51 protein-coding genes, 2 tRNA genes and 1 pseudogene (1 of these 54 running past the window's edge) are annotated in these 49,045 nt (G+C 60.1%); 14 read left to right on the top strand and 40 right to left on the bottom strand.

Annotated features, from left to right (window positions below; genetic code table 11):
• From L6762_RS06955 to L6762_RS06945, 3 genes and pseudogenes are all read right to left on the bottom strand, one after another.
• Positions 1 to 182: pseudogene (locus L6762_RS06955) on the bottom strand (SOS response-associated peptidase); the annotation flags it as partial.
• Positions 182 to 871, bottom strand: a complete 690-nt coding sequence (locus L6762_RS06950) for a lipoate--protein ligase family protein (RefSeq protein ID WP_237186199.1) — start codon at positions 869 to 871, stop codon at positions 182 to 184. The pseudogene L6762_RS06955 and the gene L6762_RS06950, both read right to left, overlap by 1 nt.
• Complete coding sequence (locus L6762_RS06945; protein WP_237186198.1) at positions 871 to 1,701, bottom strand: GNAT family N-acetyltransferase; 831 nt, start codon at positions 1,699 to 1,701, stop codon at positions 871 to 873. The genes L6762_RS06950 and L6762_RS06945 overlap by 1 nt, the downstream gene beginning before the upstream one ends.
• A 195-nt stretch (positions 1,702 to 1,896) precedes the next feature.
• Between L6762_RS06945 and L6762_RS06940 the strand changes: the two genes are divergently transcribed.
• A complete protein-coding gene (locus L6762_RS06940) occupies positions 1,897 to 2,376 on the top strand; it encodes a hypothetical protein (protein ID WP_237186197.1) in 480 nt (159 codons plus the stop codon).
• A 93-nt stretch (positions 2,377 to 2,469) separates the two neighbouring features.
• Here L6762_RS06940 and nrdF read toward each other — a convergent pair whose 3' ends face one another.
• The 12 genes from nrdF to L6762_RS06880 form a co-directional block, all read right to left on the bottom strand.
• A complete protein-coding gene (nrdF, locus tag L6762_RS06935) occupies positions 2,470 to 3,444 on the bottom strand; it encodes a class 1b ribonucleoside-diphosphate reductase subunit beta (protein WP_237186196.1) in 975 nt (324 codons plus the stop codon).
• 109 nt (positions 3,445 to 3,553) lie between these two features.
• On the bottom strand, positions 3,554 to 3,928 hold the full coding sequence (locus tag L6762_RS06930) for a MarR family winged helix-turn-helix transcriptional regulator (protein ID WP_237186195.1): 375 nt from the start codon (positions 3,926 to 3,928) through the stop codon (positions 3,554 to 3,556).
• Between the two features lie 272 nt (positions 3,929 to 4,200).
• Positions 4,201 to 6,381 carry a class 1b ribonucleoside-diphosphate reductase subunit alpha gene (nrdE, locus tag L6762_RS06925; RefSeq protein ID WP_377129164.1) on the bottom strand — a complete coding sequence of 727 codons (2,181 nt, stop codon included), beginning with the start codon at positions 6,379 to 6,381 and terminating at the stop codon, positions 4,201 to 4,203.
• Positions 6,345 to 6,791 carry a class Ib ribonucleoside-diphosphate reductase assembly flavoprotein NrdI gene (gene nrdI / locus L6762_RS06920; protein ID WP_237186193.1) on the bottom strand — a complete coding sequence of 149 codons (447 nt, stop codon included), beginning with the start codon at positions 6,789 to 6,791 and terminating at the stop codon, positions 6,345 to 6,347. The genes nrdE and nrdI overlap by 37 nt, the downstream gene beginning before the upstream one ends.
• Before the next feature lie 117 nt (positions 6,792 to 6,908).
• Positions 6,909 to 7,142 carry a glutaredoxin-like protein NrdH gene (nrdH, locus tag L6762_RS06915; RefSeq protein ID WP_135013938.1) on the bottom strand — a complete coding sequence of 78 codons (234 nt, stop codon included), beginning with the start codon at positions 7,140 to 7,142 and terminating at the stop codon, positions 6,909 to 6,911.
• Positions 7,143 to 7,637: 495 nt separating this feature from the next.
• Positions 7,638 to 8,720 (bottom strand): App1 family protein, encoded by a 1,083-nt coding sequence (locus L6762_RS06910; protein ID WP_237186192.1) that lies wholly within the window; start codon positions 8,718 to 8,720, stop codon positions 7,638 to 7,640.
• Between the two features lie 138 nt (positions 8,721 to 8,858).
• Complete coding sequence (locus L6762_RS06905) at positions 8,859 to 9,299, bottom strand: hypothetical protein (protein ID WP_237186191.1); 441 nt, start codon at positions 9,297 to 9,299, stop codon at positions 8,859 to 8,861.
• A 165-nt stretch (positions 9,300 to 9,464) separates the two neighbouring features.
• Positions 9,465 to 10,556, bottom strand: coding sequence for a 2,3-butanediol dehydrogenase (locus L6762_RS06900; protein WP_237186190.1), 1,092 nt, complete (start codon positions 10,554 to 10,556; stop codon positions 9,465 to 9,467).
• A gap of 157 nt (positions 10,557 to 10,713) precedes the next feature.
• Entirely contained in the window at positions 10,714 to 11,709 is a 996-nt protein-coding gene (locus tag L6762_RS06895; RefSeq protein WP_237186189.1) for a winged helix DNA-binding domain-containing protein, read from the bottom strand.
• Positions 11,710 to 11,748: 39 nt separating this feature from the next.
• A complete protein-coding gene (locus L6762_RS06890; RefSeq protein WP_423817088.1) occupies positions 11,749 to 13,185 on the bottom strand; it encodes a glycoside hydrolase family 1 protein in 1,437 nt (478 codons plus the stop codon).
• A 10-nt stretch (positions 13,186 to 13,195) separates the two neighbouring features.
• The gene (locus L6762_RS06885; protein ID WP_237186187.1) at positions 13,196 to 13,651 is read right to left on the bottom strand and encodes a 23S rRNA (pseudouridine(1915)-N(3))-methyltransferase RlmH; all 456 of its coding nucleotides are present in this window, start codon (positions 13,649 to 13,651) and stop codon (positions 13,196 to 13,198) included.
• A complete protein-coding gene (locus tag L6762_RS06880) occupies positions 13,648 to 14,859 on the bottom strand; it encodes a class I SAM-dependent methyltransferase (RefSeq protein WP_237186186.1) in 1,212 nt (403 codons plus the stop codon). Before L6762_RS06880 ends, L6762_RS06885 begins: the two co-directional genes overlap by 4 nt.
• A 280-nt stretch (positions 14,860 to 15,139) precedes the next feature.
• Here L6762_RS06880 and L6762_RS06875 point away from each other — a divergent pair, with 280 nt between their 5' ends.
• Positions 15,140 to 15,751: a DUF4190 domain-containing protein gene (locus L6762_RS06875; protein WP_336603588.1), complete on the top strand. Its 612-nt coding sequence runs from the start codon at positions 15,140 to 15,142 to the stop codon at positions 15,749 to 15,751.
• 61 nt (positions 15,752 to 15,812) lie between these two features.
• Here the strand turns inward: L6762_RS06875 and L6762_RS06870 are convergent, their stop codons facing one another.
• Positions 15,813 to 16,808, bottom strand: a complete 996-nt coding sequence (locus tag L6762_RS06870) for an acyl-CoA thioesterase (RefSeq protein WP_237186184.1) — start codon at positions 16,806 to 16,808, stop codon at positions 15,813 to 15,815.
• A gap of 104 nt (positions 16,809 to 16,912) precedes the next feature.
• On the opposite strand from L6762_RS06870, the gene L6762_RS06865 reads away from it, so the two are divergent.
• The 3 genes from L6762_RS06865 (at position 16,913) to L6762_RS06855 (ending at position 19,969) form a co-directional block, all read left to right on the top strand.
• Complete coding sequence (locus tag L6762_RS06865; RefSeq protein WP_237186183.1) at positions 16,913 to 17,992, top strand: SRPBCC family protein; 1,080 nt, start codon at positions 16,913 to 16,915, stop codon at positions 17,990 to 17,992.
• 56 nt (positions 17,993 to 18,048) lie between these two features.
• A complete protein-coding gene (locus L6762_RS06860; protein ID WP_237186182.1) occupies positions 18,049 to 18,786 on the top strand; it encodes a hypothetical protein in 738 nt (245 codons plus the stop codon).
• Positions 18,787 to 18,880: 94 nt separating this feature from the next.
• Positions 18,881 to 19,969, top strand: a complete 1,089-nt coding sequence (locus L6762_RS06855) for an NAD(P)-binding domain-containing protein (RefSeq protein ID WP_237186181.1) — start codon at positions 18,881 to 18,883, stop codon at positions 19,967 to 19,969.
• Here the strand turns inward: L6762_RS06855 and L6762_RS06850 are convergent.
• Complete coding sequence (locus tag L6762_RS06850; RefSeq protein ID WP_237186180.1) at positions 19,966 to 21,219, bottom strand: MFS transporter; 1,254 nt, start codon at positions 21,217 to 21,219, stop codon at positions 19,966 to 19,968. The two genes, L6762_RS06855 and L6762_RS06850, sit on opposite strands and share 4 nt — an antisense overlap.
• Before the next feature lie 43 nt (positions 21,220 to 21,262).
• On the opposite strand from L6762_RS06850, the gene L6762_RS06845 reads away from it, so the two are divergent.
• From L6762_RS06845 to L6762_RS12040, 4 genes are read left to right on the top strand one after another with little or no spacing between them, the layout of a single operon-like run.
• The gene (locus L6762_RS06845) at positions 21,263 to 22,018 is read left to right on the top strand and encodes a hypothetical protein (protein ID WP_237186179.1); all 756 of its coding nucleotides are present in this window, start codon (positions 21,263 to 21,265) and stop codon (positions 22,016 to 22,018) included.
• On the top strand, positions 22,015 to 22,707 hold the full coding sequence (locus tag L6762_RS06840) for a LysE family transporter (protein ID WP_237186178.1): 693 nt from the start codon (positions 22,015 to 22,017) through the stop codon (positions 22,705 to 22,707). The genes L6762_RS06845 and L6762_RS06840 overlap by 4 nt, the downstream gene beginning before the upstream one ends.
• Before the next feature lie 58 nt (positions 22,708 to 22,765).
• Entirely contained in the window at positions 22,766 to 23,035 is a 270-nt protein-coding gene (locus tag L6762_RS06835) for a type II toxin-antitoxin system RelB/DinJ family antitoxin (RefSeq protein ID WP_237186177.1), read from the top strand.
• A 2-nt stretch (positions 23,036 to 23,037) separates the two neighbouring features.
• Positions 23,038 to 23,325 carry a type II toxin-antitoxin system YafQ family toxin gene (locus tag L6762_RS12040; protein ID WP_423817087.1) on the top strand — a complete coding sequence of 96 codons (288 nt, stop codon included), beginning with the start codon at positions 23,038 to 23,040 and terminating at the stop codon, positions 23,323 to 23,325.
• 13 nt (positions 23,326 to 23,338) lie between these two features.
• Here L6762_RS12040 and L6762_RS06830 read toward each other — a convergent pair whose 3' ends face one another.
• Positions 23,339 to 23,671 carry an ASCH domain-containing protein gene (locus L6762_RS06830; RefSeq protein ID WP_237186176.1) on the bottom strand — a complete coding sequence of 111 codons (333 nt, stop codon included), beginning with the start codon at positions 23,669 to 23,671 and terminating at the stop codon, positions 23,339 to 23,341.
• 4 nt (positions 23,672 to 23,675) lie between these two features.
• On the bottom strand, positions 23,676 to 24,326 hold the full coding sequence (locus tag L6762_RS06825) for a dienelactone hydrolase family protein (RefSeq protein ID WP_237186175.1): 651 nt from the start codon (positions 24,324 to 24,326) through the stop codon (positions 23,676 to 23,678).
• A gap of 120 nt (positions 24,327 to 24,446) precedes the next feature.
• Between L6762_RS06825 and L6762_RS06820 the strand changes: the two genes are divergently transcribed.
• The gene (locus tag L6762_RS06820; RefSeq protein WP_237186174.1) at positions 24,447 to 25,001 is read left to right on the top strand and encodes an NADPH-dependent FMN reductase; all 555 of its coding nucleotides are present in this window, start codon (positions 24,447 to 24,449) and stop codon (positions 24,999 to 25,001) included.
• Positions 25,002 to 25,016: 15 nt separating this feature from the next.
• Here L6762_RS06820 and L6762_RS06815 read toward each other — a convergent pair whose 3' ends face one another.
• Entirely contained in the window at positions 25,017 to 25,361 is a 345-nt protein-coding gene (locus L6762_RS06815; protein WP_237186173.1) for a DUF2200 domain-containing protein, read from the bottom strand.
• A 103-nt stretch (positions 25,362 to 25,464) separates the two neighbouring features.
• Between L6762_RS06815 and L6762_RS06810 the strand changes: the two genes are divergently transcribed.
• Positions 25,465 to 25,935: a DUF3817 domain-containing protein gene (locus L6762_RS06810; RefSeq protein ID WP_237186172.1), complete on the top strand. Its 471-nt coding sequence runs from the start codon at positions 25,465 to 25,467 to the stop codon at positions 25,933 to 25,935.
• 422 nt (positions 25,936 to 26,357) lie between these two features.
• Here the strand turns inward: L6762_RS06810 and L6762_RS12035 are convergent, their stop codons facing one another.
• The gene (locus L6762_RS12035) at positions 26,358 to 26,690 is read right to left on the bottom strand and encodes a DUF952 domain-containing protein (RefSeq protein ID WP_423817086.1); all 333 of its coding nucleotides are present in this window, start codon (positions 26,688 to 26,690) and stop codon (positions 26,358 to 26,360) included.
• Positions 26,691 to 26,758: 68 nt separating this feature from the next.
• Complete coding sequence (locus L6762_RS06805; RefSeq protein WP_237186171.1) at positions 26,759 to 27,106, bottom strand: type II toxin-antitoxin system PemK/MazF family toxin; 348 nt, start codon at positions 27,104 to 27,106, stop codon at positions 26,759 to 26,761.
• 122 nt (positions 27,107 to 27,228) lie between these two features.
• On the opposite strand from L6762_RS06805, the gene L6762_RS06800 reads away from it, so the two are divergent.
• Entirely contained in the window at positions 27,229 to 28,032 is an 804-nt protein-coding gene (locus L6762_RS06800; protein WP_237186170.1) for a tRNA threonylcarbamoyladenosine dehydratase, read from the top strand.
• Position 28,033: 1 nt separating this feature from the next.
• Positions 28,034 to 28,822 (top strand): TatD family hydrolase, encoded by a 789-nt coding sequence (locus tag L6762_RS06795; protein ID WP_237186169.1) that lies wholly within the window; start codon positions 28,034 to 28,036, stop codon positions 28,820 to 28,822.
• 115 nt (positions 28,823 to 28,937) lie between these two features.
• Here the strand turns inward: L6762_RS06795 and L6762_RS06790 are convergent, their stop codons facing one another.
• The 14 genes from L6762_RS06790 to L6762_RS06725 all read right to left on the bottom strand — a co-directional run bounded on the left by L6762_RS06790 (position 28,938) and on the right by L6762_RS06725 (position 42,865).
• Positions 28,938 to 29,609, bottom strand: coding sequence for a class I SAM-dependent methyltransferase (locus L6762_RS06790; RefSeq protein ID WP_272878693.1), 672 nt, complete (start codon positions 29,607 to 29,609; stop codon positions 28,938 to 28,940).
• 381 nt (positions 29,610 to 29,990) lie between these two features.
• Complete coding sequence (locus L6762_RS06785; protein ID WP_237186167.1) at positions 29,991 to 30,425, bottom strand: hypothetical protein; 435 nt, start codon at positions 30,423 to 30,425, stop codon at positions 29,991 to 29,993.
• A gap of 241 nt (positions 30,426 to 30,666) precedes the next feature.
• Positions 30,667 to 30,742 (bottom strand) — tRNA-Ala (locus tag L6762_RS06780).
• A gap of 1 nt (position 30,743) precedes the next feature.
• Positions 30,744 to 30,816: transfer RNA gene (locus L6762_RS06775), tRNA-Ala, on the bottom strand.
• 387 nt (positions 30,817 to 31,203) lie between these two features.
• Complete coding sequence (rsfS, locus tag L6762_RS06770; protein WP_185174617.1) at positions 31,204 to 31,656, bottom strand: ribosome silencing factor; 453 nt, start codon at positions 31,654 to 31,656, stop codon at positions 31,204 to 31,206.
• Positions 31,657 to 31,715: 59 nt separating this feature from the next.
• On the bottom strand, positions 31,716 to 32,927 hold the full coding sequence (locus tag L6762_RS06765; protein ID WP_237186166.1) for a hypothetical protein: 1,212 nt from the start codon (positions 32,925 to 32,927) through the stop codon (positions 31,716 to 31,718).
• A 92-nt stretch (positions 32,928 to 33,019) separates the two neighbouring features.
• Positions 33,020 to 33,715 carry a nicotinate-nucleotide adenylyltransferase gene (nadD, locus tag L6762_RS06760; protein ID WP_423817085.1) on the bottom strand — a complete coding sequence of 232 codons (696 nt, stop codon included), beginning with the start codon at positions 33,713 to 33,715 and terminating at the stop codon, positions 33,020 to 33,022.
• Positions 33,716 to 33,816: 101 nt separating this feature from the next.
• Positions 33,817 to 34,065, bottom strand: a complete 249-nt coding sequence (locus tag L6762_RS06755) for a hypothetical protein (protein WP_237186165.1) — start codon at positions 34,063 to 34,065, stop codon at positions 33,817 to 33,819.
• 134 nt (positions 34,066 to 34,199) lie between these two features.
• On the bottom strand, positions 34,200 to 35,483 hold the full coding sequence (locus tag L6762_RS06750; protein ID WP_237186164.1) for a glutamate-5-semialdehyde dehydrogenase: 1,284 nt from the start codon (positions 35,481 to 35,483) through the stop codon (positions 34,200 to 34,202).
• A gap of 94 nt (positions 35,484 to 35,577) precedes the next feature.
• On the bottom strand, positions 35,578 to 36,687 hold the full coding sequence (proB, locus tag L6762_RS06745; protein WP_237186210.1) for a glutamate 5-kinase: 1,110 nt from the start codon (positions 36,685 to 36,687) through the stop codon (positions 35,578 to 35,580).
• A gap of 215 nt (positions 36,688 to 36,902) precedes the next feature.
• A complete protein-coding gene (gene obgE / locus L6762_RS06740; protein WP_237186163.1) occupies positions 36,903 to 38,510 on the bottom strand; it encodes a GTPase ObgE in 1,608 nt (535 codons plus the stop codon).
• Positions 38,511 to 38,682: 172 nt separating this feature from the next.
• Entirely contained in the window at positions 38,683 to 38,940 is a 258-nt protein-coding gene (gene rpmA / locus L6762_RS06735; RefSeq protein ID WP_135013898.1) for a 50S ribosomal protein L27, read from the bottom strand.
• Between the two features lie 53 nt (positions 38,941 to 38,993).
• Positions 38,994 to 39,305 carry a 50S ribosomal protein L21 gene (rplU, locus tag L6762_RS06730; RefSeq protein WP_135013897.1) on the bottom strand — a complete coding sequence of 104 codons (312 nt, stop codon included), beginning with the start codon at positions 39,303 to 39,305 and terminating at the stop codon, positions 38,994 to 38,996.
• A 413-nt stretch (positions 39,306 to 39,718) separates the two neighbouring features.
• Entirely contained in the window at positions 39,719 to 42,865 is a 3,147-nt protein-coding gene (locus L6762_RS06725; RefSeq protein ID WP_237186162.1) for an Rne/Rng family ribonuclease, read from the bottom strand.
• A 530-nt stretch (positions 42,866 to 43,395) separates the two neighbouring features.
• Here L6762_RS06725 and L6762_RS06720 point away from each other — a divergent pair.
• Positions 43,396 to 44,022 (top strand): vitamin K epoxide reductase family protein, encoded by a 627-nt coding sequence (locus L6762_RS06720; protein ID WP_237186161.1) that lies wholly within the window; start codon positions 43,396 to 43,398, stop codon positions 44,020 to 44,022.
• 78 nt (positions 44,023 to 44,100) lie between these two features.
• Here the strand turns inward: L6762_RS06720 and ndk are convergent, their stop codons facing one another.
• The 4 genes in view from ndk to ileS are tightly spaced (at most 58 nt apart) and all read right to left on the bottom strand, a layout consistent with a single transcriptional unit that may run on beyond the window.
• Positions 44,101 to 44,517, bottom strand: coding sequence for a nucleoside-diphosphate kinase (ndk, locus tag L6762_RS06715; RefSeq protein WP_237186160.1), 417 nt, complete (start codon positions 44,515 to 44,517; stop codon positions 44,101 to 44,103).
• A 58-nt stretch (positions 44,518 to 44,575) separates the two neighbouring features.
• Positions 44,576 to 45,013, bottom strand: coding sequence for a DUF4233 domain-containing protein (locus L6762_RS06710; RefSeq protein ID WP_237186205.1), 438 nt, complete (start codon positions 45,011 to 45,013; stop codon positions 44,576 to 44,578).
• Positions 45,014 to 45,023: 10 nt separating this feature from the next.
• Positions 45,024 to 46,448 carry a bifunctional folylpolyglutamate synthase/dihydrofolate synthase gene (locus L6762_RS06705; protein ID WP_336603586.1) on the bottom strand — a complete coding sequence of 475 codons (1,425 nt, stop codon included), beginning with the start codon at positions 46,446 to 46,448 and terminating at the stop codon, positions 45,024 to 45,026.
• On the bottom strand, positions 46,449 to 49,045 hold the 3' portion of the coding sequence (ileS, locus tag L6762_RS06700; protein ID WP_237186159.1) for an isoleucine--tRNA ligase. The gene runs 706 nt beyond the window's last position; the window shows 2,597 of its 3,303 coding nt (coding positions 707-3,303); its start codon lies off the right edge, out of view; its stop codon occupies positions 46,449 to 46,451.

Below are 49,045 nucleotides of genomic sequence, written 5' to 3'. Positions count from 1 at the left end.
CCCGCGCGGGCGGGTGCGTCCGCCCCGGTAACCTGCTCGATGGGTGCCACTAGCCGGTCAACCAGGATAGGGACTGTGCTGGTGGGTGCCACGTTGTAGTTGGTAATGGGGTCGGTGAGTTCGACCCCAGCCATATACTGGGGGTGTTCATGGGCTAGTTCAAGGGCGTAGCGTCCGCACACTAGAACCCCTCGCTTTCGTAGGCTTCGATGACGGCGTCTTCAAGGTCGTCGACGGTGATGAGGGGTTCGATGTCGGCTGCTGCGCCCACTGTTGCGGGGTCCAGGGGTAGGCCGAGGGCCTGGTAAACGTCTGTTGTTACCTCGCGCAGGCTATCTGCCCCTGTTACTACGATGCCCGATGAGAACCACCAGGCTCCGGCAACGACCCGCTGGGCCGTGCCAATGAGCTTGACTCGCTGGCCGCCGGGCAGTTGGCCCCAGACCGAATATTCACCGGGGCAGTACTCGCCGGGTAGCTCCCCTACGCCGGCAGGAATGCCCAGACTGGTAAGGGCCTCTGCAAACATGGCTCCGAAGATGCCGTAGCGCTCGTGGTTGCCGCTGACAGCGTCCGATGCCTTCTGAAAATGATCCACCACCAGGCAGCCCGAGTGATAGGCGGCGGCGTGTCCGCCCACGGTACGCACCAGGGGCTCAAACCCGCGACCCACCGCAGCCGCGCGGGCCTGAGCGAAGCGGGGGTTGAGCTCGTCCCTGCGCCCAAAAGCCACCGTTGGCTTGGGCCGATAGAGACGCAGGGTACTGGGGGTCTCTCCCCTGCCGACGGCACGGACGGTCGCCATAGCTGAATCAACCATCTGAGCCATAGTGCCGCTGGTGGCGGGGTCAACGCGATCAAGGTGCAGCATTAATCCACCGAAATTTCGTTCAAGCTGGTAGAAACGAACTCCCACCAGGCCGGGCGCAGGCCTGCATTCAGCGCAACCTGCTGACTGATGATGTGCGAGGGGCTGGTGCCGTAGAAGGGAACAAACCCTTCTGCGAGAATTGCCTGCGACAGCTCCCTCACCAGGTAGGAGGCCAGCCCCCTGCCCCTGTGGCCGGCCAGCACGTCAATGCCGATCTGGCGGCACCAATCGGAGTCTTCGCTGGCTCCTGCGAGAGCCACCAGCTGCCCCTCGGCGTAGGCACCCAGCACCTGCACATCAGGGCGGAGCTCCTTGAACCCTAGTGCATTCTCAAAATCAGGGTTGCCGCGATACGGCTCCAGTTCGGTTGGTTCTAACCACCGCACCGTATAGCCCTCGGGCAACAAGCTGGAGCGGGCGTCCGCACCAGGGTTAAAGAAATCCCTGCCGGGGGTGAAAAAGAGGGAGGTACCGCTCATCTGCAGGGCGTAGGGGGTCAGGTAGTCGTTGAGTTTGCGCAGCTCAGAGTAGTCCCCCACCCAGTTGCCGTTATCGCCGGCCAGCAGGTTATCGGCGGCCTCGCGCACGCGCGGGTGCTGGGCACAGATGACCGTGAGCCCCCGATAGTTAATCAGACGTAGTTCCCAGTGGTCGCGGTAGCGGCGGCGGGCCGGGTGCATCTCATCGAGAGGAATTCGACGGGCTGAAAGATGGGTTGAGCCGTGCTGCTGAGCGATATCAATGGCCTGCTCCGGAAGGCACAGGTCAATGGACAGCTGGGCTGCCAGAATCTTCTCAGCCTGCTGATAGCTGGTGATAGGCGCGGGCATAGCTCACTTTCTGCTCGATGGGGTCAGTATCTAGGGTACTCGCTTTGGGAAGGGCGCGGACGCCGGCGGCCGCTTTACATTTCGGGGCAGGCTGATGGTGCGGGCGGGCTGTGCCCCGCATTTATTCTGCTTTCCCCGCAACTAGTTGCGGCTTTTTCAGAATAAATGCGGGGTGCCGGTGTTTATGCTGGAGGTATGAAGATTCTTGTTCTGGGTTTGAGCGGCGCCGGTAAGTCCACCTGGGCGCGACGGTTGGCTGCCGGGTACGGGGTGCCGCTGCTGCACCTTGATACCGTTCACTGGTTGCCGGGGTGGGTCGAGCGGGACCTAGCGGACGAACGCTCTCTTGTGGGCGAGTTTCTGGATGAGAATGAAGCCTGGGTGATTGAGGGCGGCTATTCCGATGTGCATTTTGAACGGCGGCTGGCTGAGGCTGACCGCATCTATGTGCTGTTAGCACCGCGCCTGGTGCGCCTGTGGAGGGTAGGACGCCGCTGGCTCACCTACCGCGGGACCAACCGGCCTGATATGACCGAGGGCTGCCCCGAGAAGTTCGACCTTGAATTTGTGAAGTGGATTCTGTGGGACGGCCCCAGCCGCGCCCGCATGAAGGCCCTGGCGGACGTCCGCCGCGCCTACCCCGAGAAAACGGTGTGGAGAAGGTGGTGGGGCTAAACCCCCTGCTACTCCTTTTATGAAAACGGCCCCTCGCCGTTCCCGCAGAAAGGGGTTCAACAAGGGGCCATTTTATAGCTCTGACTAGGGCATTTAGAAGTCCCAGTCCTCATCTTCCGTATTGACAGCCTTGCCAATCACGTAGGAGGAGCCGGAGCCTGAGAAGAAGTCGTGGTTCTCGTCGGCGTTGGGTGAGAGGGCCGAGAGAATCGCGGGTGAAACATTGGTGACAGAGGCGGGGAACATTGCCTCGTAGCCCAGGTTCATGAGTGCTTTGTTGGCGTTGTAGTGCAGGAACTTCTTGACGTCCTCGCTCAGGCCCACGCCGTCGTAGAGGGAGTGGGTGTAGGCCACTTCGTTCTCGTACAGTTCGTAGAGCAGGTCGAAGGTGTAGTCCTTGAGCTCTGCCTGGCGCTCTGCGGTCTCCTTTTCGAGGCCGCGCTGGTACTTGTAGCCGATGTAGTAGCCGTGTACAGCCTCATCGCGAATGATCAGGCGGATCAGGTCTGCGGTGTTGGTGAGCTTGGCGCGGGATGACCAGTACATGGGCAGGTAGAAACCTGAGTAGAAGAGGAAGCTCTCGAGCAGGGTTGAGGCGACCTTCTTCTTGAGGGGGTCATCGCCCTGGTAGTAGTCCATGACGATGCGGGCCTTCTTCTGCAGGTGCTCGTTTTCGGTGGACCAGCGGAAGACCTCGTCAATTTCCTTGGTGGAGCAGAGGGTTGAGAAGATCGATGAGTAGGACTTAGCGTGTACCGACTCCATGAAGGCGATGTTGGTGTACACGGCCTCTTCATGGGCGGTCACAGCGTCGGGGAGCAGGGAGACAGCGCCGACGGTGCCCTGGATGGTGTCGAGCAGGGTCAGGCCGGTGAAGACGCGCATGGTCAGCTGCTTTTCTTCTTCGGTCAGGGTCTTCCAGGACTGCACATCGTTTGAGAGCGGCACCTTTTCGGGTAGCCAGAAGTTAGCGGTCAGACGGTCCCAGACCTCAAGGTCTTTTTCGTCTTCGATGCGGTTCCAGTTGATGGCTTCAACGTGGTTGACCAGTTCGACCTTCTCACTCATGGTGATGGGTTCTCCTCATGTCGGGGTGTTGGAGTGCCTGAAATAGGCTTGGTTCTATTCTTTCACCGTTGGGCGGTTTTCGCACCAGCGGCTCGGTTTGCTTAATATCTCAGGGGCGGACGCCGTCGCCCGCTTCTTCTTGTAGGGCGGCTAGGCGTTCGGCTTTGGTTTCTCTGTCGACGAGGCGGCGCAGCAGCGGCAGGGCCGCAGCGAGCTGCGCGGCTTCGTCCGCGGTGAGTATTTCGTCGGCTCGTTCTACAATCCAGCGGTCGCGGCGGCTGATGATGGAGTCAATGGTGGCACTCCCCTGGTCTGTCAGGTAGAGCTCCTTGCGGCGTTTGTCGTGCAGGTTTTTACCCGAGGCGATATAGCCGCGGCGCAGGAGCGAGGCCACGATTTTGTTCATGGACTGCGGGGTCATGCGCTGAAAGCGGGCCAGTTCAGCGCCGGTTTGCCGCGGGGCAGCTTGGAGCTGGGCGAGCACGGTTTCTTCTGCAAACGAGAGGGGTGAGTGTGAGTCGGTCTCGTTCCTCAGCCGTCGATGCATTCTAAACACCGAGTAACGTAAGGTACCCGCCTGCTCATATGAAAAATTTTCCAAGGGCGCCAGCCTAAAATAATCAGTTTAACTTATCAGTTATATAGATTATATACCGCGATAAAGAAAGCCCGCCACCCACGCAAGATGACGGGCCCCGCTCGGCCGGGGCGGGCGTCCGCGCTCTATCAGCGCAACGCCCTACCCCATCTCAGGCCTTAGAGCATGCAGCTAACGCAGCCCTCAACCTCGGTACCCTCAAGAGCCATCTGACGAATACGTGAGTAGTAGATGGTCTTGATGCCCTTACGCCAGGCGTAAATCTGGGCCTTGTTGACGTCGCGGGTGGTGGCGGTGTCCTTGAAGAAGAGGGTCAGCGACAGGCCCTGGTCGACGTGCTGGGTAGCAACGGCGTAGGTGTCGATAATCTTCTCGTAGCCGATCTCGTAGGAGTCCTGGTAGTAGTCCAGGTTCTCGTTGTCCATGTAGGGAGCCGGGTAGTAGACACGACCCAGCTTGCCTTCCTTACGGATCTCAATCTTCGAGGCGATGGGGTGGATCGACGAAGTAGAGCCGTTGATATAGGAGATAGAACCGGTCGGCGGAACAGCCTGCAGGTTCTGGTTGTACATACCGTGCTCGGCAACCTCAGCGGCCAGCTGCTTCCAGTCCTCAGCGGTGGGCACAAAGTGGCCGGCAAAGAGCTCGCGGGCGCGCTCGGTCTCAAAGTCCCAGGTGCCGTTGATGTACTTCTCGAAGTACTCCCCCGAAGCGTACTTGGACTTCTCAAAGCCTACGAAGGTCTCCTTGCGTTCGCGGGCAATCTCCATGGAGGCACGAATCGCGTGGTAGGTGACGGTGTAGAAGTAGATGTTGGTGAAGTCCAGGGCTTCTTCAGAACCGTAGTAGACGTGCTCGCGGGCCAGGTAGCCGTGCAGGTTCATCTGGCCCAGGCCAACAGCGTGGCTCATGGAGTTACCGCGCTCGATGGAGGGAACAGAGGTGATATCGGACTGATCAGACACAGCGGTCAGGGCGCGAATAGCGGTGCCGACGGTCTGGCCCAGGTCGCCGCCGTCCATCGCCAGGGCGATGTTCAGGGAGCCTAGGTTGCAGGAGATGTCCTTACCGATGGTCTCGTAGCCAAGGTCAGCGTTGTAGACCGAAGGCTCAGAAACCTGCAGAATCTCGGAGCAGAGGTTAGACATGATGATCTTGCCGTCAATGGGGTTAGCCTTGTTAACGGTGTCTTCAAACATGACGTAGGGGTAGCCCGACTCGAACTGAATCTCAGCCAGGGTCTGGAAGAACTCGCGGGCGTTGATCTTGGTCTTCTTGATGCGGGCATCGTCGACCATCTCGTAGTACTTCTCGGTGACGTTGATGTCTGAGAAGGGCACACCGTAGATACGCTCAACGTCGTAGGGCGAGAAGAGGTACATGTCCTCGTTCTTCTTGGCCAGTTCGAAGGTGATATCGGGAATCACAACGCCCAGGGAGAGAGTCTTAATGCGAATCTTCTCGTCGGCATTCTCGCGCTTGGTGTCGAGGAAGGAGTAGATGTCGGGGTGGTGGGCGTGCAGGTAAACCGCGCCTGCCCCCTGGCGGGCACCGAGCTGGTTGGCGTAGGAGAAGGAGTCTTCCAGCAGCTTCATGACGGGAATGACGCCTGAGGACTGGTTCTCGATCTTCTTGATGGGGGCGCCGGCTTCGCGCAGGTTGGTCAGGGCGAAGGCCACGCCGCCGCCGCGCTTGGACAGCTGCAGGGCTGAGTTGATGGAGCGGCCGATGGACTCCATGTTGTCTTCTATACGCAGCAGGAAGCAGGAGACCAGTTCGCCGCGCTGCTTCTTACCGGCGTTGAGGAAGGTGGGGGTGGCGGGCTGGAAGCGGCCGGAGATGACCTCTTCAACAATCTTGGTTGCCAGAGCCTCGTCGCCTTCTGCCAACAGCAGGGCGACCATAACCACGCGGTCCTCGAAGCGTTCCAGGTAGCGCTGGCCGTCGAAGGTCTTCAGCGCGTAGGAGGTGTAGAACTTGAAGGCACCCAGGAAGGTGGGAAAGCGGAACTTCTTGGAGTAGGCCAGCTTGGAGAGGGACTTGACGAAGTCAAAGGAGTACTTCTCGAACACCTCGGGCTCGTAGTACTGGTGCTTGACCAGGTAGTCAATCTTTTCTTCCAGGTCGTGGAAGAAGACGGTGTTGTTGTTGACGTGCTGCAGGAAGTACTGGCGGGCTGCCTGACGGTCTGCTTCGAACTGAATCTGGCCGTTCTCATCGTAGAGGTTCAGAAGGGCGTTCAGTTCGTGGTACCCCATGCCACGGTATTTCTCGGGGGTGCTCGGATCCTCGTGACCGGGTTCTACGCTGAGGCCGGGTACAGGGAGTTTTGAATCCAAAATTTTTCCAATCCTTCTTGAACAGTTTCTACATCTTCTTCGGTGCCCATGAGCTCAAATTTGTAGAGCACGGGCACGTGGCATTTGGCGGCGACTTTGTCTGCTGCTACGCAGAACAGTTCACCGAAGTTGGTGTTTCCCGCGCCGATGACTCCTTGTAGGAGTTGCCGGTTGTGGGGGTTGTTGAGGAACTTCACGGCCTGGGGCGGTATGGAGCCCGCTCCCCCGGGTCTCCCGTAGCTGGGGACGCACAGCACATAGGGCCCGGTGACCTGTGGTGGGTCTTCACTGGTCTTCAGCGGTAGTCGTATGTTTTTTATTCCGGTCTTCTGAACGAACTTGTGGGTGTTCTCTGAGACCGATGAAAAGTAGACGATGGTGGGCTGTCCGGTGGTATCTGTGGTGTCCATGGGGGCGGGTGCCTGGATCTGGTCGTGGTGGGTGTGGGCGCGCGTGGCGCGGGTAAGAAAAAGCCCGGGTGCGGACGCCTGTGGGCGGCGGGTGCTCCCCGGGCGGGTGGTCAGCGGTTAGGCTGCGGCGCTGGCCAGGGCGTTGATCTTGTCGGGCTGGAAGCCTGACCAGTGGTCCTCACCGGCGATTACGACGGGGGCCTGAAGGTAGCCCATGCCCTTGATGAGTTCGAGGGCTGCGGGGTCCTCGGTGATGTCAACGGTGTTGTACTGGACGCCGAGCTTGTCGAGAGCGCGGTAGGTCATGTTGCACTGGACGCAGGCAGGCTTGGTGTACACCGTAACGGTCATTGGGGTATCTCCTTGGTGTCCCGCGCGTTGCGGGAGGTTTCTGGCATAGGGGCTCTCGAAAGAGCTGGTGTGGGATCTGGCGGCCTTTTCTCTCTAGTCGCCCGAACCGAGATTTAATACTACATCTAGTGTTTGGGGAGCGCACCTAACCCTACATAGTGTGGTCTGTTACGAAATTTTTTAAATCGGTGCGCTATCCACAGCCCTTCCGCGCGTTTGCGGGCTTTAAGGGAGTTATCCACATTAAGGGCTTCTTGGGGCGGGGTTGAAGGTCGGTGTGTGACCTTAAGTTCAGGGGCCGCTGAGCCCCCTGGGGCTTAAGACCGGACGTCCCGCGTGATATCAGGGCGGGGGCTTTCAACCCTAAATTGAGCCTTGAGTCTTGGGGGCTGCGCGGGCCTGTTTTTTAAGGTTTTTTGCCGGGGGCGTGTCGCGCAAAGGGGCACCCCGTCAGGCTTGACAAGGGTGCCCCTTAAGGTGTTTAAGCGCGGTTGTTTAGACGAGCCCGCGGTCTTTGAGCTGCTCGTAGAGGGCGGTGCCGTCATTGCCTTCTAGCCAGAGGTCGCCCTTGGTGATATCGCGAGCGCGGTTGTCGCCCCAGACGCGGCCTGATGAGAGGACGGATTCGCCGAAGGTGAGGTTGCGGATGAGGATGGCTTCGACGTTGTGGGGGTAGCGGACGGCGAAGCCGTTGTAGATTTCGGGGTCTCGTTGGCCGTCGTCGCCGATGAGGATCCAGCGGATGTTGGGGAATTCGGTGGCGAGGCGTTTGAGGGTGTTGACTTTGTGTTGGGAGCCGGAGCGGAACCAGCGGTCGGGGGTGGGGCCCCAGTCGGTGAGGAGGAAGGTGCCTTTGGGGTAGCCGTTGCGGTGGAGGAAGCGGCGGAGGGTGGGGGTGACGTTCCAGGCGCCGGTGGAGAGGTACATGAAGGGGGCGGTGGGGTGGGCGCGGTGGAGGCGGTCCATCATGACGGCCATGCCGGGGGTGGCGGAGCGGGCGTGTTCGTTGAGGACGAAGCTGTTCCAGGCTGCGACGAAGGGGCGGGGTAGGGCTGTGTTCATGACGGTGTCGTCGACGTCGCAGATGATTCCGATGGTTTGGTCTTCGGGGACGATGTAGACGCTGGTGATGGCGGGTTGGCTGCCGGGGGTGGTGATGGTGACTTGGTGGGTGCCGGGTTCTAGGGTGATGTTGAGTTTGACGTCTACGACTCCCCCGCGGTCGGCGTGGACGCGGTGGTGTTGGTTGTTGATGTGGATGTCGATGGGGGCGTGGGAGATGGCGACTGAGGTGAAGGAGCGCCAGCCGCGGACTGGTTCGATGGTGGGGTCGCCTTTTTCGACGGAGTCGAAGAATTCTTCGAAGAGGTCGGTTTTGTAGAGGGCGCGGCCGAGGATGCGCACCCAGTTTTTGGTGCCGTAGCCGACGCTGGGTACGATGACGGGTTCTAGGCCGTGTTTTTGTGCTTGGCGTTCACGGTAGGAGTGGATGCTGTCGCCTATGCGGTAGCCGATGTTGACGGCTTCGTCGGCTGCTTCTGCGACGATGGTTCGGATTTCGTGTGCCCCTGTGGTCATAGCCCTAGTTTTTCATATTTGGGTGGTTGGTGCATGTTATGGGTGGGGCTTTGGTGTGTTGTGGGGTGGGTGTGGTGTTAAAGGAAGAGGTGGGCACCGTCTTTGGTGCCCACCTGTGTGTGGTGTGTGGTGGTGTTGTTAGTCGATGTTGAGGACGCAGGTGGCGCTGCCGGTGCCGTCTGCTTCGTTGGCGTGGTTGACGTGGTCGCCTTCTTCGAGGGAGTAGCCGGTGCCCTTGATGGCGCAGAAGACCTCGGCTTCGGGGTCTTCGGCGGTGACGGAGACGCGGATTTGTGAGTCTGAGAGGTCTGCGAGGTTGTCGTAGGTGAGCTTGTAGAAGGCTTCACCTTCGAATTCATCCTGGTTGCCGTCGAAGTTCATCTGGTCTTGGTAGACGGTGATGGTTGCGGGGACCTCTGCGCCGTTGTGTTCGGCAGTTACCTCGATGGTGATATCGTCGCGGCCGCCCCAGCCGTCAGTTGCTTCGATGCCCATGCCGGGTACGATGGTTTGCGCGCAGCCTGCGAGCAGGGCGGTCGCCGCAAGCGCGGATACTACGGTAACTTTTTTCTTTGCCATACATAAAAATATAGCGTCTTCACAGACTCTTAGGGTAATGCTACGCGCCGGTGGGCGACAGTTTGTGGCTAAAAGTCTTAATGAGAGGTTGGGGGACGTAGTGGGGGCGGGCACTCTCTGGTGTGAGGGTGCCCGCCCGGGGTGTGGCGTCCTGGTGGTTGTGGACTACTGAGCGTTGTCTAGGCGCTCGGGGTCGGTGGTGACCAGGATTTTGACGGCGGTTTCGTTGCGGTTGATGAGGGTGTCGAAGCCTTCGTCGATGAGGTTTTCGAGGGCGATTTTGCCGGTGATGAAGGGCTTGAGGTTGATTTTGCCTGATTCGACGAGCTTGATGGTGTCGGGGTGGTTGTTGACGTAGGCGATGGTGCCACGGAGGTCAACTTCCTTGAGGACGAGTTTTTGCATGTCGAGCTGGGCGGGCTTGCCCCAGATGGAGACCACGACAATGACGCCCTGGGGTTTGATGGCGTCGAAGAGGGTGTCGAGGACAACGTTGACCGAGGTGCATTCGAAGGCGACGTCGGCGCCGCGGCCGTCGGTGAGTTTTTTGACTTCTTCAACGACATCTACCTCGGCGGGTGAGAGAGCGTAGTCGGCTACTCCTGCATCGAGGGCCTTTTGGCGGCGGAGGCTGGAGAGTTCGCTCATGATGACGGTTGCGCCCTGGGCTTTGAGGACGGCTGCGGTGAGCAGGCCGATGGGTCCTGCGCCGCCGATGAGGGCGACGTCGCCGTCCTTGACTCCCCCGGCTCGTTCAACGGCGTGGTAGCCCACGGTGAGAGGTTCGATGAGGGCTGCTTCGTCGAGGGGGATGTCTTTGGAGATTTTGTGGACCCAGCGGCGCTTGACGGCGATCTTTTCGGCAAGGCCGCCACCGCGCCCGGCGAGGCCGATGAAGTTCATATCTTTGGAGAGGTGGTAGTCCTTGTTGCCGGGGCCGGTTTCTACGTCGTCGCGTACGATGTAGGGTTCAACGACGACGTGGTCGCCTACCTCTAGGTCGGTGACGCCTTCGCCCAGGGCTTCTACGACACCGGAGAATTCGTGGCCCATGGTGACGGGGGCGGTTTCGCCGGAGATGGGGTGCGGGGTACTGTGGGTGGGGCAGAAGATGGGGCCGTCGAGGTATTCGTGAAGATCGGTGCCGCAGATGCCACACCAGGCTACCTTGATGAGGACTTCGCCAGCACCTGCGGTGGGTTCGTCGATATCTTCGATGCGGATGTCTTTGTTGTCGTAAAAGCGGGCTGCCTTCATGGGAGTCATCACCTGTTTCGATAAGAGGTCTCCCCCGCTACCGGGCTGAGCTGGTAGCGAGGTTTGGTCGTCTATGACCTCTTTCATCCTATCCCCGCAGCACCTGCTTGTGGCACCGGTTACGCCATATTTCGGCAGGTTGCAGGCATAACCGCCCCTAGGCCCTGCCCGTAATCAGGCCGCCCTCAACGGTAAAAGGCCAACCGATGCCATTCTTGGTCATAACGGTGTGGGGGTCTACTCCCGGGGCGAAGAGATGGGTGCGGTTTTTGTAGGCGATGAAGTATTCATCGAAGGCCGGTAGGTGGTAGGTGAGACCCAGGGCGTGGTCGAGCTCTTGGGGCGAAACATCCCTCTGCCAGCTGCCCACGTAGTAGGTAGTACCATCCAGGGTGAAGCTGGTCAGCTCACCAGTAGCCACCAGGGCATCAGCCGTGTGAGTCGCTACCGTCTTGGGCAGGGTGGACCACCAGCAAAAGTCTTCGATGGTGGCAGGGCCACGGGTGGAGAAGTAGCGGGCTGTCAGTTCCCGGGTTTTCTCAGCAGGGGTGCGGGCGGCGGCGTCCGCCACCTGCCGGGGGATGGCAGCTTCTGCGGCAACGAAGGTATCGTGCTGACCGGTGCGGCGGGTCTGAATAATGCGGCCGCCGGAGCCTGCCCGGCGCAGGTGGTGCCCCAGCAGCTCGCGGGGGTAGCCCGCCTCCGCGAAGAGGGCCCGCAGCTGATCGCGGCTCACCGGCTCACTAATAGCACTTTCAGCCAGCACCCGGGCTGCCTCGTAGCCCTCAACGCTCAGACCGAACTGCTCAGCTAGGCGCTCCGGCTTACCGGTAACCGAACGAGGCCCTAAGAGCGTGGTCACCCAGTGGTCGCTGCGGTGGAGGTAGTGCAGGGTGCCGCGCTGGGACCAGGTGCGCACCAGTTCATAGTCGGCGAGCGCGGTATCTAGGTGGCTGGTGTTGGTGGTGAGGGGTTTTTCGGGGTGCCCTGCGCGGATGGCGAGGGCGGTGAGGCCGCCTGCGTAGTTTTGGCCTTGGGTGGCGATCATGTAGTGGGCGGCGTCGGTGATGGTGGTGGGTGTGGTGGGGCGGGCGGACGCTGGTGCGAGGGCTTGGGCGATGAGTCGTCGGGCGAGGAGGTGGTTGGGGTGCATGGGTTTAGTGTACCCGCGCTTGGGAAACGGGTGTTCAGGTTAGAGCTGGTTATGTAGGGAGCGGCCGTTAGATTCAATAACCTGCCGGTACCAGTCAAAGGACTTCTTGCGGTAGCGTGCCAGGGTGCCTGAGCCGTCGTCATTCCGGTCCACATAAATCACCCCGTAGCGCTTAGACATCTGGGCGGTCGACATTGCTACCAGGTCAATGCACCCCCACACGGTGTAGCCCAGCAGGTCGACCCCGTCGGCGATTGCTTCTTCAGCCTGGAGCAGGTGATCGCGCAGGTAGCTGATCCGGTAGTCATCCTCAACCGTGAGCCCGTCCGGCCCACCTTCCACCAGCTGGTCCTTGGCGCCCAGGCCGTTTTCGACGATAAAGAGGGGCTTGCCCCAGCGGTCCCAAAAGTCGTTAAGCACCAGGCGCAGGCCCACCGGGTCAATCTGCCAGCCCCACTCAGAAGCTTCTAGGGTAGGGTTGGGCACTCCCCCGATGATGTTGCCCTCACCGGTTTCAGCTGCCCCCGCAGTTTCGCACACCGACATGTAGTAGGAGAAGGAAACAAAATCGACGGTATTCAGCAAATCCTGGCGGTCCTGCTCGGTAATCTCAAGCTGCACCCCCAGTTCCCGGAGCTTACGGAGAAAGTAGCCGGGGTAGGTGCCGCGGCAGTGTACATCACCAAAAACATAGTCATCGTGCGAGGCCACCTGGGCAGCTAGCACATCTGCCGGGTCGGGGGTCAGCGGGTAGCGGGGAACAGCCAGAATCATGCAGCCCACCCGGTTCTGCCCGTCAATCTCGTGAGCCAGGCGGGTGGCACGGGCCGAGGCAACCAGTTCGTGATGCACCGCCTGATAGAGGCGCTGCGGCCCAATCTCATCAGGTGTTCCTTCAAACCCCGAAAAGAAGGGAAAGTGCAGCACAGAGTTAATCTCGTTGAAGGTAATCCAGTAGCGCACCCTGCCCGCGAAATGGGTCATCACAGAGCGGGCGTACCGCTCAAAGAAATCAATCAGCTGCCGGTTAGCCCACCCACCGTATTCCCGGGCCAGATGCAGAGGGGTCTCGTAGTGGCTCAAGGTCACCAGCGGCTCAATCCCGTGGCGCAGCAGCTCGTCGATAACCCGGTCATAGAAGGCCAGACCCTCAGGGTTGGGTTCAGTCTCGTCCCCGCGCGGGAAAATCCGTGACCAGGCAAAGGAAAGGCGGAAGACCTTAAAGCCAAGTTCAGCAAAGAGGGCGATATCGTCTGCGTAGCGGTGGTAGAAGTCGATGCCCTCAAGCTTGAGGTTATCGGGGGTCGGCTGGGCTGTGGGGGCGGACGCCAGCCCCCGCGGCAGCACATCCTGTACGCTCAGCCCCTTACCACCCTCAGCATAGGCACCCTCAATCTGGTTGGCGGCAGTTGCGCCACCCCACAAAAATCCTTCAGGAAAACTCACCGGCGGCGTCCTTTCAAACTCTGTCTGCATCTTTTCCACCCTACACGTGATGGTAGGGGCGGCCGGCGGCAATTTCACCGGCTCGATATATTTGCTCCGTGATGATAAGGCGCACCAGCTGGTGGGGGAAGACCAGGTCCGAGAGGCTCCACACGGTATTAGCGCGAGCCCGCACCGAATCGTCAACCCCGTAGGCCCCACCAATCACCAGCACCACCTTCTTAAAGCCCAGCTGGGCTTCCAGCAGGCGAGCCAGGGCAGGAGAGTTCAACATCTTACCGCGCTCATCGAGCAGCACCAGGTAGTCATCACGATCGACCTTTTCAAGAATTCGACGAGATTCCTCAGCCCGGGCAGCTTCTTCTGCCAGGGACGAGTGGGGCAGGTATTGCCAGGTAATATCCCAGGGCTTGCGGAGGCGGGTTTCGTAGCGGTCGATGCCGTCCTTGACCCACTTTTCGTGTTTCTTACCGATAGCAATAATTTTGATGGTCATTGGTTCTCCTCAGTCAGGGGTACGCGGGCTGTAAGAACGGTAAAGGTGGGGGTGCGTTCTAACTGCCGTACCCGTTCAAAGCGCTCTTCAACCTGCTGCCGGTAGCGGGCGTGCGAGTTATGCACCAGATAGAGCTGCCCACCGGGGGCTAGCAGACGCAAGGACGCATCGAGCAGGGGGCCCACCAAGCTCAGGTCAACCGCGGTTCCGGTGTGGAAGGGCGGATTAAGCATCACGATGTCGGCTGAGCCCTGGGGCAGGCGGGAACCGGCGTCATCCCAGCTCACCTGAACCCGGGCGTCCTGCCCCAAGTTAAGGGCTGCCGACCGGGCGGCGTCCACATCGAGGTCGGTGACCCAGACCCGGGCAACCTCCACCCCGGCAGGCAGGTGCTCTAGAACCTCGAGGGTCACCGACCCGTTACCGCACCCCAGATCAACCAGGGTCAGCTGGCGGGCAGGGGCCTGCTTCGCTAGGTCAGTGAGGACGTTGGTGGCCAGCAATTGGCCGCCCCGGTCGGGCTTACCACCTGAGAACACGCCACCAACAGCCTGTAGGGGCCCGGCGGGCCGAGGTGCCTCAGGTGCCGGGGCCGGCGCTGTAGCAAGCAGGCAGCGGTGCTTGCCCTTACCTCGCAGGCCTCGCACCTGCCCGAAACTGTGGGCCAGAGTCTGATTGAAGCTGGTACTCATGTGCTTGGTATTGCCACCCAGAATCAGGGTAGTCTCACTCCCCCGCTCAGCCTGATATCGTGCTAAATCATGGGCGAGGTCAGCGAGCGCGGCGTGGCTCTTCGGTAGGTGGCCCAACACCAGACTGCCCTTAAAGTCGTGGTGGGCTAGGGCCCGGTAGAGGCTATAGGTGTCTGGTGTTACCTGCCCCTGGGCATCTAGCCCGGCCAGGGTCAGGCGGGCGGCAGCGTCCGGAGCTTTTTCTCTAAGGACGCGGTGCAGGGTCAGGGCGTCTGCGTAGGAGCGTTGGCGGCTAATCACCCGGTGGTTGCCGGGAGCGGTGTGCACTAGGGCCCAGAAGGTTAGGGCGCCGGTGGGGTCATCGAGGACGAGCACATCCCCGGCAGTAGCGCCGTCAGGGCCGGATGCGGAGGCGGCGTCTGCGAGGATAAGCCGGTCAAGGGCGGTTGCCGCGCCTGCGCTCAGTGAATCGAGGGGCACGAGCTGGGTGAGATGGTGGGTACTAGATGTGGGCACCCCTCTAGTATCTCACGGGCGGTAAGGGGTCTAGGTGGGGCGGTGCGTCCACCGAGTGAGATGCCGGGCCGACGAGTGGCGCTAGGGGGCTGCGTTCCCGGCCTCTCTATCAGTCCGCTGATAAAATACTGGGAGTAGGGCGCCCAGGCCCTGCCCACACCACACACCTGAAACGAGTAGATTGACATGAGCGAACAGACGCCTTCCTCCTACCCCGCCCCCCAACTACAACACCAACCCCTACCAGCAGCAGGCACCCCAGACCGAGAAGACCAACACCCTGGCGATTCTTAGCCTCGTTTTTGGTTTCCTGGTGAACATCGTCGGTATCGTGCTTGGCTTTGTTGCCCTCAATCAGATTAAGCGAACCGGCGAGAAGGGCCGCGGCCTGGCCATTGCCGGTATCGTCGTGGGCTTCATCAGCCTGATCAGCGGCATCATCTTCGCTATTCTCATGCTTGCTGGGCTCAACGAGGTTGCCAAGTCCGCAGCTGCCTACGAGTCATCAGCTACCGCTGTAAGCTCGTCCTCCGCTAGCGCCCTGGCTACCGAAGAGGTAAGTGAAGAGGCCTCGGCAGCTGCCGACGAGGCGTCCGCCCTGGCCTCCGATGCGGCAACCACCGCTGCCCTTGACCCCGCCTCCCCCTACTGTGTTGCTCTCGATGAATTCCTGGTTGCCTCTGATGATATCCAGCAGGATGCCACCACCTTAGACGGTTACCTGGCTTCGCTGACCAAGCTTCGCGACAATGCTCCTACCGAAGAGATGCGGGCTTCACTGACCACCGCTATCGACGCTGTCAATGCTTCTGATGCAGCAGGCTTTGAGTCTGCCCTGAACGAGGTTGTTTGGGATCTGGGCATGGACGCCGTCAACTGCGGCCTCGAATAAACCCCGCCGCCCCCAACGACAAGGGGCCCCGCACCTTCCCGGTGCGGGGCCCCTTTGTGTTTTAGTCGGTCATCCTAACGGTTGCCTGCTGGGGTGCCACCAGAGGCATGGGCTCATATTCAGCGCGCAGGGCTCGCAGGCGGGCCACGTGGGCGTGAAGGGCCCTATCTTCATCGGTAGTGGGCGTAAAGGGGCGGGCCGGTAGGGGCTGGCCATCAAGATCGGTTGCCATGTAGGTCATGGCCGCGTGAATCGCCAGGGGTAGCTGGTCGTGGCGTTCCCTCGGGTTGCCGGCGCGCAGGTGCACCATCACACCCATGGAACGCGCATCGGTGCGTACCAGGCGGGCGGTCACTTCCACCAGGTCCCCGATATGCACCGGCTGGTAGAAGCGAATTCCACCGGCGTAAACAGCGACGGTGCGCTCGCCGCTCCAAGCCATGGTGACGCTGGTGGCTGCTTCGTCAATCCATTCCATGGCGGTGCCGCCGTGCACATTCCCGCCCCAGTTCACGTCGGTGGGCTTAGCCAGGAAGCGGTGGGTCACTTCGGGGGCGGTGGACGCGCTCGTGTAGGTCTGAGAAGTCATTTCGGCTTCAATGGCCTTACGGAGTTCCACGCGAGAGAGCGCCGCCTGCTGCACCCGCTTCTCCTCGTCGGTCACGGGCACATAAGGAGTAACAGGGGTAGGTTTGCGATCTTCGCCCATAGCAACGAAGATGACCAGGCAGTCGCAGGCACGGGTGAAGTTGCCGTCCCTGGGGTCAGCGGAGAGCACTTCGTTGACGATGTGCATGGTGGAGCGGCCGGTGTAGACAATGCGGGAGCGCACCTCGACCATGTGCCCCGAGGGGATGGGGCGGGTGAAGTGAATATGTCCCACATAGGCGGTGACGCAGTAGGTGCCCGACCAGCCGGCGGCGCAGGCGTAGGCGGCTTTGTCGATCCATTCGAGCACGCGTCCGCCGTGCACGCCGGCTGAGCCTGCGATGATAACGTCGGTGGGTGCTGCGAGAAAACGTAGGGTGATGGAGGGCTGCGGGGCAAGCTTGGCCATGGTGGGTTTCTTTCTGGTGCTGTGCGGTAAACGGTGCGGACGCCCCTACCAGCTCCCCTGCCCTGGGGCAGGTGGGGCGGTGGTGGCGTCCTTGCCACCGGGAGATGCCGCTACGTGATTGTTATATCGTACGACATGCGCTGCGTCGCACCGAGCTGCGTCTCAGCCCTGAGAAAGGTGTCAACCATGCACGCTGGGCTGATTATCTTGCCCTGATCACCGCAGCCCGAACATCAGCAGCCACCAGAGGCTCAACCCTCATTGACACTCAGGACCTCTTGATTGCCCTAACACTTGACCCGGGTGCCGTCGGAGCCACCCTGCGCAAGCAGGGGCTCACCCACCACAGGGTCGAAGCAGCCCTCTCATCGCTGGAGCATTCCCTGCTTGCTTCACTGGGTATCCACCAGGCACCAGCCCGTCACTCCCTCCCCGGCCTAGCCGACTTCACCTTCACCGAACGAGCTCAGAAGTTCTTGCACCAAAACCCCACCCCGCAGGCACTTTCCCTAGCACTCCTAGATGAACCCACCGGCGTCATCCAAGAAGTGGTAACCACCTGCGGACTGACCACCGAAACGATCCGCCAGAGCCTGAAAAAACTTGGCACTTCTACCCTTTCAGACGCACCCCAGGCACCAGCAGACGAGGCCGACCCCCGCCGCCTCAGCTCAACCCGCACGGTGTTTATCCCTGTTGAGATAGAAAAAGTCTGGGACCTCATCAAGGAACCGCAAGAGCTCGCACGCTGGGTTCCAGCAATTGACCTCGTTGAACCTAACCCCACAGACGGGGTCTGGCTGGGCTACACCACAGACCTTGACCAGGTGAAGAAGTTTGGGCGGGTTCACCAGGATTCCCTAACCCGCAGCATCCGGCAGACCAAGCTGTCCCAGAGTCAAAGCACCCACCGGGTTGCCTATGAGCTGGACTTTCCCCACCAGCCGAAGTTCAACACCCAGCTCATTGAGGTCACTTTGAACCCCCAGGAGTCGGGAACTCTCGTTCAGGTCACCAGTGGGTGGTTGCGAGCGCCGGAAGCTAACCTGCCGCGGAACATTCGGTGGCTCCGCCGTCCGCTCGGTGCAACCCTGCGCCCTGTGACCCGCTGGGTCGCCACCATTCAGGCTGAAACCCTGGCAGGTCAGATCCGCAGCGCTGTCACCCAGCGTCACAATACTTGATATTGAAAGTTTCTTGTCGTTAGGCTGGTGCTACCACAGCTTCAAAGGAGAAGACCATGACCCGCATTAAACCAGCCCTCGCAACGGTTGCCGTCCTCGCCCTAGCTGCCTGCAGCTCGCCCCAAGCAGCTCCAGAGAGCACCAGCTCACCAGTACCCAGCAACGCTACAGCAACCGTAGCAACGGGCACTCCAAGCACTCCTAACTCAGCTTCTGGCACCCAGCTAGTTACCGCCACCAGCGACGATTTAGGGGATACCTCCCCCGAAACACCCGATAATCTCGCCCAGCAGCTAGCCGAGGGTGGGCTGGTGCTTGTTCACCGCTACACCGGAGCAACCCGACCCGCTAGCCCAAGCGCTGCGCCTGATGGTTTCATCGATGACGGTCAGCGCATCTCAGAAACCAGCATCGACCGCATGAACCAGCTGGGCGCTAAGTACCGCGAACTTGGTATTCCGGTATCGTCCGCGCTCTCCAGCGAGTACTACTTCGTCTACCAGCATGCCGACCAGGCGATGGACACCCAGGTTGAGATCAACCGTGACTTAACCGGATCCCTCTACTTCACCGACCAGCAGGAGCTCGAAGACTCCCTCCAGGGTCTGCGTAACCGCACCGTTACTCCCCCACCAGCAGGTACCAACACGGTGCTTTTTACCCACCAGGGTAAGTTTGACAAAGCCTATGGCTTTTATCCGGACGCCGGGTGGACGCTCATCTTCGCCCCCGACGGTAGTGGCACACCACGGCTGATAGCTAGCTTGTCGCTCGATGAATTTTTAGAGCTCTAGTTTCACGGGCACCCCAGGCTAGCCCGCCACCTACGGGTGAACCAGACTAAGCTGGATACCAAAACCGCGTCGGGATTGAAAGGTAAGAGCACCTATGCATCAGATGGTTCGTTACGCCACCGTCATCGTTATCGGCGGCGGTCAGGCTGGTCTCTCCGCTGGCTACCATCTAGCCCAGCGCGGTTACGCCAACGCTCTCACCCACCCCACAGCCCCACTGACCTATATCGTTTTCGATGCTGCCGAAGGCCCCGGCGGGGCATGGCGCCACCGCTGGGACTCACTCACCATGGCAACCGTCAACAACATCTTCGACCTCCCCGATTTTCCCCGCCCGCAGGTAGAGCTCACCCAACCCAGCAAGCAGGCAATACCAGCCTATTTTGCCGACTTCGAGGCAACCCAACAGCTGGCTATCGCCCGGCCGGTCGCCGTCCTTTCTGTCACCAGAATCGATGACCCGGCTACCCCCTTTGAGCTGACCACCACCAACGGTATCTGGCGGGCGTCCGCGCTGATTAACGCAACCGGAACCTGGAATAACCCCGTTTTGCCCGCCTACCCGGGGCAGGCGTCCTTTCGGGGGCGGCAGCTGCACACCCGCGACTACGTGAAACTTGAGGACTTCACCGGCCAGCGGGTAGGTATCGTAGGCGGCGGCATCTCTGCCGTGCAGCAGCTGGAGGAAATCTCCCGGGTCACAACCACCTTCTGGTACACCCGCCGCGAGCCTGTCTTCCGAAATACCGAGTTCAACGCCGAATACGGGCGCGATGTGGTCGCCCGCGTCACCGCCGATGCCGAAGCAGGCCGCCCCACCGGGTCAGTGGTCAGCTACACCGGCCTGGGGTGGACGCCCTACGCCCGAGCCGCCAAAGCCCGCGGGGCCCTGAATCGCCGCCCCATGTTCAGCAGAATCGACGCCACCGGTGTCATCGAGGCAGACGGCAGCCACACCGACCTTGATACCATCCTGTGGGCTACCGGATTTAAACCTGCGCTCGCCCACCTTAACCCGCTAGGTCTTCGCAATGAGCTAGGAGCCATCCAGATGGACGGCACCCAGGTTGCCTCAGAGCCCCGCCTACACCTCATCGGATACGGGCCCAGCCAGTCCACGGTGGGAGCTAACCGGGCAGGCAGGATTGCGGTGCGCAAGCTGCATAGGCTACTGACTCGCTAACGACTCCCGCTACCTCTTTCGCGCAGCGGACGGGTCAGCACCAGGGAGGGCACAAGAGCTAGAGCTGCAATACAGGCCAGGGTTGAAAAAGAGGTTGCAGCCATAATAAATCCCGAAGCCAGGGCCGCGGTAGCCGCACCCAGGTTGGTCAGGGAGTCCAGGCCGCCGGCTGCCCGGGTGCGGCTTTCAGCTGGCAGGGAGGCTGCAAAGAGGGCCGAGGCAGCCACAAAAGTTGCAGACCAACCCACCCCCAGCAGAATCAGGCTTGCCACCATGGCAGGTATGTTGTGAGGGGCAAGGGCACCTAGCGCTACAGCTAAAACCAGCAGGGCAGTACCGAGCAGAATGATGGTGCGTTCCCCCAGCCTGTCGGCACCCAGCCCCATCAGGGGTGAGAGCCCGTACATGCCAAGGACATGCAGACTGATGGTCAGACCGATGATCTCAATGCCAGATCCCTGATGGTTCATATGGACCGGGGTCATGGTCATCACCGACACCATCACCATGTGGGCCCCCAGCAGGCTGATAGCCGCGTATCTTGCCTGCCGGTTGCCCGCTATTTCGCGGCTAAAAGCGCCGACCTTGGCTCCCAGGCTGGGTTTGTTCTGGCCGGACGCGCCTGCCCCCTGCTCCGCGGTAGACAAGCCGGGGGCGGCGTCCTTCTTGGTGCCGGGTAGAAGGGCGAAAACCAGCAGGGTTGCAACCCCTAAAGCAAGGGCGGCCAGGGCAAAGGCTGCGCTGTAAAGGGTGGTGCCCAGGGATGGCGCGAGCGCAGCAGCCGGGGTACCGATATTAGGGCCGAGGACGGAACCGATGGTGCCTACCCAGACGATGAAGCTGAGGGCTGAGCCACGCTTGGCGTCAGCGGCGTGGTCGGTGGCAGCGAAGCGGGCTTGAAGAGCAGCGGCGGAACCAGCCCCCATGAGCAGCAAGCCGAGGGCAACTAGAATCATGCTGGTGCCAGAAGCCGCCCAGGCCAGGATGGCAGCCCCTAGTGTGGCGGTTGCCCAGCCGGTGGTGAGGGCGGTGCGGCGGCTGGTGCGGGCAGCAAGCTGAGCAAGTGGTACGCCAAAGAGGGCCGCCCCGAAGGTGGAGGCGGTACGGGCTATCCCGGCGAGCGCCTCGTTCTGGGTGACCTCACTGGCTAGGAGTACCCCGACGGAGGGGGCTGCCCCTACCCCGATGGTTCCAAAGACCTGGGTGAGGGCCAGGGCCCAGAGGATGCGGCGCTGCTGGTGGGTGTTCATGACTACCCATTATAGGGGTGCCTCCCCCGGGTAGACTGGACTTATGTCTGAGCTCCTAGATTTTCTCGCCTGGGGTCAAGCCGAAAACCTGGTGTATCATCTTCAGCGTGTAGAACTTGAAGAACGCATGCAGGTGTTGGCCCCGCTCAAGCCATTGGCTCAAGCCGTGTTGAAGGGTGCACCGGAAGAAGTCTCCCAGCAATGGTACGGCCCGCTCACTGAGGAGCACCGTCACGCAGCTGAGGTTGTTACGTTCCCTGATCTGAATTCTTTACTGCGTAAGGTGCCTCTATCTCATCGGTTCATTAGGGAGTCGATACCTGAGCTTTTTCCGGACTCCCTGACACAGGTTTTTGAAGCCTGGAGCGGGCTCTACATCAAGGCTCCTAAAAACTATGACAGGACGGCTGCTATTCTCCGAGCCGCCGAGTGGTTTGATGGACGTTATGACATATCTCTGCCCGCGTCACGCGAGACTGGCTTCGTTTTCTTAACCGGCCGTTTCCACTTGGGGTGGGTATATGACGTGCTAGTACAGAACCCGATGGAGTGCCGCCACATGGTTAGGGCGGTTTTCCTGGGGCCGAGTATCAAGGGGCTTTCCTTGCGGCACGCCGATGAGATCCGACTGCCGGTTCAAACCGTTCGGGGATTCCTGCTACCAGCACTGTGTCAGGCAGAAATTCTCGACCGTTCCGAGATCAGGAACTGGTGTGAGATTGCCTTAGAAAGCAAGGAGCATAGCGCTTTTGAAAAGGTATGGTTCCGGCAGGTTTTAGACGCACAAGAGGAGCTATGACCCTTACCCTTTGGCTTTCCCTCGTCGCTGCCTGCATGGTGATTTCTTTGACCCCGGGGGCAGGTGCGGTGAACACCATGACGACCTCCCTGCTGCACGGCTGGAAGAAGGCCTTTTTCACGGTGATGGGGCAGCAACTGGCCCTGGTGGTTCAGATTGCTATTGTGGCCGCTGGCCTGGGTGTGGTGGTCGCTAATTCGCCGGTACTTTTCGATGTGATTCGCTACGGTGGGGCTGCCTACCTGGTTTACCTCGGGTTACGCATGATTCTTGCTCGCCCTCAAACCCCGCAGCAAGCCCGCGACGAGGCAGAAAGCGGGGCTGGTGCGTCCGCTCCGCAGGGGCAAGGACGCCGCACCCGCCCGGGTGCGCACCTGCAGCCGGGTGCCCCCTTGGCTCTTTTCAATCGGGGCTTCTGGGTCAATATGTCTAACCCCAAGGCTATTGTTTTTATTTTGGCTTTCATGCCCCAGTTTGTGCGGCCGGACACCCCGCAGTTGCCCCAGTATCTGGTGCTAGCGGGCACTATGGTGGCCATCGATATTGTGGTCATGTGGGGTGGTTTTGCTGTGGTTGCCAAGTCCCTGACCAGGCTATCACACTCGGAGCGCGGGCAGACGATACTGAACCGGGTCTTTGGGTCCCTCTTCATTCTGGTGGCTGCCCTCATGGTTTTTTCAGGGCACTAGGGTTCCCGACTGGGCATGGAGGGCATAGACTGGTTGTACGACAAAGGAGCGTATTTGTATGACAACATCGACTGTAACTGTGCGAGTTGACGAAGCAACCAAGCGCGAAGCAGCCCGTATTGCCGAAGACTTTGGGTTAGACCTATCGTCCATCACCCGCGCCTTCTACCGCCAGGTAGTACGCGAGCAGCGCATACCGCTTACCCTGGAATACCCCCAGCCAAACGCAGAAACCCAAGAAGCCATCTCTGATTCACTGACGATGGAAAAGGAGGGCACCAGCAGATTTAAGAATGCCCAGGACATGTTTAATGACCTAGGAATCTAATCGTGCTTCTACCCGAATACACACCAGCTTTCGCACGAGATATTAAAAAGCTTCAGAAAAAACGGGTCAACCTTGAGCATCTGAAACCTGTCACTGAGCTAATTTTGGACAATTCACCGGATTCCATGGAAGAACTGCGGCGTCGCCACCGAATGCACACTTTGAAAGGCAACTGGGCAGGCGCAAAGGAATGCCACGTGGCAAATGCCGGTGACTGGCTATTAATCTGGAGAACAACCAAAACTCACGCATATTTCCTGCGAACAGGAACACACGACGACCTCTTTTGAGTCATCATGCCCTTTATGGGGCTACGAGTTTGACCCACTGGCAGACCACCAGGTCTTTGGGAGTTACGGGCATGCCCTCATCTCCCTGTGACCAAAAATCCCGGTGGGCCCTCCACCACTCATCCCAGCTGTCAAAGCCTTCACCCTCGGCCCGCACAAATTCGTCGGTAACATCGTGAGCTTCCACGAGTTCCACCCGGGTTGTTTCAAGTAGGCACACGGGCTGACCGGCTGAGTCAATCACCAGCTCGGTCTGCCCCACACCTGGCAGATCTTCGCCAGATTCCACGTAGTGCCTGTAAAGAGAAGAGGTTGCTGTTTTCTGCCCGTTCAGAAGCGCTTTCACCAGCTTATCTCTGAGAGGCCCAGGCTCCCCGTACTCCCCCCACCGTATCTGCATCGGGCAGACCAAAGCCCTCCCGGCTATGCTCCGGCAGGTCAGCTAACCAAGCCAAGGCACGCTCCATCACCAGGCTAGTCTTCTCAAGTGAATACGTTGGCCAGGTCGAATCGGTGAAGAGGTGCTCAGCTCCCTCATAGAAATCGCAGCTGGCTGAAGCTGACGAAGCGGTGTAGGCGAGGGCTGCCGGAGCGTCCTCAGCAAACCAGGTATCAGCGCCACCGCCATGAATCGCTACCGGGAAGGAAACCGGCAGGGCACCGGGCAGGTAGGTTGGGTCAACGAAGCCCTCCAGGGCGAGCATGCCCTGGGCGCGGGCGTCCGTCTGGGCCAGGATCTGGGCGACTATCACCCCCAGAGACACCCCTGCTACCACAAAGGGGCCGGTGAGTGCCGCTACGGCAGCCTGCGCCCGGGCCAGGACCTTCTCATGAGTAAGCTGCTGGTAATGGGTCATGCCTTCTTCGATGGTGGTGAAGCGGTGCCCGTCGTACAGGTCAGGGGTAAAAACCAGGTGCCCGGCAGCTTCCAGGCGATCAGCGAGCGCGCGGACGCCGTCCGTCAGCCCCGCTGCGTGATGGAAAAGGACGATAGTGGTCATGGCCTTCTTTCTTCCCTAATCTGTGGACCTGGGTCAGCTCGTTTGGTTATACGTTACTGTATAGAAGCCCTACCCCTTTACACTGGGATAAACCGCCCTATCTAGTCATAAGGAGTTATCGTGGCGCGTATCGGTCTCATTCTTGGTTCTACCCGTCCTACCCGCATTAGCCCGGTGGTGGGTGCCTGGGCGCAGGAGCGTCTGGCGGCCCTGGGCAACCACACCTACGAAATCATTGACCTAGCGGAGCAGAACCTACCTCACTTCGATGAGCCGGCCTCCCCTAAATCTGGGGCTCCTTATCAGCACCAGCACACCCGCGATTGGTCTGAGCTGGTTTCTGGCTTTGACGGTTTTGTGGTGGCCCTGCCCGAGTACAACGGGGGTGTGCCTGCCGTGCTGAAGAACGCTATGGACTATCTCTTTGCCGAGTGGGAGGGCAAGCCGGTTGCGGTGGTGTCCTACGGTTTTGGGGCCGGGTTGAAGTCGGCGGCCCAGTTTGAGGCAGCCTGCCCCAACTACGGCCTGGTGCTGGTGTCCGCTGCCGTCAATATTAAGCTGAGCCGGGCCATGTATGACGCCGAGGGCAAGATAGCGGATGCCGCTACCGCCTTTGCCGACTACGAGCAGGGCCTGCCTGCCCTGGATGCGGCTTTGAGTGAGGCTCTACAGTAAGCCCAGGTGGAGAGGTTAGGACCGCAAGATTTTTTCGAGCGGACGACCCTTGGCGACCTCGTCAACGAGTTTGTCGAGGTAGCGAATCTGCTGCATGAGGGGGTCTTCAATTTCCTGCACCTTATAGCCGCAGATGGAGCCGGTTATCAGGTGCGCGGCGGGGTTGAGCTGGGCTGAGGCGAAAAAGTCGCGGAAAGACGTCTGCTCCTCAAGGTGGCGGGCCAGGTCGGCAGGGCTGTAACCCGTCAGCCAGCAGGTAACGGTCTCTACCAGGGCGGTGTCCTGGCCCTTGCGCTCTACCTTGGCCAGGTAGTGGGGCCATACCTCAGCTAGGGGCATGTCAAAGATTTTGTGGGTCATGTTCTCAAGCTTAGTGCCCCGCCTCCACCTGCGGTAAACCTGTACAGTAGGTAGCGGTGATAAGCCCTTTGCTGTCTATCTTCCATTCACTCTGAAAGGCCCCATGCGACCAGATTCTAAGCCCACCCCTCGTGTGCTCTTCCGTATTTTTGCTACCGCTGAGATGATTACCTGGGCCCTGCTAATCACGGCCCTGATTCTGCGGGCTACCGGTGTAACCAACCTTGTGCCCATTGCCGGTGGTATTCACGGCTTTGTTTTTCTGAGCTACTGCGTAGTGACGGTCTTTACCTGGGTCAACCAGCAGTGGAAGGCCCCCGTGGGTGTGGCCGGCCTGCTCCTATCGGTGATTCCCTTTGCGACCGTTCCTTTTGAGATTTTCTTGGAGAAGCGGGGCCTACTGCGCGGGGGCTGGCGTCTGGCACCTGGCGGGGCGGCGCCGTCCGGCCCGTTCGAAAAAGCCCAGGCCTGGGTTCTAGCCAAGCCTGCGCTCGCGAGCGTCCTGTTACTTGCCTTCGTGGTTCTGCTCTTTGTGGTGCTCCTGCTGGCGGGCCCGCCCGTGCCCAAGAACTAGCAACTACTTTCGCCTAACGAAACGCCCTCAACCCTTTCAATAAGAGTTGAGGGCGTTTATCAAATAGAGGAGGCGGTGCAGAGACCGAGGCCTCTGCACCCTATATTCCTAGTCCTCGTTATCTAGCAGCTTCAGAAGCTTCTCGACGATGCCCAATAGGCTATCGACAATCGCTACCAGCGCAGCTAGAATCAGAACTAGGTTCAGAAGTGTCGTTACCACTTCTAAACCTCCTCTATTTGATTTTTGAACGTACCGGGCAGATTTGCCCGGTACGTTTTTATCTTAACAGCATCATGCCGCCTCAAATAGACCTAAGTGGTTGATGCTGAATCACCCTTTTACCCTTGGTTCGCATTAGGCTACGTTGCCTATATGACGCACTTTTGCGTACCACCAATCTTTGGATGTGCTTGTACTACCTACTTGCGATGGAGAACTTTGAACAGGTACAGGGGTAGGTGTCCTCCATAAACATGCGGAAACAACTCGGAACTAGGATTAGAAGGGTCTGCTGGTTCCCATCGAACAGTGAACCCAGCAGACTCTAATTTACGGGGGTCGATTTCAAGGACGAGAATATCTGGCCTGTCACCATAGATGAAGTCTGAAACTCGCTTTACCTGATCCATATCCGCGCAAGCATGCAAGAATCCCTGCTCGTTGATACTCACTCCACGCGTAGAATGAACCCACACCTTAAGTTTCTGCGCTTGTTCCCATTCTTCGGGCAAAGCTATGTGATAAATCGTCACTAAAGTTCCTCCGAGAAACGTGCATTACCTGTTTTCAAATACCAGCACCTCTGCCCTGAGCTGACCACTTACAGATTCAAATGAACTTTCAAAGCCTCATCTAGTTCCCAAACTTTATTTCTCGATAAGGTACTAATATAGTCGCCAATACGATCCACAGATACTGTTCTTATAAGTTCTGTTTGGGCTTTTGAGTCGGCAGATAGGCCGGTTTCGTCCTGGGCCAAGAGCACCTGAAACGAAGCAATAAATCTAGTATTCACAGACGTTGCCTCGTCTCCTGAAGTCTGACCCCACACATCTTCTTCACCGGACTCTACCCATTCCCGATGAGCTCTAGCGTATTCATCGGCGAGGTCTACAGCTGTCACCTGTTCCACGTCAGCTTGAACAACAGATGATTGGTTGGTGGTCATACCTCAATCCTACCGACTGGGTTATCTGCAGCTCAAGACCTCAACCCATCAGGCACACACCCTGGCCCCACCCATATGGCATAATGACCAGGTTAGACACACTGACTTTCCGAGGAGACCCCGTGGGTGTTGAGAGCGAACGTTTTGCCCGGTTGCGGCTACTTTTTAAGGACGAGGGCCTGCAGAAACTCCAGGACGCGACCGTCATGGTGCTGGGTCTGGGCGGAGTAGGGTCGGCCTGTGCTGAGGCCCTGGCCCGCGGTGGCGTGGGAAACCTGATTGTGCTGGACCGCGACATCGTGGAAGAAAGCAACATCAACCGGCAGGCTCTGGCCTTTACCTCCACCCTGGGCAAGGTTAAGGCTGAGGTCATGGAGGCCATGATCAAGGAGATCCAGCCCGATTGTACCGTCACCGCTGAGCGGGTCTTCCTCACCCCCGATAACCTGGCTGAGACCCTGGATAAGTTCCCCCGCCCCGACTACGTCATTGACTGTATCGACACCATCACCCAGAAGCTGGCCGTCTACCAGTGGGCCGCTGAGCGGGGCCTGAACCTGGTAGCTTCCATGGGAGCTGCCAATCGGCTTGACCCGACGATGCTGCAGTTCGCCAATATCCGCCGCACCTACAACTGCTCTATGTCTAAGGTGATTCGCTCCGAGTGCCGCAAGCGCCAGATTTACGGGCTTGAGGTGCTCTTCTCGACCGAGCTCCCTTTCAAGGTGGAGAAGGCCCCGGGCGCTAAGGCCAAGGGTGAGACGCTGGGTTCCATGAGCTACATGCCCCCGATTATGGGTCAGATGTTGGCGGGTAAGGTCATCCGCCAGCTGGCCGGTATGGAAGAGATTCCGGCACCTCCCTATCTTGGTTCCCAGATGGGAGAGAAGGACGCCACGGCTCAGCATCTGCCTCAGCCCCGCTAGCATGCTGCTTGATACCCATTTTCACTATGACTTCCTGGCCCCGGCGCTTCGTCCAGCGTTTGACGAGGCGCTGCGGGCCCAGGGCGTCCAGGTGGTTGCCCAGACCCTGAAACCCTCAGCCTACCGGCAACTTCGGGAAACTACTCCCCCGGCTGCTCCCCTGCTATCTCTTGGTTTTCACCCCTGGCAGGTGGCCTCGCCTGCCCAGGTTGAGGCTGAGCTTGAGATTTTTGAGGCTGAGGTGACGAGTACCCGGTTGATTGGTGAGATTGGTTTAGATTTTCTGCCCCGCCGCCTGGAGACTTCCCCCGCAGACCTGCAGCTAGGGGCACTGGGCCGTCTTCTGAGTGCGGTGCGTGAGGCTACTGCCGGGCAACCGGCTGAGAAGCCCTATGTGCTGTCTGTGCACGCCGTCCGCGCAACAACGGTGATGCTTGATCTTTTTGAGGAGCTTGATGTGCCCGGTTCCCCTCTTGTCCCGGTGGTTCACCGGTTTGGGGGAACGAGCGACGAGTTGACTCGGCTGGTGCGGTTAGGTGGGTGCATTTCGGTTCATCCGCAGATGGTTGAGAGCAAGCGCGGACGGGCCTACGTCCGCCAGGTGCCCGCAGACCGCCTGCTTTTGGAGACGGACTTACCAGAGCAGCCCACCGACTCGCTTGACGTCCAGCTTTTTGCGCAGGAAGTGGGCGGACGCCTGCGCCGCCTTGTCGAGCGCATTTCGGCTGAGCGCGGTGAGGACTTTGCCCCGGTTCTACGAGAGAATCAGAGGCGGCTTTATTCTCTTTAGCGGCTCTTCCCGATATTTGTAGCCAGATCTGGACAATACCATGGTGGTTTCATATACAAGCTTATTCTTACGACACCGTCAGTAGGTGTTTCGCTCAGTTCCAAACAGATTCTCCCTACTTCTGCCCTATCCCCACCATGTGGGAGCTTAGGTTCGCGAGAGGTTCAGCTATGGGTAGACCTGTCAGTATCTCCTCAAGGTTCTGAAGAAGAGAGTCTGCAGGTTCAATCAGTTCTTGACGCGGTTTCAGCGTTTCAAAGACTAAAGACGGAAAGTCGAGAGGACGAATACTGATTTTCGAAAAACCTGAATCCTCTAATCCGCGGCGAAGCTCCGGCGCTGTATGAAAATGGCCACCTGGGAAACCTGGCCCATGGTTGCCCCATTCTCCGGTGCGAAGTATCTCTACATCGCCGGGTGTTATTGATTGCCCGCCCGATTCTAGAACTCTATTGGAAAAAGCAGAAAGTCGAGATAATGCCGCAGTAAAGATTAGGCTACCAGGTCTAAGCACACGCTTGGCTTCAGATAGAGCAAGTAATCTGTTACGGGAATCAGCCAAGTGGTATAAAGGGCCAAACATAATTACTGCATCGAATATTTCCGTATCGAAAGGCAGTTCGCGGACATCCCCAACTAAGGCTATGAAAGTACCATAACTTTGGGGTATCTCAATGTGTGATGCAACTGGATCAATGAGCGTCACGTCATGTCCTTGTTCGGCCAACCACGATGCATGTATTCCAGTGGCACCCCCGATATCAAGCACACGGGAGGCAGGTTTGATGAGGGAAAAAGAGCGTCGCGCGGCCCGCAGTTCAAGTACTCCGCCAACCGATTATTCGGTCAATCGAGTCGCTTCGTTTCCTTCAGAGTAGTAGGCGTTAATACGCTCTTCGTGAGATCCCATATCACCTATCCTTATGGTCCATAACTAACAATAAACCGCACCATACCACCCGGGAAACAGCGTGAGGATGATGAGGCTACTGTCATCCACTTCGTCTGTGACCCGGCTGCTGCCAGCATGTGCTCAATGATACCCACTCCTGCTGACGAGTTTTATGAACCTGGTAAATATGAATTATGGGAAGGTCTGAAGCTCTTGGTCGCTGTACGTAAATATTGAACTGACTATTTAGCTCTGCCTTAGCTCAGTTCAAGCTATCTACATCCGGTTAGTATGAACCTCCATACCTAACATCTCCTGGCATCGTTTTATCGCCATCACAGATGATTCAATAAGACTGGCATCGGCGCCGAACGCCTGACGTAGCTTGTACGCCAGTTCAAATTGCTTCAGTGCATCGTTAATCTTTTGTGCTAGAAAGAGAGCTTTCCCAAAGTGCTGGCGAATAGTAGCTTCTCGGCTGGTTCCAGAAAATTCATCTACCAAGTTACGATAAGCCTGAAAAGAAACCTCAAAATCACCTAATCGGGCAAGAGCCTCAGCCTGAAGAGTGCGAGCTCGAAATGACGTTTCTGGCTTCAACAGGATCATTGCCTTCTCAGCGTTGCCAGACCACATCAATTCAATAGCCTCGAAGTAAGGGTCTTCTTTGAATTCAGCCTGAAATTCCTCGTGATTGATAATACGAGGCATTAAAGTGTGAGCGTCTATAGTCCAAGACCCAGAACTTACCATTCCCATCACCTTTCAGAATCTACCGAGTAAGAGAATAATAAACTAAAGAACGTCTCAATGTGCCGGTATTTATACCCGCGACACTTACACGGCACAAAATCCAAAACTCTGCCCGGTCTAGCATTTTGTAGCTTCAGACGAGGAGCATCTTAGACAAAGAAAAACCGCCCCTGTGAAACTTTCACAGGAACGGTCTTGATGGTGGAGGTAAGGGGATTCGAACCCCTGACCTTCTGCATGCCATGCAGACGCGCTACCAACTGCGCCATACCCCCGTGGAGCTAAGGGGATTCGAACCCCTGACCTTCTGCATGCCATGCAGACGCGCTACCAACTGCGCCATAGCCCCTTATTCATTTATTCTCCGCTCTCGCGGCGACTGTTCTATCTTATGGCACCCACAAGGGCTCATGCAAATCGAGAACCCACCGGAACTTATGAACTACATCACACAATATTCATGGGCTGTTCAACCCATGTCCACAAAAGGACGCCCCACCCTACTCCCCTAACGCAGGGAAGTTGGGTGGAGCAGGCTCGCAGCGAAGCTGCTGGCTCGGATGAAGTGAGCGGGTGCGAGCGCGCGAGCACACAAGAGCGAACGGAATCCGCCGTTAGGCGGGGCGTGAGGGTCAGGCTTGCGCCTATTCCGCCCGCAGATTATTTTCCTCGCGCGCTCGGAATCTGCTGGGCTCCATCCAGCACGAGCCTGCGCAACCCCTCTTACGCTAAGCTTCTAGTCTTCGCGCTGGTTCATCAGGTCCGCTTCGGGAGTGATGATCTCGAAGTCAGCTTCGGCGCCTTCGGTGTCGACGTCACCGGCTTCGCTGTCTAGGCCCAGGTCGATGCGGGGGGCGTCGCCCCAGAGGCGGTCGAGGGCGTAGAAGGCGCGGTCTTCTTCGTGCTGTACGTGCACTACGATGTCGCCGAAGTCCAGGAGTACCCAGCGGCCTTCTGCGCGGCCTTCGCGGCGCAGGGGCTTGAGGCCCAGTTCTTCACGAAGCTTATCTTCAACCTCGTCAACAATCGCATTGACCAGGCGTTCGTTGTGGGCTGAGACGACCAGGAAGCCGTCAATCAAACCCATAATGTCAGAAGCGTCGACGGCCAGCAGGTTGGTTCCCTGCATGTCGTCGGCCGCGCGTGCGGCTACCTTCAACGCTTCAATAGACTCTGCAGCTGCAGTCATTTCGCCCTTTCCGAGCAAATCATTCCCCAAACCTTTTGGGGTCTCATTCAACTAAATCTTTAACTGAAGAAAAGGAACCACACGGTGGCCAGTACAAGCACGAGAAGCAGGAGGCCCACGACGGCTACGATTGCGCCGGTGGATCGCCCCTCTGATGTTTCTGGGCTGTAGGTTGCTGCTGCTTCTTGTTCCACTTCGGCAAGGTCGCCGGAGGGGGCTTCGTCCGTCTGTTTGACGGTGCCTGCGAAGTTAAAGCGCTGAGCGTCTTCTTCCTGGTCGGGGCCGGGAGCCGCCGCCGGGGTCTCAGGTGCAGACTCGGTGGTCTCTTCGTCCTCTTCTGCCTGCGGCTCGTAGGTGTACCCTTCGGGGGCCTCGGCAGTTTCTTCAGAACTATCAGAGTCTACCGCACCGGTGCTGTCACTGGCTAGGGTACTGGCGGCTGGGTCAGTCACATCGGCGCTGTCGATTTCGGTAAGGTCAAGGCCCTGGGCATCAACCGCGCGGACGGGGGCGGGCAGGTCCGGGGTGTGCTGGCCAGCGGTGAAGAGTTCGGTGACGGGCCCACCCTGGGTGTCTTCGGCTAGCTCCGCTTCGGCTTCTTCTTCGGGATGGGTCGCCCTATATTCATCGTCCTTGGCCTGGGCGCGAGCGACGATAGCGGCAATTGCCTCAGGGTTTGTGGTGACGACGGGTTCCTCGGCCTCAGGCTCTTCTGCCTCATGGCTATCATCCGCTGCCGCGTCACCCGCTTCTTCAGTAGCCTCGGCCTCTTCTACCTGCAGCTCATCGACGCTCACGAAGTCACTTTCACCGGTGATTTCGCCGGCGGCAGCGGCGAAGTCTACCTGCTCGGTAGCTTCAGCCTGCTCGGAGTAGTCGGCGCCGAGAACCTGCTGGTCAATGTGGGCCAGGGGGTCTTCAACCACGGTGGCGCGGGTGTTATCGAAATCTACGTCGAGTTTCTCACCCTCACCGGTGCTGATGCTGCCCATCTGCGACAGGTCAACCAGGGAGCGGGCGGCGTCCTGCTCTACCTCTACACCCTCGATGGCCCCCATAAACATGGGCACCTCGGGCAGCTCTTCATCCCCCCGCTGCAGGGCGCGCAGGTATTCAGCGACCTCTTCGTAGTAGCGGGTCAGACGGCGCGGGCCCATGGGGCGGGTCGGGGGCGGGATTTCTAGCCCGTCCTCAGTTGTGTAGCTTTCGGTTAGGTAGGCGGGTGTCTCGTCGTTCTGGCCGTCCGCGGCCTGATCGGGTCGTGTGCTCACAGTGTTTCCTTGAGTGGGATGCCTGGTTCTTGTGGTTAATGCTACCAAGCCAGACAGGTGGTGAAGGTTCTTAGCTGAGGTGGTCTTTGGTTTTATTTCAGCCGGGGCAGGCCAGCTACATACCCGCTGCCCTGGGCGCTGGCCGAGTTACCGGTGTAGAGATGGTACTTGTGGATGTATTGCACCACCCCGTCCGGTACGAGGTACCAGACGGGCAGCTCGTTGCGGGCCCGGTCGCGGATATCGGTTGATGAGATAGCCATTGCTGGGATTTCGATGACGCGGACGCGCCCCTGCGCTTCTTCGGGCACGGTTAGTTCGTGGCCGGGGCGGGTGACCGCTACGAAGGTGGCGAGGTCCCACATCTTGTGGGCGTCTTTCCAGGTGGTAATTTGGCTCATGGCATCGGCACCGGTGATGAAGAAGAGCTCGTCGTTGGGGCGCTCGGCGCGCAGGTCGGTGAGGGTGTCGATGGTGAAGGTGGGGCCCTGGCGGTCGATGTCGACCCGGCTCACGGTGAAGCGGGGGTTGGAAGCGGTGGCAATCACCGTCATCAGGTAGCGGTGTTCGGGGGCGGTGACCTGTTTGTTGGCCTTCTGCCAGGGGTTGCCGGTGGGCACGAAAATTACTTCGTCGAGGCTCAGCACGGCAGCGACTTCGCTGGCTGCAACCAGGTGCCCGTGGTGGATGGGGTCGAAGGTGCCACCCATGACCCCCACGCGGGTGGTGGCGGGGTCGGGTTCGGGGATACCGAGCTCACGTCGGATTTCATGGGCGGGACGAATCACGGGTCTCCTGCTCGCTTTTGTATGTACGGCTTCGGCGCGGGCCCGCTCCCCCGGTTACCGGGGTGGTGCGGGCACCGCGCCGAAGTGTGGTGGAGAAAAGTTTAGCGCTTGTGCTTGCTCTGGTAGTCGCGCAGGGCCTCGGTCTCTTCGTGGGAGAGGTGGTCTGCTGCGTAGTCGGGGCGTACAACGCCGCGGCCTGAGAATGAGATGGTAATCAGGAAGAGCAGGCCAAAGAAGATGAAGCCGATGATGGCGAACCAGTAGGTGGGTATGCCGAGCAGTTCGAGCTGGTGGCTACCTTCTTCTGAGGCAAGTACGGCGGCGCCTGATGCAAGTACAGATGAAAACATGTGCGTGTACCTTTCGAGGCTGGGCGGTGTGTGGCCGCGCCAGTGCGGTCAAAGTATGGGTTTATTACCATGCTACCGGGTTTCGCGCTCTATGAGCGGGACTTTACCCGGTAGCAGGTACGATTTTTCTGCTTTTAGTCGCGGGCGTGCCAGTCGCCGCGCACGATCCACTTGGTGGTGGTGAGCTGCTCTAGGCCCATGGGGCCGCGGGCGTGCAGTTTCTGGGTCGAGATACCAACCTCCGCGCCCAGGCCGAGCTGGCCGCCGTCCGTAAACCGGGTCGAGGCGTTCACGTACACTGCCGCGGAGTCAACGTCGCGAATAAACTTCTCGGCGTTGGCAATATCGTTGGTCAGGATCGCCTCGGAGTGGCCGGTGGAGTATTCACGGATATGGGCGATAGCGGCGCGCACATCGGGCACAGTTTTCACCGCTAAGTCTAGAGAGCCGTACTCAGTGGCCCAGTCTTCGTCGGTGGCGTCGACCGCATCAAGGCCGCTGGGCAGAATCGCGCGGGTGGCGGCGTCCACATGCAGGGTTACCCCCGCCTTAGCCAGGGCCGCAAGGACGCCCGGGGCGGCTTTCGCACCCTCGGCCAGGAGCAGGGTTTCTACGGTATTGCAGGTACCGGGCCGCTGGGTCTTGGCGTTGACCAGAATCTCAGCGGACTTTGCCGGATCAGCGGTGACGTCGAGGAAGATGTGGCAGTTGCCCTCACCGGTCTCAATCACCGGCACCTTAGCGTTCTTTACCACCGACTGAATCAGGCTGTGACCGCCTCGCGGAATCAGCACATCGATATGCCCGCGGGCCAGCATCAGGGCTGCAGCGCCCTCACGGCCAAACTCGTCCACCGACTGCACAGAGTCAATCGGCAGGCCGGTAGCGTGCAGGGCATCACGGATAATACGAACAATCACCTGGTTGCTCTTGGCAGCAGCTGAGCCGCCGCGCAGCATCACCGCATTACCGGCCTTAATAGCTAGGCCAGCGATATCAACCGTCACGTTGGGGCGGGCCTCATAGATAGCGCCCACCACGCCCAGGGGAACCCGCACCTGCTGCATCCGCAGGCCGTTCGGCAGGGTTGAACCGCGCACCAGCTCCCCCACCGGGTCGGGTAGGGCAACCAGCTCGCGTAGGGCGTCCGCAAGCTCAACCACCCGGTACTCGGTCAAACGCAGGCGGTCCAGCATGGCCTCGCTCATACCGGCTTCCCGCTCCCGTTCAAGATCCTGGGCGTTCTGCTCGATAATCACCGCCGAATGCTTTTCGAGTGAATCGGCAACGGCCAGCAGGGCCCGGTTCTTCCAGCGAGTATCGGCTTTCGCCAAACGACGAGAGGCAATACGAGCATCCACCGCCATATCGGTGACCTGCCGCATCACATCGTCACTCACGTGTACCTGCTCGCCCATGAGCATCTCCTTACGTATAGGGGGTTGAACAACCTTGAAACTATCCTACCGGCGCACCCGCGCAAGGGCCCAGTATTACTGGGGCCGGTGATTACTACTGGGAGGGGCCCACCAGCGCAATATTATCGGCGTGCGCTACCGTACCGTCGTAGGTCTCCCCCATGGTGCGCTGAATCTGCTCAGTGTGCAGACCCACCATCTGGGCGGTCTCACCGGCAGTATAAGAACTCAGGGCATGAGCTAGCACTTCGCCACCCTCATCAACAATCGCCACGGGGCTACCACCCTCAAACGATCCCTGAACACCCAGCACACCGGCTGCCAACAAAGAACGGCGACGGCGCAGGGCGGCGGCAGCGCCCGAATCCACAGTAATTGACCCCTCGATATCAGCCAGGTGCTCCAGCCAGAGGGTCTGTACCGGACGGCGCTCGCCGGTGGCATAGAACCAGGTGCCGACGTCCTTACCAGCAAAGGCCTCGCGGGCATTAGCCGCGCTGGTGACCAGGGCCGGGATGCCGGAGGCCGCTGCCACCTGGGCAGCCTTCACCTTGGTTACCATGCCGCCGGACCCAACCCCGGCAGCGCCCACCGAACCGATGGACAGGCCAGCCAGGTCAGCTTCGTTGCGCACGCTGCTCACGCGCTCGCCGCCTTCGTCGGGGTGGCGGGTATAGAGAGCATCCACATCAGAGAGCAGCAGCAGAGCGTCAGCCTTGACGGTATGGGCCACCAGGGCCGCGATACGGTCGTTATCACCGAAGCGGATCTCACGGGTAGCTACCGCGTCGTTTTCGTTGATGATGGGCATAACACCCAAGTCAAGCAGGCGCTCCAGCTGGCGGTGGGCGTTCTGGTAGCGGTCCCGGGCCATGAGGTCTTCGGCCGTCAGCAGCACCTGGGAGACGGTCACACCGTAGCGGGTAAAGATATCGGTGTAGCGGCTCATCAGCAGGGACTGGCCCACGGACGCAGCCGCCTGCTGGGTTGCCAAATCTTTAGGACGGCGCGACAAGCCCAGCGGGGCCAGACCAGCGGCAATAGCACCCGAAGATACGAAAACCAGCTCGATAGAGGGATGCTCTTTTTTCTTCTTCGCCAGCACATCTGAGATGGTGGCGATAGCAAGCTCGTCCAGGGAGTTTTCAATGGAGGTCAGGGATGATGAACCAACCTTCACCACAATTCGCTTAGCCCGTGGCATGTCGGAGCGCTCGACAATGGGGCTACGACGGTGCTTGCCGCGTGACTCGGCGCTGGCCTGGAAGGCGTCCTTCAAATCCAATTGATTAGCTCCCTTAAAGTGTTAACTTTAGCTTCTATGAATATACAGCAAAGCCGCCCCGGGGATACACCCCGAAGCGGCTTCTAACGCATAGTGGAATACGGTTGGGGCGCGGAAGGTGCTCCTACCCCGGCCTATTCTTCCTCGGCCGCCCGCTTGGCAGCTCGCTTTTCAGCCTTAGCTGCCTTGACCTTGGCGGCGCGAGCCTCATCGACAGACTCGGTCCAGATACCTGCCACGCGCTCAGCCTCAAGCTCGGCACGGGCCCCAGCCTTGGCGTCCATACGCTCGTGGAACTCAGCCTTGCGCTGGGCACGGGTGGGGCGAATGATTTCCTCAAGACGGGCATCGGTACCGCGCGGGGATGAGAGCAGCTCAGCGCCGCCAACCATGGTGGGCTCCCAGTCAAAGACCACGGCGTCCGCTTCTTCACCGATCACCACGGCATCACCGGCAACAGCACCGGCCTTGAAGAGCTCATCTTCAACGCCCAGGCGGTTGAGGCGGTCAGCCAGGTAGCCCACGGCTTCGTCGTTGTTGAAGTCGGTCTGCTTAATCCAGCGCTCGGGCTTCTCACCGATCACGCGGAAGAGGGGTTCCAGGTTGCGCTCTTCCTTGCGAATGATGAATTCCTGGCGCTTCTTGGAGCGGAAGCCCTTGGGCTTGACCACGGCGACATCCTCTGCCGGTGCGCTCTTGCTCTTCTTGCGAGCCTTGCGGTCAGCCTCAACCAGCTCTGCCATGGCAAAGGTCAGCTGCTTGAGACCCTCGTGGGATGCGGTAGAGATTTCAAAGACTCGGTAGCCGCGCTCTTCGAACATGGGGCGCACAAACTCAGCCAGCTCACGGGCTTCGGGCACGTCAATCTTATTGAGCACAATCAGCTGGGGGCGCTCGTTCAGAGGGACGGTGACGCCGGCAGTGGGGTCAACCTCGTAGTTTTCCAGTTCACCACGGATGACGTCGAAGTCGCTGATGGGGTCACGGTTGGGTTCTAGGGTGGCGCAGTCAATCACGTGCACCAGGGCGCTGGAGCGCTCAACGTGGCGCAGAAAGCGGTGGCCCAGGCCCTTACCTTCGGAGGCGCCCTCAATCAGGCCGGGCACGTCAGCTACGGTGTAGCGAGTATCGCCGGCTTGGACCACACCCAGGTTGGGAATCAGGGTGGTGAAGGGGTAATCAGCGATTTTGGGGCGGGCTGCTGAAATCGCGGCAATCAGGGAGGACTTACCGGCTGAGGGGTAGCCCACCAGGGCGATATCTGCAATGGATTTGAGTTCCAGCACGACATCGCGGGTAGAGCCGGGAATACCGAGCAGGGCAAAGCCGGGGGCCTTGCGCTTGGTGGAAGCTAGGGCAGCGTTGCCCTTACCTCCGATACCGCCTTCTGCTGCGACGAATTCATCGCCGATGCGCACCAGGTCGGCCAGTACGTTGCCGTCGCGGTCCTTGACCACGGTGCCCTGGGGTACGGGCAGAATCAGGTCTTGGCCGTTGAAGCCGTGGGACATGTCGCCACGCCCGATGTCGCCGTTGGGGGCGCTCTGGTGGGGGCTGTGGTGATATTCGAGCAGGGTGGTGGTCTGGGCGTCTACGCGCAGGATGACGTCGCCGCCCTTGCCGCCGTTACCGCCGTTGGGGCCGCCGAGGGGCTTAAACTTCTCACGGCGAACCGAGACACAGCCGTGCCCACCGTGCCCACCGGTTACGTGTAGGACCACGCGATCTACAAATTCTGCCACGAGTGCAAGCTCCTTCAAAAAAGTTTGGTTTGGTTATCTAGTCTACAGGGTCGCCCCGGTGCCGGTCTGTGGCCGGACGCTCCTTGGGCGGCTTTGCGCAGGTGAGGTACGCAAAAGGGCGATTACGAGTTGCCCCGTAATCGCCCTTCTACTGAGGTGAGGTGTTTAGACCTTACTCAGCGGCTGCAAGGATGTTGACTACCTTGCGGCCCTTGCGGGTACCGAATTCGACCTTGCCTGCTGCCAGAGCGAACAGGGTGTCGTCGCCACCGCGGCCTACGTTGTTGCCGGGGTGGAAGTGGGTGCCGCGCTGACGAACGAGGATTTCGCCTGCGTTGACGGTTTCGCCGCCGTAGCGCTTAACACCGAGGTACTGGGGGTTTGAGTCACGGCCGTTACGGGTGGAGCTTGCGCCCTTCTTATGTGCCATTGATGCCTACCTTAGGTCAAAGAATGTTGGGATAAAACCAGTCTAAGCTGAACTTATGCGTTGATCGCGGTGATCTTAACGGTGGTCAGTTCGGCGCGGAAGCCCTGACGCTTCTTGTAACCGGTCTTGTTCTTGTACTTCTGAATAACGATCTTGGGACCGCGGAGGTCTTCGATCTTTTCTGCGGTGACCTTGGCTGAAGCCAGGGACTTTGCATCAACGGTGACCTTGTCGCCGTCAACCAGCATCAGCACGGGCAGCTCAATGGTGCTACCGGGCTCGCCAGCGACGCGGTCAAGGGTAACCAGGTCTCCAACTGAGACCTTTTCCTGGCGGCCGCCAGCGCGGACAATTGCGTATGCCACTTGGGAACTCACTTCTTCTTGACGTCATTTTAATGGTTCAAAACGAATCTTCCTGAAAGGAACTCGGGCTCAACAGCAAGGTGGTGACCCGGTTTGCTCAGTACGTACCGGGCGGTTTCAGGTTCTGTCGTTTTGAGATGGTGTGGCCTTATCCCTGGTGGAATATGCCTAGCTGAGTCCACGCTAACGCTTGCTTGTGGAAACAGCACCGACTCACCAGTTTACGTGGTGAGTCGGTGCTGAGCAAGATATGTGGTGAACCCCTCAGGGTGTAGTAAGGGGTACGGGTGACGGTAAATCAGGCTCGCGCTCGCTGCCGACCCTCTCGCTGGTTCGCTTCGCTCACAAGCGATTCACGCCAGCCGCCGAGCCAGCAGCTTCGCTGCGAGCCTGATTTACCTTTCATCACCTTCTTACTTACCTGCCCGCTTGATCTCTGCAGCTGAGACGCCGACGCCGAGCATGACGGGGGCGTCATCGCTGGATGCTGCGGGCTTGGCTGCCTGGTCGATGCTGGCTACCACGGAACTACCACTTGCGGCCCTGACCTCTTCGGTACGTACTTCGGTGGAGCCTGCACCTGAGCTGACGGCGCGGCGGGAGCGGCGCTTCTTGCGGGGCGCTTCGCTGGGAGCAGCTGCGGGTGCAGACGCCTCAACCGGAGTTTCGGGTGCTACCTCAGCTTTCTTACCGGGGGTGGCAACGCCGGTGACGGCCGGGTCTGCTACGACCTCGATGGGGGCGACGTACTTGACGTCGGAGCTTGAGGCGCGGCGGGGCTTGCGGGTGCGGCCCTTGCCTGACTCGTCCTGGTTGCGGGTGTCGCGGCGGTCGGTGCGGTCTGCACGTCCGGCTCGGTCGTTACGGCCGGTGCGCTCACCTGAGGTAGTTGATTCTTCGCCGTCGCGGGGTTCGTAGTCGCGTCCGGCCTTTTGGGAGGCGCGGGCGCGGGCTTCTCCTGCGCGGATGGCGTCGAGTCGGGATGAGTTCTGGGTGAAGCGGGAGTCAATTTCGGGGTCTACATCGAGTGAGGCATCGGAGTTGACGGAGAAGTCATCTGCTGAGATGTCTTCACGCTTCTTACCGCCCCGGCGCTTGGACTGGTGACGGCCCTTTGAGCGTTCCTCGGAAGACCCTTCGGTCTCGTTCTCAGCGTCGGCGTCAAAGACGGCAGCCAGGGATTCGAGGGTGAAGGAGCCCTGCTCCCCCATGCTCTCTTCGGTGTCGGCGTCCGCCCCGGTGGGCAGCTCAATGACCTCGTCGCCGATGGTGAGCACCTGCTCGCCGCGGGCGTCCTGGTTCTGCTGGGTCTCCAGTTCCAGGCCTGCCTCGGCGCGGCGGTTGCGCTTGCGGCGCTTGCGCTTGCGGGCTGACTTGGACTCGGTCTCGCTCTGCTCGTCCTCGTGGTGGGCGCTGGCGGCAACGATGTTGGCCAGGGCAGCCTTGCGGGCCTCGGTCTTCTGCTCGGTTTCTTCGTCAACCTCGGTGAAGTCGCGGCGGTTCTGGGTCTTCTGATTGCGGTAGCGCTTGCGGTCATCGCGCTCGGCGCGGTGGATGAAGTCGCTAGCGCCACCTGAGCGGCCCTTCAGGGGCTGGTCGTGCACGAGAATGCCGCGGCCGGCGCAGGCTTCACAGGGTTCTGAGAAGACTTCGAGCAGGCCGGTGCCCATGCGCTTGCGGGTCATCTGCACCAGACCCAGGGAGGTTACTTCGGCAACCTGGTGCTTGGTGCGGTCGCGGCCCAGGCACTCTACCAGGCGGCGGAGTACCAGGTCGCGGTTAGATTCGAGTACCATGTCGATGAAGTCGATGACCACGATGCCGCCGATATCGCGCAGGCGCAGCTGGCGCACGATTTCTTCGGCTGCTTCGAGGTTGTTCTTGGTGACGGTCTCTTCCAGGTTGCCGCCGGAGCCGGTGAACTTGCCGGTATTGACGTCCACCACGGTCATCGCTTCGGTGCGGTCAATGACCAGGGAGCCGCCGGAGGGCAGGTAGACCTTGCGGTCCAGGGCCTTAGCAAGCTGCTCTTCAATCCGGTAGTGGTCAAAGAGGTCGTCGTCCTCTTCCCACTTCTTCAGGCGGTCCAGCAGGTCGGGGGCAACGTAGGTGACGTAGGCTTCGATGGAGTCCCAGGCGTCCGAGCCCTGCACCATCATGGAGGTGAAGTCTTCGTTGAAGACATCGCGCACGGTCTTGATGGTCAGGTCGGGTTCCTGGTAGAGCAGTTCGGGGGCCAGAACCTTGCGGGATTCGCTCTTGGCCTTGATTTCTTCCCACTGCACGCGCAGGCGGTTGATGTCGTTGCTCAGCTCTTCTTCGCTGGCGCCTTCTGCGGCGGTGCGGACGATGACGCCGGCGTCCTCGGGCAGGCGGTCCTTGAGGATTTTCTTCAGGCGCTGACGCTCAACGTCGGGCAGCTTGCGGGAGATACCGGTCATGGAGCCACCGGGTACGTAGACCAGGTAGCGGCCGGGCAGGGAGACCTGGCTGGTCAGGCGGGCGCCCTTGTGGCCGACGGGGTCTTTGGTGACCTGCACCAGTACCGAGTCGCCTGCTTTGAGGGCGTTTTCGATCTTGCGGGGGGCACCGTCTAGGCCGGTGACGTCCCAGTTAACTTCGCCAGCGTAGAGAACGGCGTTGCGGCCGCGGCCAATATCGACGAAGGCAGCTTCCATGGAGGGCAGGACATTCTGAACCTTACCCAGGTAGACGTTACCGATCAGGGAATCCTGCTGGGTCTTAGAGACAAAGTGCTCAGCCAGCACGCCGTCTTCAAGCACACCAATCTGAATACGGTCGTCCTTCTGGCGTACCAGCATCTGGCGGTCAACGGACTCGCGACGGGCCAGGAACTCAGCCTCGGTAATGATCTGGCGGCGGCGGCCGGTAGCGCGGGTTTCGCGGCGGCGGATGCGTTTGGCTTCCAGGCGGGTGGAGCCGCGGACGCCGGTGACCCGGTTGGTGCTGTGGGAGTCAGACAGGCGCGGGGCGCGTACCTTAACGATGGTGTCCTCGGGGTCGCCGTCGGTACCGCCCTCAAATTCTAGGTCAGCATCTCCCCTGCGGCGGCGACGGCGGCGGTGGGAGGTGATTTCGGGGTCAAGGTCAGCCAGGCGGCGCTCACGACGCTCAGCTTCTTCGGCCTCACGGCGGGCTTCCTTTTCGGCCCGCAGCTGCTCCATGATTTCGTCCATGTTGGGCGAGTAGAAGAGCAGATTGTTTGAGCTCACAGCGGCGTTGACCTGGGCTAGCTCTTCTTCCTTGAGCTCACGCAGGCTCTTCTGAGGAGCGGCAGGCTCTTCAGCGGTTTCGGCGGGGGCTTGGGCTTCTTCTGTTTCAGCTTCTGCAGACTCTGCCTCAGTTTCTGCTGCCTCTTCTGTGGCTTCTTCGGCAGGCTCGGTTTCTTCAGCCTGTACAACGGCCTTCGCTTCGGGGCCATTGGCCTGAGTCTCTTCCACCTCGGTGCTTACTTCGGCAACCTGTTCAGTGGCTGCGGTAGCTTCTGCGGCCTGGGTTTCTTCAAGGTTTTCTACAACCTCGGACTGTTCGCTGCTCATCAGCGTTCACTCTCCTTGTGTTCGTATGCCCCTGCCGCACCAGTGGTCTTGCCTGTAGTCGGCGGTCCCTACCCTAAGGGGTGGTCCGCCGAAATCCTTGGCTACCCGGCTCAACCGTGAGCTCCTTGGCGTACTCGGCAGGTCAAGGCTTCTGTGCTCCATGCCGAGGGGAACCGGGCCAGCGGCAACAACCCGAGGCAGCGCTAGGGCTGCACTTGCTGAGGCTTGACGGTAAGGACGCCTGCGGGTAAGCAGTGCGTCACCGGCCGTTTCGGGGTGCCTGCTGGGTAGTGCCACCGCGTGCGGGCGGCACACTACCACACCCATTCTCTCACACCCGGGCTCTTTTCACCCCATCTAGAACCGAACTCACCCCGCACCGGGCCGCCCTGCCCAAACCAACTCGCCCCGGGCGTCCTTACCTGGGAACTTAGTAAAGAAAACCTGCCCCAACCCCGCAAAACCGGGCGGGCTTGGAGCCTGCCCCGTAGTATGGGGAAAGAAAGTTTTATACAGCCTAAGGATTCACTGTGTCTACCCCCGTGAACACCCCCGATACTGAGAGCGGTATCAGCCAGGCCCAGCTCGATCGCAGGCTCGGCTGGTTCACCCTGATTCCCGGCCTGCTGGCCTTCGGAGCCGCCGCCATGCTGGTCTACGAGCGCCTGCAGATTTACATGGACGGCGCCCACCGGTCGGTCTGTGATATCAACGCCCTACTCAATTGCGGCACCGTTATGCGCACCTGGCAGGCAGAAGCCTTTGGCTTCCCCAACCCCTTTATCGGTATCGCCGGTTACGCTATCGTGCTGGCTATCTCCACCGCCCTGATTGCCGGGGCGTCCTTCGCCCGCTGGTACTGGGTAGCCATGCAGGTGGGCCACACCCTGGCCATGGCCTTTGTGCTCTGGCTCTGGTATAACACCACCTTCGACATCAACGCCCTCTGCCTCTTCTGCATGATCGTGTGGATTATGCAGACCGCAATTTTCGTGAAGGTCACCACCCGCAATATTCACGCCGGAGTCATCCCAGCTTCTGAGAGCATCCGTCGGGCAGCCCCCAACTGGACCTGGTTCTCTATCATCCTGGTCTACATCTTGCTCTTCGGCATTATCTTCATCCGCTTCTTCGATGTGATCGTGGGTATGTTCTAAAACCTCCACCTACTGATAAAGGCCGGGGCCCTCACAATGAGGGCCCCGGCCTTATTTTTAGGTCAGCGGGAGGTCTGCTTACGCACCGAACCAGAGCGCGATTTCGCGGTCTGCTGATTCTGCTGAGTCTGAACCGTGAACCAGGTTCTTCTGCACGCTCTCGCCCCAGTCGCGACCAAAGTCACCGCGGATGGTTCCGGGGGCAGCGGTGGTGGGGTTGGAAGATCCCATGAGAGTACGGGCGCCCTCAAGCACGCCGTTGCCCTCAAGTACGAGAGCAACCACGGGGCCTGAGCCCATGTAAGACACCAGGGGCTCGTAGAAGGGCTTACCCTCGTGTTCCGCATAGTGCTGCTCGAGCAGCTCGCGGGAGGGAACCAGCATCTTCAACTCAGCAATGCGGTAGCCCTTACGCTCAAAACGGGCCAGCACCTGGCCGGTGAGGTTACGCTCCACACCGTCGGGCTTGACCAGAATCAGGGTACGCTCGGTCATGACAATCTCCTTTGATAGGTCAGGGTGAGTTTTCACCCTTACCCTACCAGACAGCCCGCTAGGCGGGGTTAGCCTTCTCCCATTCCTCCTGCTCTTTGGCGCGGACGGCGTTCTCGGCGTCCAGGCGGGCACCACGCGTCACCCCGTACCAGTAGGCCACAGCAAAAGCCGCTCCCACAAAAAACATGGAGGGCAGGGCAAAGCCCACCAGAATCAGGGCAACCTGCAGACCGTAGCCCAGGTGGTAGCCCCAGGGCTTCTTCAGGAAGGCCGGTGTGACCAGCAGGGCTGCTGCCAGAGCTAGACCCAGCACCCAAATGACCACCTTGACCCAGGTGGGGTCGTTAAAGTGGTGGCCAAAAATTGCCAGGGTTGCAAAGAAGGCAACCAGGGCTTCGAGCGAGAGCACCATCGAGGTAAACATGACCTTGATAGAGCGCTGCTTTTTCGGCTGGCCCGGGCGCCATTCGCGCTGGGCGCGCGTCATTCTCGCCATCATCTCTCCTTTACAGTCCGAGCAGGGTGCTAGCTTCGCCCACCACGGTAATAGAGCCGGTCACCAGTACCGCGGAGTTCAGGTTGGGCACATCGGCTGCAGCCGTCACCGCCGCGGACAGAGCATCGGGAATGTTCTCGTAGGTCTCGATGGCGTCTTCATCAAAACCAGCGTCGAGGGCCAATTCAGCTAGCTCTTCCGGGGCAATGGCACGCGGAGAGTCTGACTTGGTCAGGTGCAGTACCGTGCGCCAATCTGCCCGATCAACGTACTCGTCAAAGAGCAGGTTCAGCATGGTCGCGGCGTCCTTTTCACCCAGGATACCCACCACCAGGTGCAGTTCTTCAAAGCTGAAGGACTCCTTGAAGGCGGCTGCCGAAGCAGCGACACCGTGGGGGTTGTGGGCGGCATCGAGTACCACGGGCGGCTCGGTACGGGCTACCTCTAGGCGGCCCGGCGAGCGCACCTCGCCAAAGGCCAGCTTGATGAGGTCGAGGCTCAGTTCCTTCTCTCCCCCGCCCAAGAAGGCCTCAACCGCGGCCAGGGCCACGGCGGCGTTCTGGGCCTGGTGGGCACCGAAGAGGGGCAGGGCTATGTCTTCGTAGCGGCCAGCTAGCCCCTGGATGGTGAGCAGCTGCCCGCCCACACCGGCGGTGCGGTCGACAGCGCCGAACTCTACGCCTTCAAAGCGGTAATCGGCGTTGCGGGCGCGGGCGGCCTCTAGGAGCACCTGGGCGGCAGAGGGGTCTTGGGCAGCAGATACCAGGAAGCCGCCGTCCTTAATAATCCCTGCCTTTTCACCGGCAATATCGGCCAGGGTCTCCCCCAGCATGTCGGTGTGGTCAAGCCCAATGGGGGTCACCACAGACACGGTAGCGTCGGCCACGTTGGTGGCATCCCAGGAACCCCCGATACCGACCTCAAGCACCATGACGTCCACCGGCTCGTCCGCAAAAATAGCGAAGGCCAGGATCGTCAGGGCTTCAAAGTAGGTAATGCGGGGCGCACCGGCTGCCTCAAGCTCAGCGTCCACGATTTGCAGGTAGGGCTGAATCTCGCCCCAGATACGCACAAAGGTGGAATCTGCCACGGGCGCCCCATCAATCGAGATCCGCTCGGTGACCTTGGAAATATGGGGGCTGGTGTAGCGACCCACACGGATGTCGTGCGCCATGAGCAGACGCTCAATCATGCGGGCGGTTGAGGTTTTGCCGTTGGTGCCGGTGATGTGGATGACCGGGGCTGCCTTGTTGGGCTCGCCCAGAATTTCCACGGCGCGGGTCATCGCGTCGAGGCGGGGGGCCATCTTGTGCTCGGGGGCACGAGCCAGCAGATCGGCGTAGACCGAGGCTACGCCGAGGGCGTCGTCAGCGCGAGCGCCCTCGGCAGCAATCTCGGCAAACACGGGGTCAAGCTCCATGTTGTCCTTGGTCATTTATGCCTTCTTCACGGTCGCTGAGAATTCAGCGCCCTCGAGGTAGGTCACGGCCACAGCCAGGGTCTCACCGGCTACCAGCTCTTCGTGCTTCTTGATAGCTTCGAGGTCAGCGGCGGGGGCGGTGATGGTCAGCTCGATGCGGTCTGAGACATTCAGGCCGGCCTCCTTACGCTCGGACTGGATAGCGCGGACGGCGTCGCGGGCAGTACCCTCGGCGCGCAGCTCGTCGGTGAGGGTGGTGTCGAGTACCAGGAAGCCACCGCCGGGCAGAACCGAGACGGCGCGCTCTGCAGCACCGTCGGTTTCTGCGACCACGGTTTCAAGCTCGTACTCGCCCGGTTCCAGAGCCATGTTGTCGGCACCCACCACAACGGTGCCGTCCTCGGTGACCTTCCAGTCCCCGCTCTTAGAAGCCTTGATGGCAACCTGCACCTGCTTACCCAAACGGGGCCCTGCGGCACGGGCATTGACCTTGAGCTGCTGGGAGATGCCGAAGTCAGCAGGAGCCACCTCGGCAGCGTCCAGAAGCTCAACCACCTTGATGTTGAGCTCATCAGCGATGATTGACTCAAAGGTACCGGCCAGGTCCTTGCCACCGGCAACCGCCACGGTCAGGGCTGCCAGGGGCTGGCGCACACGCAGCTTATGGGCCTTACGCAGGGCAGAACCGGCAGAGGCCACGGCGCGGGTGGTCTCCATGAGAGCCAGCAACTCTGCCTCGTCCTTGAAGTCCGCAGGTGAGGGCAGGTCGGTCAGGTGGACCGAACGCTCCCCGGTCAGACCGCGGTAGATTTCCTCGGTGGTCAGCGGCAGCAGGGGCGCAGCCATCTTCACGAAGGTCACCAATGCGGTGTAGAGCACGTCGAAAGCTGCGGTGTCTTCGTTGAAGAAGCGCTCGCGGGAGCGGCGCACATACCAGTTGGTCAGGGCGTCGGTGTAGGTGCGCAGAGCCTCGCAGGCGGCAGATACATCGTAGGCGTCCATGGCCTCGGTGACCTCGGCAACCAGCTGACGGGTCTTACCCAGGATAAAGCGGTCCATCACGTGCTCGGCCTCGGTGACCAGCTTGGCCTCGTAGCCTGCACCGCCGTTGGCAGCGTTGGTGTAGAGGGCGAAGAAGTGGTAGACGTTCCACAGGGGCAGCATGACCTGGCGGACGCCCTCGCGGATGCCCTGCTCAGTCACAATCAGGTTGCCGCCGCGCAGAATCGGGGACGACATGAGGAACCAGCGCATGGCGTCCGAACCGTCGCGATCCAGAACCTCGGAGACGTCCGGGTAGTTACGCAGGGACTTAGACATCTTCTGGCCGTCCGAGCCCAGCACGATGCCGTGGGCAATGACGTTCTCAAAGGCGGTACGGTCGAAGAGGGCGGTGGCCAGAATGTGCATGGTGTAGAACCAGCCGCGGGTCTGACCGATGTACTCAACGATGAAGTCTGCCGGGTAGTGGGCCTCGAACCACTCCTTGTTTTCGAAGGGGTAGTGGAACTGGGCAAAGGGCATGGAGCCGGAGTCGAACCAGACGTCCAGTACGTCCTCCACACGGCGCATGGTGGACTTGCCGGTGGGGTCATCCGGGTTGGGTCGGGTCAGCTCGTCGATGTAGGGGCGGTGCAGGTCGACCTCGCCGTCCTTGTTCAGGGGCAGGCGGCCGAAGTCGGCTTCCAGCTCAGCCAGGGAGCCGTAGACGTCGGTGCGGGGGTAGTTGGGGTCATCAGAGACCCAGACCGGGATCGGGGAGCCCCAGAAGCGGTTACGCGAGATGGACCAGTCGCGGGCGTTCTCAACCCACTTACCGAACTGGCCGTGCTTGACGTTCTCGGGAATCCAGTTGATGTCCTCGTTCAGCTCGCTCATGCGGCCCTTGAAGTCGGTCACGCGCACGTACCAGGAGGTGATGGCGCGGTAGACCAGGGGGGTGCGGCAGCGCCAGCAGTGGGGGTAGGAGTGAACGTAGGACTTCTCGCAGATTAGTGCCCCGTCAGCCTTGAGGGTGTTGATGATGGTGCGGTTAGCATCAAAGATCTGGACGCCGGCAATCTCAGCCAGGGGGGCGCCCTCAGCTAGGGTGGAATCGGCGAAGAGGTCCAGGAACTTGGCACCCTCGTCGATGGAAAGGATCACGGGAATACCGTAGCCCTCACAGACCTTCTGGTCGTCCTCACCGTAGGCGGGAGCCTGGTGAACCAGGCCGGTACCGTCGGTGGTGGTCACGTAGTCAGCGACCAGGATCTGCCAGGCCTTGTCGGTGCCGAACTTCTCGGTGTCGGTGAAGTAGTCCCACAGGGGTGCATAGCGCACGCCCTCCAGCTGGGCACCGGTGTAGGTGGCCAGGACGGCCTCGCGGGCAGCGTCCGCGGGCTTTTCGGCATCCCCGTAGCCCAGGTCCTTGGCATATTCGCCCAGCAGGTCGGCAGCCAGCAGGAAGCGGCGTCCTTCTAGCTCACCGGCGCCGGGCACAACAACGTAGCTGATTTCGGGGCCAGCGGCCAGAGCCTGGTTGGTGGGCAGGGTCCAGGGGGTGGTGGTCCAGGCCAGGGCCTCAACACCGGCCAGTTCGGCGGCAACCTCGGGATGCTTGGCCAGGGTGG

Source organism: Rothia nasimurium, assembly GCF_928381705.1.
In the GTDB taxonomy this organism is placed as follows: Bacteria; Actinomycetota; Actinomycetes; order Actinomycetales; family Micrococcaceae; genus Rothia; species Rothia nasimurium_G.
This window is presented reverse-complemented; position numbering and strand designations above follow the sequence as displayed.

What these genes read in the sequence shown, in the direction of transcription:
- L6762_RS06950 (WP_237186199.1), bottom strand. Translation starts at nt 871, where the DNA reads ATGCTGCACCTTGATCGCGTTGACCCCGCCACCAGCGGCACTATGGCT.
- L6762_RS06945 (WP_237186198.1), bottom strand. Translation starts at nt 1,701, where the DNA reads ATGCCCGCGCCTATCACCAGCTATCAGCAGGCTGAGAAGATTCTGGCA.
- L6762_RS06940 (WP_237186197.1), top strand. Translation starts at nt 1,897, where the DNA reads ATGAAGATTCTTGTTCTGGGTTTGAGCGGCGCCGGTAAGTCCACCTGG.
- nrdF (WP_237186196.1), bottom strand. Translation starts at nt 3,444, where the DNA reads ATGAGTGAGAAGGTCGAACTGGTCAACCACGTTGAAGCCATCAACTGG.
- nrdI (WP_237186193.1), bottom strand. Translation starts at nt 6,791, where the DNA reads ATGGACACCACAGATACCACCGGACAGCCCACCATCGTCTACTTTTCA.
- nrdH (WP_135013938.1), bottom strand. Translation starts at nt 7,142, where the DNA reads ATGACCGTTACGGTGTACACCAAGCCTGCCTGCGTCCAGTGCAACATG.
- L6762_RS06910 (WP_237186192.1), bottom strand. Translation starts at nt 8,720, where the DNA reads ATGACCACAGGGGCACACGAAATCCGAACCATCGTCGCAGAAGCAGCC.
- L6762_RS06905 (WP_237186191.1), bottom strand. Translation starts at nt 9,299, where the DNA reads ATGGCAAAGAAAAAAGTTACCGTAGTATCCGCGCTTGCGGCGACCGCC.
- L6762_RS06900 (WP_237186190.1), bottom strand. Translation starts at nt 10,556, where the DNA reads ATGAAGGCAGCCCGCTTTTACGACAACAAAGACATCCGCATCGAAGAT.
- L6762_RS06895 (WP_237186189.1), bottom strand. Translation starts at nt 11,709, where the DNA reads ATGCACCCCAACCACCTCCTCGCCCGACGACTCATCGCCCAAGCCCTC.
- L6762_RS06890 (WP_423817088.1), bottom strand. Translation starts at nt 13,185, where the DNA reads ATGCAGACAGAGTTTGAAAGGACGCCGCCGGTGAGTTTTCCTGAAGGA.
- L6762_RS06885 (WP_237186187.1), bottom strand. Translation starts at nt 13,651, where the DNA reads ATGACCATCAAAATTATTGCTATCGGTAAGAAACACGAAAAGTGGGTC.
- L6762_RS06870 (WP_237186184.1), bottom strand. Translation starts at nt 16,808, where the DNA reads ATGGCCAAGCTTGCCCCGCAGCCCTCCATCACCCTACGTTTTCTCGCA.
- L6762_RS06865 (WP_237186183.1), top strand. Translation starts at nt 16,913, where the DNA reads ATGCCGCTACGTGATTGTTATATCGTACGACATGCGCTGCGTCGCACC.
- L6762_RS06860 (WP_237186182.1), top strand. Translation starts at nt 18,049, where the DNA reads ATGACCCGCATTAAACCAGCCCTCGCAACGGTTGCCGTCCTCGCCCTA.
- L6762_RS06855 (WP_237186181.1), top strand. Translation starts at nt 18,881, where the DNA reads ATGCATCAGATGGTTCGTTACGCCACCGTCATCGTTATCGGCGGCGGT.
- L6762_RS06850 (WP_237186180.1), bottom strand. Translation starts at nt 21,219, where the DNA reads ATGAACACCCACCAGCAGCGCCGCATCCTCTGGGCCCTGGCCCTCACC.
- L6762_RS06845 (WP_237186179.1), top strand. Translation starts at nt 21,263, where the DNA reads ATGTCTGAGCTCCTAGATTTTCTCGCCTGGGGTCAAGCCGAAAACCTG.
- L6762_RS06840 (WP_237186178.1), top strand. Translation starts at nt 22,015, where the DNA reads ATGACCCTTACCCTTTGGCTTTCCCTCGTCGCTGCCTGCATGGTGATT.
- L6762_RS06835 (WP_237186177.1), top strand. Translation starts at nt 22,766, where the DNA reads ATGACAACATCGACTGTAACTGTGCGAGTTGACGAAGCAACCAAGCGC.
- L6762_RS06825 (WP_237186175.1), bottom strand. Translation starts at nt 24,326, where the DNA reads ATGACCACTATCGTCCTTTTCCATCACGCAGCGGGGCTGACGGACGGC.
- L6762_RS06815 (WP_237186173.1), bottom strand. Translation starts at nt 25,361, where the DNA reads ATGACCCACAAAATCTTTGACATGCCCCTAGCTGAGGTATGGCCCCAC.
- L6762_RS06810 (WP_237186172.1), top strand. Translation starts at nt 25,465, where the DNA reads ATGCGACCAGATTCTAAGCCCACCCCTCGTGTGCTCTTCCGTATTTTT.
- L6762_RS06805 (WP_237186171.1), bottom strand. Translation starts at nt 27,106, where the DNA reads ATGACCACCAACCAATCATCTGTTGTTCAAGCTGACGTGGAACAGGTG.
- L6762_RS06795 (WP_237186169.1), top strand. Translation starts at nt 28,034, where the DNA reads ATGCTGCTTGATACCCATTTTCACTATGACTTCCTGGCCCCGGCGCTT.
- L6762_RS06785 (WP_237186167.1), bottom strand. Translation starts at nt 30,425, where the DNA reads ATGCCTCGTATTATCAATCACGAGGAATTTCAGGCTGAATTCAAAGAA.
- rsfS (WP_185174617.1), bottom strand. Translation starts at nt 31,656, where the DNA reads ATGACTGCAGCTGCAGAGTCTATTGAAGCGTTGAAGGTAGCCGCACGC.
- L6762_RS06755 (WP_237186165.1), bottom strand. Translation starts at nt 34,065, where the DNA reads ATGTTTTCATCTGTACTTGCATCAGGCGCCGCCGTACTTGCCTCAGAA.
- L6762_RS06750 (WP_237186164.1), bottom strand. Translation starts at nt 35,483, where the DNA reads ATGGGCGAGCAGGTACACGTGAGTGACGATGTGATGCGGCAGGTCACC.
- proB (WP_237186210.1), bottom strand. Translation starts at nt 36,687, where the DNA reads ATGCCACGGGCTAAGCGAATTGTGGTGAAGGTTGGTTCATCATCCCTG.
- rpmA (WP_135013898.1), bottom strand. Translation starts at nt 38,940, where the DNA reads ATGGCACATAAGAAGGGCGCAAGCTCCACCCGTAACGGCCGTGACTCA.
- L6762_RS06725 (WP_237186162.1), bottom strand. Translation starts at nt 42,865, where the DNA reads ATGAGCAGCGAACAGTCCGAGGTTGTAGAAAACCTTGAAGAAACCCAG.
- ndk (WP_237186160.1), bottom strand. Translation starts at nt 44,517, where the DNA reads ATGACCGAGCGTACCCTGATTCTGGTCAAGCCCGACGGTGTGGAGCGT.
- L6762_RS06710 (WP_237186205.1), bottom strand. Translation starts at nt 45,013, where the DNA reads ATGGCGAGAATGACGCGCGCCCAGCGCGAATGGCGCCCGGGCCAGCCG.
- L6762_RS06705 (WP_336603586.1), bottom strand. Translation starts at nt 46,448, where the DNA reads ATGACCAAGGACAACATGGAGCTTGACCCCGTGTTTGCCGAGATTGCT.